Annotated in this window: 49 protein-coding genes, 5 tRNA genes and 2 pseudogenes (1 of these 56 running past the window's edge); 5 read left to right on the top strand and 51 right to left on the bottom strand. The window is 41.6% G+C overall.

The genetic code is table 11. The annotated features are described in order from the left end of the window. The 27 genes and pseudogenes from LJE11_RS09025 to LJE11_RS20330 form a co-directional block, all read right to left on the bottom strand. Positions 1-502: the 5' portion of an ABC transporter permease gene (locus tag LJE11_RS09025; RefSeq protein WP_173703523.1), read on the bottom strand. It extends 386 nt beyond the left edge of the window; only the first 502 of its 888 coding nucleotides appear in the window; it begins with the start codon at positions 500-502; its stop codon lies beyond the left edge, outside the window. Beyond that, positions 499-1,503 (bottom strand): ABC transporter permease, encoded by a 1,005-nt coding sequence (locus LJE11_RS09020; protein WP_195999197.1) that lies wholly within the window; start codon positions 1,501-1,503, stop codon positions 499-501. Before LJE11_RS09020 ends, LJE11_RS09025 begins: the two co-directional genes overlap by 4 nt. Continuing rightward, a complete protein-coding gene (locus LJE11_RS09015; protein WP_055151780.1) occupies positions 1,503-2,414 on the bottom strand; it encodes an ATP-binding cassette domain-containing protein in 912 nt (303 codons plus the stop codon). Before LJE11_RS09015 ends, LJE11_RS09020 begins: the two co-directional genes overlap by 1 nt. After that, positions 2,407-3,420: an ABC transporter ATP-binding protein gene (locus LJE11_RS09010; protein WP_055151778.1), complete on the bottom strand. Its 1,014-nt coding sequence runs from the start codon at positions 3,418-3,420 to the stop codon at positions 2,407-2,409. Before LJE11_RS09010 ends, LJE11_RS09015 begins: the two co-directional genes overlap by 8 nt. 68 nt (positions 3,421-3,488) lie before the next feature. Next, positions 3,489-5,030 carry an ABC transporter substrate-binding protein gene (locus LJE11_RS09005; protein ID WP_055060111.1) on the bottom strand — a complete coding sequence of 514 codons (1,542 nt, stop codon included), beginning with the start codon at positions 5,028-5,030 and terminating at the stop codon, positions 3,489-3,491. A 274-nt stretch (positions 5,031-5,304) separates the two neighbouring features. Continuing rightward, positions 5,305-7,341, bottom strand: coding sequence for a lysine--tRNA ligase (gene lysS, locus LJE11_RS09000; RefSeq protein ID WP_008707788.1), 2,037 nt, complete (start codon positions 7,339-7,341; stop codon positions 5,305-5,307). Positions 7,342-7,740: 399 nt separating this feature from the next. Then, a complete protein-coding gene (greA, locus tag LJE11_RS08995; protein ID WP_008707789.1) occupies positions 7,741-8,223 on the bottom strand; it encodes a transcription elongation factor GreA in 483 nt (160 codons plus the stop codon). Positions 8,224-8,448: 225 nt separating this feature from the next. Then, positions 8,449-9,408, bottom strand: a complete 960-nt coding sequence (dusB, locus tag LJE11_RS08990) for a tRNA dihydrouridine synthase DusB (RefSeq protein ID WP_044951790.1) — start codon at positions 9,406-9,408, stop codon at positions 8,449-8,451. 52 nt (positions 9,409-9,460) lie between these two features. Beyond that, the gene (locus tag LJE11_RS08985; RefSeq protein ID WP_008707791.1) at positions 9,461-9,826 is read right to left on the bottom strand and encodes a DUF6145 family protein; all 366 of its coding nucleotides are present in this window, start codon (positions 9,824-9,826) and stop codon (positions 9,461-9,463) included. Between the two features lie 38 nt (positions 9,827-9,864). Further along, the gene (locus tag LJE11_RS08980) at positions 9,865-10,668 is read right to left on the bottom strand and encodes a biotin--[acetyl-CoA-carboxylase] ligase (RefSeq protein ID WP_118670091.1); all 804 of its coding nucleotides are present in this window, start codon (positions 10,666-10,668) and stop codon (positions 9,865-9,867) included. Continuing rightward, positions 10,668-11,669: an ornithine carbamoyltransferase gene (argF, locus tag LJE11_RS08975; RefSeq protein ID WP_008707793.1), complete on the bottom strand. Its 1,002-nt coding sequence runs from the start codon at positions 11,667-11,669 to the stop codon at positions 10,668-10,670. Before argF ends, LJE11_RS08980 begins: the two co-directional genes overlap by 1 nt. A gap of 36 nt (positions 11,670-11,705) precedes the next feature. Further along, positions 11,706-12,647: an SPFH domain-containing protein gene (locus tag LJE11_RS08970; protein WP_173681193.1), complete on the bottom strand. Its 942-nt coding sequence runs from the start codon at positions 12,645-12,647 to the stop codon at positions 11,706-11,708. 2 nt (positions 12,648-12,649) lie between these two features. Continuing rightward, on the bottom strand, positions 12,650-13,084 hold the full coding sequence (locus LJE11_RS08965) for an NfeD family protein (RefSeq protein ID WP_008707795.1): 435 nt from the start codon (positions 13,082-13,084) through the stop codon (positions 12,650-12,652). Between the two features lie 20 nt (positions 13,085-13,104). Further along, positions 13,105-13,878, bottom strand: coding sequence for a TrmH family RNA methyltransferase (locus LJE11_RS08960; protein WP_025579019.1), 774 nt, complete (start codon positions 13,876-13,878; stop codon positions 13,105-13,107). A gap of 9 nt (positions 13,879-13,887) precedes the next feature. After that, on the bottom strand, positions 13,888-14,541 hold the full coding sequence (locus LJE11_RS08955) for a potassium channel family protein (RefSeq protein WP_022380134.1): 654 nt from the start codon (positions 14,539-14,541) through the stop codon (positions 13,888-13,890). A 74-nt stretch (positions 14,542-14,615) separates the two neighbouring features. Beyond that, complete coding sequence (locus tag LJE11_RS08950) at positions 14,616-16,010, bottom strand: TrkH family potassium uptake protein (protein WP_227295875.1); 1,395 nt, start codon at positions 16,008-16,010, stop codon at positions 14,616-14,618. A 3-nt stretch (positions 16,011-16,013) separates the two neighbouring features. Beyond that, positions 16,014-17,012: a 6-phosphofructokinase gene (gene pfkA, locus LJE11_RS08945; RefSeq protein WP_020993323.1), complete on the bottom strand. Its 999-nt coding sequence runs from the start codon at positions 17,010-17,012 to the stop codon at positions 16,014-16,016. A 72-nt stretch (positions 17,013-17,084) separates the two neighbouring features. Continuing rightward, complete coding sequence (locus LJE11_RS08940; RefSeq protein ID WP_227295873.1) at positions 17,085-20,552, bottom strand: DNA polymerase III subunit alpha; 3,468 nt, start codon at positions 20,550-20,552, stop codon at positions 17,085-17,087. Positions 20,553-20,685: 133 nt separating this feature from the next. Beyond that, the gene (locus LJE11_RS08935) at positions 20,686-21,525 is read right to left on the bottom strand and encodes a CvfB family protein (RefSeq protein ID WP_008707806.1); all 840 of its coding nucleotides are present in this window, start codon (positions 21,523-21,525) and stop codon (positions 20,686-20,688) included. A gap of 234 nt (positions 21,526-21,759) precedes the next feature. Beyond that, complete coding sequence (locus tag LJE11_RS08930; protein WP_022380130.1) at positions 21,760-22,578, bottom strand: alpha/beta hydrolase; 819 nt, start codon at positions 22,576-22,578, stop codon at positions 21,760-21,762. Beyond that, on the bottom strand, positions 22,568-23,794 hold the full coding sequence (locus LJE11_RS08925; RefSeq protein ID WP_118566980.1) for a hypothetical protein: 1,227 nt from the start codon (positions 23,792-23,794) through the stop codon (positions 22,568-22,570). Before LJE11_RS08925 ends, LJE11_RS08930 begins: the two co-directional genes overlap by 11 nt. Before the next feature lie 420 nt (positions 23,795-24,214). Then, positions 24,215-24,907 carry an L-ribulose-5-phosphate 4-epimerase gene (locus LJE11_RS08920; RefSeq protein WP_008707810.1) on the bottom strand — a complete coding sequence of 231 codons (693 nt, stop codon included), beginning with the start codon at positions 24,905-24,907 and terminating at the stop codon, positions 24,215-24,217. 151 nt (positions 24,908-25,058) lie between these two features. Next, entirely contained in the window at positions 25,059-25,889 is an 831-nt protein-coding gene (gene rhaD, locus LJE11_RS08915; protein WP_227295871.1) for a rhamnulose-1-phosphate aldolase, read from the bottom strand. A gap of 207 nt (positions 25,890-26,096) precedes the next feature. Further along, a complete protein-coding gene (locus LJE11_RS08910; protein ID WP_055058291.1) occupies positions 26,097-26,807 on the bottom strand; it encodes an acyl-[acyl-carrier-protein] thioesterase in 711 nt (236 codons plus the stop codon). A gap of 136 nt (positions 26,808-26,943) precedes the next feature. Then, entirely contained in the window at positions 26,944-29,601 is a 2,658-nt protein-coding gene (locus LJE11_RS08905) for a sensor histidine kinase (RefSeq protein WP_227295869.1), read from the bottom strand. A 198-nt stretch (positions 29,602-29,799) separates the two neighbouring features. Further along, positions 29,800-30,495 carry a response regulator transcription factor gene (locus LJE11_RS08900; RefSeq protein WP_227295868.1) on the bottom strand — a complete coding sequence of 232 codons (696 nt, stop codon included), beginning with the start codon at positions 30,493-30,495 and terminating at the stop codon, positions 29,800-29,802. A gap of 521 nt (positions 30,496-31,016) precedes the next feature. After that, positions 31,017-31,154 (bottom strand): annotated as a pseudogene (locus LJE11_RS20330) (DUF6783 domain-containing protein); the annotation flags it as partial. On the opposite strand from LJE11_RS20330, the pseudogene LJE11_RS20325 reads away from it, so the two are divergent. The 3 genes and pseudogenes from LJE11_RS20325 to LJE11_RS08890 all read left to right on the top strand — a co-directional run bounded on the left by LJE11_RS20325 (position 31,092) and on the right by LJE11_RS08890 (position 32,383). Then, positions 31,092-31,259 (top strand): annotated as a pseudogene (locus LJE11_RS20325) (DUF6783 domain-containing protein). The pseudogenes LJE11_RS20330 and LJE11_RS20325 overlap by 63 nt on opposite strands. A 53-nt stretch (positions 31,260-31,312) precedes the next feature. Beyond that, the gene (locus LJE11_RS08895) at positions 31,313-31,957 is read left to right on the top strand and encodes a phosphoribosyltransferase (RefSeq protein ID WP_008707815.1); all 645 of its coding nucleotides are present in this window, start codon (positions 31,313-31,315) and stop codon (positions 31,955-31,957) included. Between the two features lie 63 nt (positions 31,958-32,020). After that, complete coding sequence (locus LJE11_RS08890; RefSeq protein ID WP_227295866.1) at positions 32,021-32,383, top strand: alanine:cation symporter family protein; 363 nt, start codon at positions 32,021-32,023, stop codon at positions 32,381-32,383. Positions 32,384-32,500: 117 nt separating this feature from the next. Here the strand turns inward: LJE11_RS08890 and LJE11_RS08885 are convergent, their stop codons facing one another. Both LJE11_RS08885 and LJE11_RS08880 read right to left on the bottom strand, forming a co-directional pair. Next, entirely contained in the window at positions 32,501-33,775 is a 1,275-nt protein-coding gene (locus tag LJE11_RS08885) for an AGE family epimerase/isomerase (protein WP_008707817.1), read from the bottom strand. Between the two features lie 65 nt (positions 33,776-33,840). Next, positions 33,841-33,912, bottom strand: a tRNA-Gln gene (locus LJE11_RS08880). Between the two features lie 462 nt (positions 33,913-34,374). Here LJE11_RS08880 and LJE11_RS08875 point away from each other — a divergent pair. Further along, positions 34,375-35,838, top strand: a complete 1,464-nt coding sequence (locus LJE11_RS08875; RefSeq protein WP_022380831.1) for a nicotinate phosphoribosyltransferase — start codon at positions 34,375-34,377, stop codon at positions 35,836-35,838. A gap of 95 nt (positions 35,839-35,933) precedes the next feature. Here LJE11_RS08875 and LJE11_RS08870 read toward each other — a convergent pair whose 3' ends face one another. The 10 genes from LJE11_RS08870 to LJE11_RS08825 all read right to left on the bottom strand — a co-directional run bounded on the left by LJE11_RS08870 (position 35,934) and on the right by LJE11_RS08825 (position 47,236). Beyond that, the gene (locus LJE11_RS08870; protein ID WP_173744808.1) at positions 35,934-37,136 is read right to left on the bottom strand and encodes a metallophosphoesterase; all 1,203 of its coding nucleotides are present in this window, start codon (positions 37,134-37,136) and stop codon (positions 35,934-35,936) included. A gap of 190 nt (positions 37,137-37,326) precedes the next feature. After that, the gene (gene spoVT / locus LJE11_RS08865; protein WP_055054309.1) at positions 37,327-37,875 is read right to left on the bottom strand and encodes a stage V sporulation protein T; all 549 of its coding nucleotides are present in this window, start codon (positions 37,873-37,875) and stop codon (positions 37,327-37,329) included. 244 nt (positions 37,876-38,119) lie between these two features. Beyond that, positions 38,120-40,144 carry a beta-galactosidase gene (locus LJE11_RS08860; RefSeq protein ID WP_227295864.1) on the bottom strand — a complete coding sequence of 675 codons (2,025 nt, stop codon included), beginning with the start codon at positions 40,142-40,144 and terminating at the stop codon, positions 38,120-38,122. A 143-nt stretch (positions 40,145-40,287) separates the two neighbouring features. After that, the gene (locus LJE11_RS08855; RefSeq protein ID WP_227295862.1) at positions 40,288-41,064 is read right to left on the bottom strand and encodes a TraX family protein; all 777 of its coding nucleotides are present in this window, start codon (positions 41,062-41,064) and stop codon (positions 40,288-40,290) included. 4 nt (positions 41,065-41,068) lie between these two features. Beyond that, on the bottom strand, positions 41,069-41,923 hold the full coding sequence (locus LJE11_RS08850) for a sugar ABC transporter permease (protein WP_025578978.1): 855 nt from the start codon (positions 41,921-41,923) through the stop codon (positions 41,069-41,071). After that, positions 41,923-43,383 carry a carbohydrate ABC transporter permease gene (locus LJE11_RS08845; protein WP_044996454.1) on the bottom strand — a complete coding sequence of 487 codons (1,461 nt, stop codon included), beginning with the start codon at positions 43,381-43,383 and terminating at the stop codon, positions 41,923-41,925. The genes LJE11_RS08850 and LJE11_RS08845 overlap by 1 nt, the downstream gene beginning before the upstream one ends. Before the next feature lie 137 nt (positions 43,384-43,520). Next, positions 43,521-44,786 carry an extracellular solute-binding protein gene (locus tag LJE11_RS08840; RefSeq protein ID WP_025578975.1) on the bottom strand — a complete coding sequence of 422 codons (1,266 nt, stop codon included), beginning with the start codon at positions 44,784-44,786 and terminating at the stop codon, positions 43,521-43,523. A gap of 399 nt (positions 44,787-45,185) precedes the next feature. Beyond that, a complete protein-coding gene (locus LJE11_RS08835) occupies positions 45,186-46,193 on the bottom strand; it encodes a LacI family DNA-binding transcriptional regulator (RefSeq protein WP_022379875.1) in 1,008 nt (335 codons plus the stop codon). 78 nt (positions 46,194-46,271) lie between these two features. Beyond that, positions 46,272-46,457 (bottom strand): hypothetical protein, encoded by a 186-nt coding sequence (locus tag LJE11_RS08830; RefSeq protein ID WP_008707826.1) that lies wholly within the window; start codon positions 46,455-46,457, stop codon positions 46,272-46,274. Then, a complete protein-coding gene (locus tag LJE11_RS08825; protein WP_022379873.1) occupies positions 46,448-47,236 on the bottom strand; it encodes a ParA family protein in 789 nt (262 codons plus the stop codon). The genes LJE11_RS08830 and LJE11_RS08825 overlap by 10 nt, the downstream gene beginning before the upstream one ends. Positions 47,237-47,485: 249 nt before the next feature. On the opposite strand from LJE11_RS08825, the gene trhA reads away from it, so the two are divergent. Next, a complete protein-coding gene (gene trhA, locus LJE11_RS08820) occupies positions 47,486-48,148 on the top strand; it encodes a PAQR family membrane homeostasis protein TrhA (protein WP_227295850.1) in 663 nt (220 codons plus the stop codon). Between the two features lie 120 nt (positions 48,149-48,268). On the opposite strand, the gene LJE11_RS08815 is transcribed toward trhA, so the two are convergent. The 12 genes from LJE11_RS08815 to LJE11_RS08760 all read right to left on the bottom strand — a co-directional run bounded on the left by LJE11_RS08815 (position 48,269) and on the right by LJE11_RS08760 (position 57,599). Then, positions 48,269-49,207 carry an N-acetylmuramoyl-L-alanine amidase family protein gene (locus LJE11_RS08815; protein WP_227295848.1) on the bottom strand — a complete coding sequence of 313 codons (939 nt, stop codon included), beginning with the start codon at positions 49,205-49,207 and terminating at the stop codon, positions 48,269-48,271. A 45-nt stretch (positions 49,208-49,252) separates the two neighbouring features. After that, complete coding sequence (locus LJE11_RS08810; protein ID WP_025580986.1) at positions 49,253-49,495, bottom strand: GIY-YIG nuclease family protein; 243 nt, start codon at positions 49,493-49,495, stop codon at positions 49,253-49,255. 285 nt (positions 49,496-49,780) lie between these two features. Beyond that, entirely contained in the window at positions 49,781-51,220 is a 1,440-nt protein-coding gene (locus LJE11_RS08805; protein WP_025580987.1) for a glycoside hydrolase family 32 protein, read from the bottom strand. Beyond that, the gene (locus LJE11_RS08800; protein WP_227295846.1) at positions 51,217-53,121 is read right to left on the bottom strand and encodes a PTS beta-glucoside transporter subunit IIBCA; all 1,905 of its coding nucleotides are present in this window, start codon (positions 53,119-53,121) and stop codon (positions 51,217-51,219) included. The genes LJE11_RS08805 and LJE11_RS08800 overlap by 4 nt, the downstream gene beginning before the upstream one ends. Positions 53,122-53,542: 421 nt before the next feature. Beyond that, positions 53,543-54,535, bottom strand: coding sequence for a LacI family DNA-binding transcriptional regulator (locus LJE11_RS08795; protein ID WP_022379868.1), 993 nt, complete (start codon positions 54,533-54,535; stop codon positions 53,543-53,545). 257 nt (positions 54,536-54,792) lie between these two features. Next, the gene (locus LJE11_RS08790) at positions 54,793-55,686 is read right to left on the bottom strand and encodes a M23 family metallopeptidase (protein WP_227295844.1); all 894 of its coding nucleotides are present in this window, start codon (positions 55,684-55,686) and stop codon (positions 54,793-54,795) included. Between the two features lie 61 nt (positions 55,687-55,747). Further along, positions 55,748-56,581, bottom strand: a complete 834-nt coding sequence (locus tag LJE11_RS08785; RefSeq protein WP_118338861.1) for a SpoIID/LytB domain-containing protein — start codon at positions 56,579-56,581, stop codon at positions 55,748-55,750. Positions 56,582-56,784: 203 nt separating this feature from the next. Then, positions 56,785-57,030: a hypothetical protein gene (locus tag LJE11_RS08780; RefSeq protein WP_020993336.1), complete on the bottom strand. Its 246-nt coding sequence runs from the start codon at positions 57,028-57,030 to the stop codon at positions 56,785-56,787. A 221-nt stretch (positions 57,031-57,251) separates the two neighbouring features. Continuing rightward, positions 57,252-57,324, bottom strand: a tRNA-Lys gene (locus LJE11_RS08775). 30 nt (positions 57,325-57,354) lie between these two features. Then, positions 57,355-57,427, bottom strand: a tRNA-Phe gene (locus tag LJE11_RS08770). Positions 57,428-57,431: 4 nt separating this feature from the next. After that, positions 57,432-57,505 (bottom strand) — tRNA-Met (locus LJE11_RS08765). A gap of 21 nt (positions 57,506-57,526) precedes the next feature. Further along, positions 57,527-57,599, bottom strand: a tRNA-Thr gene (locus LJE11_RS08760). Between the last annotated feature and the right edge of the window lie 72 nt (positions 57,600-57,671).

The following is a 57,671-nucleotide window of genomic DNA, read 5'->3' as shown; positions in this document are numbered from 1 at the left end:
TGGTCCAGCTGGTCACACCGATCACAAAGGACAGACTCAGGATATTGGCCTCTCCCATGATAGCCTGCAGCAAAATAATCAGGAGCAGAGTTGGTATACTTAAGAATATTTCTGTAAATCTCATGATCAGTTCATCAAGCCAGGCAGGTGCCACTCCACTGAAGGCACCGACTACCACCGCAATAAAAGTAGAAATAACTGTGGCTAATCCACCGATCAGGATCGAGATTCTTCCTCCATACCAAATCATGGAAAAAATATCCCTTCCCATAGTATCTGTTCCAAAAAGGAACTCCCTGTCAGGAGCTTTATTATAGTTTAACAGATCCATATAAGCAGGATCCTTTGTCATGATCAGTTCCGCACACAGGCAGCCCAGTACGATAAGAATCAGGATTGCTGCTGAAACAACGGGTTTTCCCTGATACCACTTTTTCTTTGATTTGGGAATTACGGTTTCTGTCTTTCTGTTTCCTGCCAGTTCAAATAAATGATTGGTCATCCTTCTACTACCTCCGATTTCTCGGTTATTACTTCATCCTTCATGCGGGGATCTATCTGTTCATTAATAGTCTGACTGACGATATTACAGAAAATAACCAGGATTCCTGACATCATACAAAGCAGCATCAGCAGATTGTAATCATGATATCTGGCGCTCTCATAGGACAGAGCTCCGATTCCGGGATAAGAGAATACACTTTCTACCACATAGGTTCCTCCAAGTACATGGGGGACTGCAATGGCCATAATACTCAGATAAGCAGGCATTACATTTCGGACACAATGTCTGAACATAAGCTTTTTCTTATCCAGGCCTTTTGCCTTTGCCAAAAGTACATAATCTGCCCGAACCTCTTCAAGGATCTTATTTCGGATCATGTAAGCATAATACCATAAATGCTCCATGACCACGATGGTCAGAGGCATGATCAGATGCAGCACTCTGTCACCGATATCTTCTGCATTTCCTGTACTGTAAGCTCCACTGCTTGGCAGGATCTTAAGATTTACAGAAAAAACAAGGATCAGGACCAGAGCCATCCAGAACTCAGGAATACAACTGGATATGGTTCCCAGCTTACACAGGATCCGGTCTGCTAGCCGGTTTTCGTACCAGGCACACAGGATTCCCAGGAGCAAGGCTCCGGCAAACATAATGATAAATCCGATTCCTCCAAGTACAAGTGTATTGCCAATACGGCCGCCAATCACTTCTACCACATCCTGTTTATATTTAAATGAAATTCCAAATTCTCCATGAAAGGCATTTTTTACCCACTTCACATACTGCACAGAAATCGGTTCGTTCAATCCCAGTTTTCCCATAGCCCATTCACGTTCTTCCGGACTCATCTTCTCTGTACGGTCACCATAATAGGAGATCAGCGGATCTCCCGGTGCAAGACGGGCTACATAAAATACAGCTACAGACAATATAAATACTGAGATCAGGAATATCAGGCATTTTTTACCATAGTAGACTAACTTTTTTTGTCTCATTATATACTGCACCCCTTTCCTTCATCCGGAAGCATTGCAAAATGTCCGGGTGACACTTCTGTCCACACGCTGTTTTCCATTCCTTCGCCATCATAGTACTGCAGAACTCTTTTTCTCTCCCTGATCGGGTCAGGAACAGGAATTGCAGACAGCAATGTTTTTGTATAAGGATGCACCGGATTGGAATACAATTCTTCTGATGGCGCCAGTTCTACCAGTTTTCCATGATACATAACTCCCACACGATCGCAGAGATACTCAACCATAGCCAGATCATGGGCTATAAACAGAAATGTAAATCCATGCTCCTCCTGCAGATGACGGAACAGATTGACGATCTGGGCCTGTATGGACACATCCAGAGAAGCTATCGGTTCATCAGCCACCAGAAATTCCGGTTCCATACACAGAGATCTGGCTATGGCCACTCGCTGTCTCTGTCCCCCTGATAATTCAGATGGATAACGGTCCAGGAAACTGTTCTCAAGTCCTACATATTCCATCTGAAAAGCAGCTTCCTTCACAAAGCTTCCTCTCGGAGGTGTGATATGCTGGATTCTCATTGGTTCCGTAATAATATCTGACACCTTCATTTTCTGGTTCAGACTGGATGCGGAATCCTGAAATATCATCTGGCGGCGGGTCTGCAGCATTTTTTTATGCTTTTTGAATTCCTTTTTGTCGCAGATATTTACATCTTTATACCAGATTTCTCCCTGAGCCGGCTGATATATATTCATCAGACATCTGGCAACTGTGGACTTTCCTGAACCGGATTCCCCTACCAGACCAAAGATCTCACCTTTATGGATCCGAAATGAGACATCATCTACAGCCTTTACCTTGATCTTTTTTGTCAGATGAAACTGCTGAGTCAGATGCCTGACATCCAATAAAACTTCTTTACTCATGCGCAGTTCCTCCCACAGGTGATTTGATCTGCGGTGCTCTTGGATCCAACAGCCAGGTTGCCGCATAATGAGTATCTGTTATCTTAAACATAGGCGGCATTTCTTCATAATCCATATTCAGGGCATATTCGTTTCTACATGCAAAAGCATCACCTTTCGGCGGATCTATCAAAGTAGGAGGCATGCCGGGGATAGTGTACAGGCTTTCTTTTCCATTTGCAAATGCAGGCAGTGATCTCATCAGCCCCCATGTGTATGGATGTCTGGGATCATAATACACTTCCTCTGCTGTACCAATCTCTACGATCTTGCCTGCATACATGACTGCCACTCTGTCTGCCACACGTGCAACCACTCCCAGATCATGGGATACCAGTATGGTAGCTGTTCCAAGCTTCATCTGTATTTCCCGCAGAAGATCCAGGATCTGTGCCTGTATGGTCACATCCAGTGCAGTAGTAGGTTCATCTGCAAATAAAATATCCGGATCTGCAGCCAGAGCGATGGCCATCACACATCTCTGACGCATTCCTCCGGAAAACTGCCAGGGATACTGATGATATCGTTCCTTTGGATGGGAGATACCTACCAGTTCCATAAGTTCCAGAACCTTCTTATTTACCTGTTCCTTCGTGTAATTCTTATTGTGGATCACCACTGCTTCCCCAATCTGTTTTCCAATTTTAATAGTTGGATTCAGGGATGTCATAGGATCCTGAAAGATCATAGAAAAAACTCTTCCACGCAGTTTCTGCATCTCCTTTTCCCTGTAACAGGTGATATCCTGTCCGTTCACACAAATGCTGCCCTCTTTAATCTTTGCACTTGGCGGCAAAAGCTTCATGATACTTTTGCAAAGCACACTCTTCCCGCATCCGGATTCTCCAACTATAGCCAGCACCTCTCCCTTTTTTAATGAAAAAGACACATCTCTTACTGCCTGGACTTCTCCGGCAGGACCGTCAATGCTGACTGAAAGATTTTTAACCTCTAATAAATGTTCCATTTTCAATCCTTTTTCCGCTCGTGTAAAAAGGGGGCACCTTTAGTGCCCCCGTCACAACCTTTATCTTTTTATTCAATAGTCCAGTCTGCTACATTCCAGAAGATTCCAACTCCATGATGTCCCATAATTGTATCAGGATCAATTCCTTTAATATTGCTGTCAGCAACATAGTTGGCATCAATATAGCAGATCATTGCATAAGCCGGATCCTCTGCCAGAGCTTTCTGGAAATTAGCATAGGCTTCTGCACGAACTTCCGGATCAGCTGACTGTCTTGCTTCTGTCAGATACTTGTCAACGTCTGCATTAGAATAGCCGGAGTAGTTTGCTCCCTTATCTGTTCCGAATACTTTGTATGTATGGTCGTCAGCGTCAAATGGGCTTCCCCATCCGATCAGGAATGCCATCTGTCCTGCCCAGTCTGTCTGTGCAGGGATCTCTACTGATACATCCATGCCGATCTCTTTCAGTTCCTGTGCTGCGATCTGAGCCATATCAATACGTACCTGATCTCCTGCACTTACGCTGATCACAAATCCCACTTTTTCGCCGTCACGATAATAGAATCCGTCATCACCCATCTCGCATCCTGCAGCTTCCAGAATTTCTTTTGCTTTTTCAGGATTGTAATCATAATGCTCTACATCTTCATAATTGTAGATATTTCTCTGAAGAGGTCCATAAGCCGGCATTCCCTGTCCAAGGATAACTGCGTCGATGATCGCCTGACGGTCAAGCCCATAGCATACTGCCGGGATCAGATCACGGTTTTTCTGCCAGTATTCATTTCCAAAGTTAAACATGATTCCACGATAGTCAGAAGTCTTCATATCGTAGCATGTATATGCCTCATCATCTGCAAAAGCAGCTGCATCCTTTGGTGTTAATAATGCCAGATCAAGTTCTCCGGATTTTAACTGAAGTGCTTTCGCATTGTCATCCGGTACGATCTTGAATACAATTTTATCGATGGAAGGCTCACCCTTGAAATAATCTTCATTCTTAACCAGTGTGATCGCCTGTCCCTCATCCCAGGATTCAATCTTGTATGGACCTGTTCCTACCGGGTTACGGAAGAAGTCAGAAGTCTGCATATCTTCTCCCTCAAGCAGATGCTTAGGAAGAACTGCCATTGTCATATAGTCAAGGAATGCAACGTTTTTGTCCTCAAGCTTGAACGCAACCGTATGATCATCAATAACATTGATTTCCTCTACGTCCTCGTAGTTGGGTGCATTCTCAGAACCATTTTCCGGATCCATGATCGCTTCAATAGTAAATTTAACATCCTCTGCTGTCACAGGTTCGCCGTCCTGCCACTTGGCATCTTCTGCCATATGGAATGTATAAGTATTGGTTTCATCATCAAAATCCCAGCTCTCTGCCAGTCCCGGAACTACCTGATTATCTCCGTCATGTGCAGTTAAACCGTTGAAGATCAGAATATTGATCTCTCCATGTTCATCCATAGCAGGATTGATCCTGGTATAATCTCCGCTTCCGTATACCAGTGTTGTTTCTTCCTCTGCCAGTACAGGCACTGTTGTTCCGGCACTGACCAGTGATACAGTCAGAAGCACTCCGGCCATTGTCAATAAACCCTTTTTCATTTCATGTTCCCTCGCTTTTTCTTTATTGGTAACTGGCTTTTATGATATCAGACAATTCTGACATCAGTAAGCCCTGCAGGGGGATATTGACATATTCCTTTTTGTGCCTTATATATGCCATATATGGCATACCTGAAGCAGTATCATTACTCTCCATCGCAGTGCGATCCTGCCCGGAGTGTTATTTATGTTATAGGAACATTACAGAGTAATTTCCTATAATATAAATAACACTCCGCCTTTAGTATTTCACTAAAAGCGAAGTGTCCTGATATTAATATAATTTTGCACCAGCCGGAATATGGTCATCTACCATCAGAAGATGAAGTTTTTCTTCGCCCTCTTCTTCATGGATTGCACTAAGTAACATTCCACAAGATTCAATTCCCATCATTGCTCTAGGTGGCAGATTTGTGATAGCTATAAGTGTCTTACCTACCAGTTCTTCTGGTTCGTAGAATGCGTGAATACCGCTTAAAATGGTACGTTCTACGCCTGTTCCATCATCCAGAGTAAACTGTAAAAGTTTCTTTGACTTCGGCACTGCGACACACTCTTTTACCTTTACTGCACGGAAATCGGACTTGCTAAAAGTCTCAAAATCTACCTCATCTTTGAACAATGGTTCGATTTCTACCTTTGAAAAATCAATCTTCTCAACTGGCTTTTCTGAAACTGTTTTAGCCTGCGCAACGTTGTTTGCTTCGTTCTTAGCAGCGCCCTGGGACTTCATTGTCGGGAACAGCAGTACGTCACGGATTGCCTGGCTGTCTGTAAGCAGCATAACCAGACGGTCGATTCCGTATCCGATACCACCTGTAGGCGGCATACCGATCTCCAGTGCATTCAGGAAGTCTTCATCTGTGTGGTTTGCTTCCTCATCTCCTGCGTCAGCAAGAGCATCCTGTGCTTTGAAACGCTCTCTCTGGTCAATCGGGTCATTGAGCTCGGAATATGCGTTACACATTTCCCATGTATTGATGAAAAGCTCGAAACGCTCTACCTTATTCGGGTCAGAAGGTTTCTTCTTTGTCAGCGGAGAAATCTCGATCGGATGATCCATGATAAAGGTTGGCTGGATCAGTTCTTTTTCACAGTATTCCTCGAAGAACAGGTTGATGATATCACCCTTCTTATGACGTTCTTCATATTCAATATGATGCTCATCTGCAAGCTTCTTAGCTGCTTCATCATCTGCAACTTCATCAAAGTCAATTCCTGCATATTTCTTGATCGCATCATTCATGGTCAGACGTTCAAAAGGTTTGCTGAGGTCGATCTCGATACCATTGTAGGAAATCTTCGCAGAACCACAAACCTTCTCTGCCAGATAACGGAACATAGACTCAGTCAGTTCCATCATGCCTTCATAATCTGTATATGCCTGATAAAGCTCCATCAGAGTAAACTCCGGATTATGACGGGTATCTACACCTTCATTACGGAATACACGTCCGATCTCATAAACTCTCTCAAGACCACCAACGATCAGTCTCTTCAGATAAAGCTCAAGAGAAATACGAAGCTTAACATCTTCGTTCAGTGCATTATAATGAGTTTCAAACGGTCTTGCTGCAGCACCGCCTGCATTTGCAACCAGCATCGGAGTTTCCACTTCCATGAAGTCACGGTCTGCAAGGAAGTTACGGATTTCTTTCAGAATCTGGGAACGTTTGATAAATACGTTCTTGCTGTCCTGATTCATGATAAGGTCTACATATCTCTGACGATAACGCATATCTGTATCTGTCAGTCCATGGAATTTCTCAGGAAGAATCTGTAAGCTCTTGGAAAGAAGAGTCATGCTTTCTGCATGGATAGAAATCTCACCTGTTCTTGTTCTGAATGCAAAACCTTCCAGTCCGAAGATATCACCGATATCGGATTTCTTAAAATCTGCATAAGAATCTGCTCCGATCGCATCTCTTGCTACATATACCTGAATATTTCCCTGTAAATCCTGGATATTGCAGAAAGAAGCCTTACCCATAACTCTCTTGAACATCATACGGCCTGCGATCGCTACGTGGATCGGGCTTGCGTCCATGATTTCTCTTCTCTCTTCGTAATCTTTCTTAACAGCTTCCTTTGCCTGTTCTTCATCAAGACCTGTTACATCTACTTCTGCACGATCTTTGAGAAGTTCTGCCTCATGTGCTTCATAAAGACTCTTCACTTCCATTGAGTGATGAGTCTGATTAAACTTTGTGATCTGAAATGGGTCTTTTCCATTAGCCTGAAGATCTGCCAGTTTATCGCGACGTACCTTCAGTAACTGGTTTAAATCCTGTTCCTGCTTCTGCTGTGCCACCTTGGTTCCTCCTTATATACTTGTATAATTATTATTTGTTCATAACTGTTCAGTACCTTCACAGTTACGAGCCAAAATGCATTAAAAATCACCTGCGGTGATGGCATTTTGGCTTGTATGTCTCGGGATTTTGGTACTTACGTGCCAAAACACCTCGCGGGATAGTAGACTACTGAATAGTTACATTTATTCTACATTTCCATGTGATATCAGATGTAACAGAAGATTCCATTCAACAGAATCCTGTATTTTCAAATATCAATTTATCAGATATACAGACAAAAATAAGAAATAACAAACTTCTTATTGTCTTCTTATTATCTGCTTATATAGTCAGAGAAAGGTGCGCGTTATGCCTTTGCATGATAAATCTCTACGCGCACCTCAGTCATCTGTCTCTTATACGTTTCTCTGGATCTCCAGAACTTTGTATTTCATGATTCCTGCCGGCATCTCTACTTCTACTACATCACCTGTATGCGCACCGATAAGTGCTTTTCCTACGGGAGATTCGTTGGAGATTTTGCCTTCAAGGCTGTTAGCCTCTGTGGAACCTACGATCTTCAGCTCGATGTCTTCTTCGAATTCAAAATCGTGTACTTTAACCTTACATCCAACGCTGATCTTGTCCAGATCTACTTCGTCCTCTACAACAACTTCAGCATTCTTTAAGATCTTCTCGATTTCTTCGATACGTGCTTCAATGTCTCTCTGTTCGTCTTTCGCTGCATCGTATTCCGCATTCTCAGATAAGTCGCCCTGTTCTCTGGCTTCCTTAATTTTCTCTGCTACTTCTTTTCTCTTTACTACCTTTAAATCATGCAGCTCTTCTTCTAATTTTTTAAGTCCTGCATAAGTTAGTAAGTTTTTCTTTTCTTCCATAATAACCTTACTCCCTTTCAACATCCGGTATAGTCTTCTGCGTTTCTTTTCGCCCCGGATCACTACATGGATTTATGTGCTTCCTGATACATCATACCTGAAAAAGGGCAGACTTATTCTAGGATATTCACAATTTCTGTATTATACAAAAAAGCACCCGGATTGTCAAGCATTCCGAGCGCCTTTGCTATTGTTTATATTTCTCATTTCACATGGTTTTAACTTTTATGCTAATCTTGATAAAAGCGCCTCCAGCGCTTCATAACTTTCTATGGTGTTTGACTCTCTTCTGAGCCCTGCGCTGTGACGCATACCTGCAGTATACCAGGCAACGTGTTTACGCATCTCACGTATTCCTACGAATTCCCCTTTTAATTCAATCTGTTTTCTGGCATGACGCAGGATCATTTCACGTATTTCCTCTACAGACGGACGTTCCAACAGTTCTCCTGTCCGGAAATAATGGTTCAGTTCGCGGAACAACCAGGGATTTCCCCTTACTGCACGTCCCACCATAACAGCATCACATCCGGTCTGTTTTACCAGTGCTTCTGCTTTCAGCGGAGAATCTACATCTCCGTTTCCAATTACAGGAATGGTAATCGCTTCTTTTACCCTGCGGATCGTATCCCAGTCTGCAGTGCCGGAATAGTACTGCTGTCTGGTGCGCCCATGCACTGCAAGTGCTGCTGCTCCCGCATCCTCAATACGTTTCGCGATTTCAACAATATCTACCGGTTCATTCTCAAATCCGATTCGCACCTTGACAGTCAACGGTTTACTGATTGCAGATGATACTTTTCGAACGATCTCTTCAATCAGATTCGGGTTCTTCAATAATGCAGATCCCTCACCGTTATTGACAACCTTCGGCACAGGGCATCCCATATTGATGTCCAGGATATCGAAATCTCTGTCCTCAATGGATTTCGCAACCTCTGCCATAAGATCCGGTTCACTGCCAAAAAGCTGCATGGAAACCGGGTGCTCACATGGATCAATCTCCATCAGGGCAATGGTGTTCTTATTGTGAAAAGAAATCGCTTTTGCACTGATCATTTCCATACAGATCAGTCCGGCCCCCTGCTCTTTACAGAGCGTTCGAAATGGCAGGTCTGTGACACCTGCCATTGGTGCAAGAACAAACGGATTATCAATCTGTACGTTTCCTATTTTCCACTGCATCTCCATGAATGGTTCTCTTGCCCGTACCGGCTCATTCCTTGTCTGCATGGATTCAGTCCTCACTGCCCGATGTTTTCTTCAGTTCTTCTTCCGGGATGTCTCCGAGAAAGAATACTTTATAATACATTTCCAGAGATTCCAGAAGTTCTTTCTTGTCCTGCTGAAGCTGTTTGATCTTCAGTCCGCTTCCGATCTCATCGTAGCGGGCATCTGCTTCCAGAGCTTCTGTTTTAAACTGAAGTCTGCCGTTTTCGTCAAATTCCAGAGTCAGGATTCCTCCTACATCCTCTGTGTAAAGAACACACATGATCTGAAGCTCTTTCTTCACATGATCCGGAAGTGCATTGAAATCCTGATTAAAATAAAATTTCTTCTCATAGGCACTTGCGCCGCAGAGAGTAATGTTGTCCTGATACATAAATTACTGTTTCCCTCTTTCGAAATTATTCAGAATCTTTATACATAGCTGTAAAGTCCACGCACCGAAACCTCTCCTGCGCTGACTTTCACAACTTCTTTATTCTGCCTTTCCACAAGCAGTTCACCTTTTTCATCAATCCCCCTGCAGATTCCTTCGAAACTTCTGTCACCATCGATCACTCTGACCGGCTGGTTCAGATTTGCAAGGATTCTGTGGTAATCATCCAGCAGATGAGTAAAATCACAGGTCTGGATAAATTTCTCATAGTTGATCTCGAAATATTTCATCACCAGTGCAATCACCTGATTTCTGTCATATTCACGACCGCCCTCCAGAATCAGTGAAGTCGCTTTGTCCTGCATTTCTTCCGGAAATTCTTTCAGGTTTACATTGATTCCTACTCCGATGAGAACATAATTGATCTTCACACCATTTGTTCCCATCTCGGTCAGGATACCACAGATTTTCTTCTTAGAGATCACAATATCATTGGGCCATTTAATACTTACGTTAAACCCCAGTTCCTCTGCTGCCTGTGCCACTGCCATTCCCATAACCAGTGTCAGCATAGACGCATACTGCGGTGAAAATTCCGGACGTAAGAGCAGTGTCATCATAATAGAGCTGCCCTCCGGTGCTTCCCATCTTCTGTCAAAACGCCCTCTTCCCGCAGACTGAAATTCCGCAACTGCCAGAGTTCCATGCTCTGCACCATCTTTTGCCAGACGCTTGATCCATGAATTGGTAGAATCTGTTTCTTTTGCAAAATGGACGGTTTTGCCCGCCCATTTTGTGTCTATCGCCTGTGAAATTGTTTCTTCATTATACAGATGTGCCATTATTTGTTCTCCGGCTCTCCTAATGTTGCTACCATAACAGCTTTGATGGTATGCATACGGTTCTCTGCCTCATCAAATACTTTGGACTGCTCAGATTCAAATACTTCGTCTGTTACTTCCATGTCTGTCAGATTGAATCTCTCGCCCATTTCCTTGCCGATCTTTGTCTTAAGGTCATGGAATGCAGGCAGACAGTGAAGGAAGATTGCTTTCTCTCCTGCGTTCTTCATAACGTCCTTTGTTACTTTATAAGGTGTCAGATCATGGATTCTCTCTGTCCATACCTCATCCGGCTCACCCATGGATACCCATACGTCTGTATAGATAACGTCTGCATCCTTTGTTCCTTCCTGAACATCCTCTGTCAGAGTGATGCTTCCGCCGGATGCTTTTGCATATTCCTCGCACTGAGCAACTAACTCTGCATTCGGGAAATATTTCTTAGTTGTGCAGGCTACGAAATGCATGCCAAGTTTTGTGCAGGCAATCATCAGGGAATTACCCATATTGTAGCGGGCATCACCCATGTATACAAGCTTACGTCCTTTTAAATCTCCGAAATGCTCACGGATTGTCAGCATATCAGCGATCATCTGTGTCGGATGATATTCGTTCGTAAGGCCATTCCATACCGGAACACCTGCATGTTTTGCAAGCTCTTCTACGACTTCCTGACCAAATCCACGATATTCGATACCATCATACATTCTTCCCAGAACTCTTGCTGTATCTGCAATGCTTTCTTTCTTACCGATCTGAGAACCTGTCGGATCCAGGTATGTGCTTCCCATTCCAAGATCATGGGCAGCTACCTCAAAAGAGCAGCGGGTTCTTGTACTTGTTTTTTCAAAAATAAGTGCAATATTTTTGCCTCTGTAATATTCGTGAAGCTCGCCGGCTTTCTTCTTTGCTTTAAGTTCTGCGGATAAATCAATAAGATATGTGATCTCCTCCGGTGTAAAGTCTTTCAGTGTCAGAAAGTTTCTTCCTTTTAAGTTCATAATAATTCTCTCCCCGATGTCATTTATTCTCTTTTGTTATTTGTCTGTCTCCACTTTCGGATCAGTGACGATCTCTTTCAGCGAACTTGCCAGACCTGCGATTCCCTGAATATCCGACGGAATAATGATCTTGGTTGCCTTACCGTCTGCTGCCTTGGCAAATGCTTCCAGACTCTTCAGTGTCAGAACTGCTTCATCTGCTCCTGCCTCTCTGATCATGCGGATACCCTCTGCATTGGCATTCTGAACTTTCAGAACTGCCTCAGCCTGTCCTTCTGCCTCCTTGATCATACGCTCTTTCTGAGCCTCTGCGCGGAGGATTGCTGCCTGTTTCTCAGCTTCTGCATCCAGAATTGCGGATTGTTTCTTACCTTCTGCAACAAGGATCGTAGATTTCTTCTGACCTTCTGCGATCAGGATTGCTTCACGACGTTCACGCTCAGCTTTCATCTGTTTCTCCATTGCATCCTGAATAGCTGCCGGAGGAATAATGTTCTTCAGTTCCACACGATTGACCTTGATTCCCCATGGATCAGTAGCTTCATCAAGAGAAGCTCTCATCTTGGTATTGATCGTCTCACGTGATGTAAGTGTCTCATCCAGTTCCATGTCACCGATAATATTTCTTAAGGTTGTTGCGGACAGATTCTCGATTGCCATGATCGGATTCTCCACACCGTAAGTATAAAGCTTCGGATCTGTGATCTGAAAGAATACGACAGTATCGATCTGCATGGTTACGTTATCCTTTGTGATAACCGGCTGCGGTGGAAAATCCACTACCTGTTCCTTCAGATTTACCTTTCTGGCTACTCGTTCAATAAACGGAACCTTGAAGTGAATTCCTGTACTCCAGGTTGCCTGATAAGCTCCCAGACGTTCCAGGATTACTGCATATGCCTGTGGTACAATGCGGACGCAGGATGCAAGGACCCATACCGCAATAACGATAATAACTATCAGAAAAACCACGCCCATAACTAATCCTCCTTATTCTGTTTTACGATAAGTTTCACACCTCGGATCTCTTCGATCGTTACAACGGTGCCTTCGCCGATTTTTTCGTCATCAGCAGAACGTGCAGTCCATTCAATGTCATTGATACGAACCTGGCCTGTCTGCGCCAGATTGTCAATCTCCTGAATCACAACTGCTTTCTTTCCAATCAGACTATTTGCATTGGTCTGTATGGTTTCTTTGTTGAAATACTTCATTGCCAGTGGTCTGGTAAAGATGAGAAGTACCAATGAAACACACAGAAACAGCAATATCTGTACAGTGAGGTTCGCTCCTGCATAACATGCAATAGCAGCGACCAGTGCGCCGCCGGCAAACCAGATGGTGGTCAGTCCTGCCGTAATTGCCTCTACAACAAGCAATAACGCAAGAATCCCAAGCCAGATCAAAGGCTGCATGAAACTCCTCCTTTCGTCTGCTATCGTCTCTGACGAGCAGCTTCATACATGAGAATTCCGGATGCCATGGCAGCATTCAGAGATTCTACTTTTCCACACATAGGAATCCGTATCAGACAATCAGCACTGTCTGCCGCTTCATCTGTCAGTCCTTTTCCCTCATTGCCGATCAGGAAAGCAGTTCCTCCTGTGTAGGATTCCTGATCATAAGAGTTCTTACCATGCAGATGCGCCGCAAATGTGCGGATATTTCTGTCTTTCAGTTCCTGTGCTAATGATACCACACTTTCCACATATAGGAAAGGCATTCTGTAGACAGAACCCATGGTTGATCGTATAACCTTCGGGTTTGTGATATCCACGCAGGTCTTTGTCAGAAGAACTCCGCTTACTCCGGCACCCTCTCCTGTACGGAGAATAGTTCCCGCATTTCCCGGATCCTGCAGATCTTCCAGAATCATAACCAGCGGATTTTTCCCGCCGAGAATATCTTCCATTATATAGGAAGGTTTCTTAAGCACTGTCATAATTCCCTGCGGCGTCTGCGTATCGCTCATCTGTCGAAAAACAGAATCTGTTACTATTTCATATGGAAGTTTCTCCACCTGAGCCATCAGTTCTGCATCACCGCTGAGAGCTTCTGATACATACACCTTCGAAATCCAATCCCTAGGTGCTTCGCCGAACATTTTTCTTCCTTCTGCAACAAAAAGCCCTTGTTCTCTGCGGGCTTTTGTTTTCTGGTTCAGCTGTATGATATTTTTTACCTGTCCGTTATTTACACTGGTGATCATATCTTATCCTCAATTTTCCGAAACCTTATTCAGGTCACTGTTTGCTCCTGCTGCAACAACTGTGCAGTCTGCCGGAAACACTTCATCCGGCGCCACATTCATATTCATCTTATCGCCATGCTTCAGACCGATCAGATTGATGTTATACTTTTCCCTGACCTTCAGCTCCCGAAGTGTTTTTCCTATCCATTCCCGCGGGATCTTAAATTCTGCCATACTGAAATCAGAAGAAAGCTCAAACATATCGACAAATCCACTGGAGAGAAGATTTCTTGCAACTCTGATACCCATGGAATGTTCAGGATAAATCACCTTATCTGCCCCTATTTTCTCCAGTATCCTGCCATGAAGAGAATTCATTGCCTTCGCCATGACAAAAGGAACTCCAAGTTCTTTCACCTGCATCGTTGCTGTAATACTGGCCTCCATATTCTCGGCTACTGCGATGACCGCAACATCTACGTTCTGAACTCCAAGCGATTCCAAAATTCCCGGATCACGCACATCTGCCTTGACAGCATAGGAAACTTTCTCTGCGATATCCTGCACATTATCATCTTTATCGTCAATGGCAAGTACATCGCAGTTCGCCTCTGCCAGAGTAAGAGCTACCGTCATCCCGAACTGCCCAAGACCGATCACTGCATAAGATTTGTTCTTCATTTTCTTCCTCATTTCTCTTTCTGAACATATATTCGTTATCCTCTGCGAATATATGCCTGACTGCCAAACCGTTACTATCCAATCATAATATCTTCTTCTGCCAGATGTGAATCTGCCGGCATTTTCTGTACACGTACAGTCACTGCAGTTCCCAGAGTCAGCGGACCGATTCTTCCCAGATACATAGTCAGGATCACGATCCATTTGCCTGCTGTATTCAGGCAGGGTGTCAGCCCTCTGCTAAGTCCTACCGTTGCAACCGCAGATGTAATTTCATAAACAACATCTTCTATAGGTGCTTCCGGCATGGCTGCACACAACAGCATACTCATGAGAATAAGTACTGTAAGTACCATACCTGTCACTACGATCGCAGAACGGATGTAGCTGTCTCTGATTCTCCTGTGGTGTACTTCCACATCCCGTTTTCCCTGAAGATTGGATTTCAGACTCAGCAGAAGGACCGCAACTGTTGTTGTCTTAATTCCACCTGCTGTTCCCATAGGGGAACCGCCGATCAACATCAATATCAGGCACAGCATATAAGTTGCATTGGAAAATCTCTCCTGGCTTACAGTGAAAAATCCGGCTGTTCTTGTGGTAACTGACTGGAACAAAGATGCCATCCACTTCGTTCCCGGCGAATATGTCCCAATACTTTCCGGATTTCCATGATCAAACAGAAAGATCAGTACTGTACCGCCCACAACAAGTATCAGCGTCATCATCAACACGATCTTACTATGAAGACGGAGATTTTTAAATATACGTCCCACAGGAAGTTTCCCTCTGATGACTCGTTTGATCTTATCCCAGATATCCCACCAGACCACAAATCCAAGTCCTGACATAATGATCAGTCCTACACTTGTAAAGTTTACGATTGGATCAGCAACATACTGAGCCAGGCTATCCTCTCCCAGCAGATCAATACCAGCATTACAGAATGCAGATACTGCCGTAAAAACAGAGTATCCCAGACCTTTTGCCAGACCGAACTGCGGAATAAATCGAACTGCATAACACACTGCACCGATTCCTTCTGCTCCAAACACACAGATCAGAACTTTCTTCACCAGCCTGACCATCCCACCCATTCTGTCCATATTATAGGACTCCTGGATAACACGCCGGTTCCTCAGCGATATTTTCTTTCTCAGACTTATAAAAATAATACTGCCCAGGGAAATCAGTCCCACACCTCCGATCTGGATCAGGACAAGAATAATAAGCTTGCCTGCCAGAGTCCAGTGAGTTGCCGTAACAACTGTCACAAGCCCTGTTACACATATACTTGTGGTTGCGGTAAACATGGCATCTGTAAAAGATGTGTGGTATCCGGGTGCCGTACAAAACGGCAGCCACAGAAGTAATCCCCCTAAGATAATCACCCCCGCAAAACCGAGGGTAATTATCTGAGCAGTATTTAATTTATGCAGTCTGTTATATAACTGCATCTTTTTATTCATTTGTTATTTGTTGTTTTTATCATAGTTATGAGAAAGTGACTGGCATACTTCCCACTGATAGTCAGAGATACCTTTCTGCATAGCAAGTGCTTCATTGATATCGAAGTCTACGAATTCACCGTGACGATATCCGACAACGCGGCATGTCTTGCCTGCAATAAGAAGGTCTACAGCCAGAGCACCCATCATAGATGCATATACACGGTCTTTACATGTCGGGCTTCCACCACGCTGCATGTGTCCAAGGATTGTAGCACGTGTTTCGATACCTGTGGCAGCTTCGATACGTTTTGCCATTGCTTCAGAATGACCGATACCTTCTGCATTGATGATGATGTGATGCTTTTTGCCTTTCTTACGACTCTCGATAATGTTATTGATCAGCTTCTGCTCATCATAGTCATATTTTTCAGGAACCAGAACGTCCTCAGCACCGTTGGCAATACCGCACCACAGAGCAATATATCCTGCACCACGTCCCATAACCTCGATGATACTGCATCTCTCATGAGAAGTGGAAGTATCACGTACTTTATCAATTGCTTCCATTGCTGTGTTTACAGCTGTATCAAATCCGATGGTATATTCTGTACATGCAATGTCAAGGTCGATTGTTCCGGGAAGACCGATTGTATTGATTCCGAGATTCGCAAGCTTCTGAGCACCTGCGAAGGATCCGTCACCACCGATGACAACAAGTCCGTCAATTCCATGTTTTCTGCAGATCTCTGCTCCACGTTTCTGGCCTTCTTCTGTACGGAATTCTGCACAACGTGCTGTATAAAGGATTGTACCTCCACGCTCGATTGTATCAGATACATCTTTTGCGCTCATGTCAATAATCTCTTCGTTTAACAGACCATTGTATCCTTTCAGAATACCTTTTACATTTAATCCATTGCTTAAACCTCTTCTGACAACTGCACGAATTGCAGCATTCATTCCAGGTGCGTCACCACCGCTGGTAAGGACACCAATGGTTTTTATCTTGTTTTCTGCCATCTTTTCTTCCTCCATCTTCTGAATCTATCTCATTTTTACTATACACATATCCGGGTATAGTTTAGCGCATTTCTATAAGTTTTTCAATCCTCTTTCTACAACTTTAACATTGGTTTTACCATATTTTTCGTACATATAGTTCAGCCATAAGTCCTGAATTTGTGCATGATATCCAACCGGAAGCTTCTTTATGGCCTTTACGTCTTTCAGGTAGATCACAACAGCACTGTCACCCGGTGAACGTCTGAGGTCTGCAAGCAGTTCCTGAGATTGCTGTGTGTAGCTTTCTTTATTGTCAAACTGTATCCAGATTTCCCTTGGCATATTGTCAAAGGGACGGATTTTTTCAAGGATCAGTTTACTGGCGCGATCGTCCTCTGCAGATACTCTGCCCTGAATAAATACTCTGCCTTCTTCATTCAGGAACTGCTGACTTTTCTCATAATCTCTGGGGAACACAACTACCTCCACTGTTCCTACCAGATCCTCCACTGTGAGGAATGCCATAACCTTATTATTCTTTGTATATTTGATGGTTTTATCCGTAATCATTCCACCGATAATTACTTTCTGACCATCCGTGACTTTCGGAAGATTTGTTTCTTCATCCTGCTGAAAATCCGAGGTTTTCGCAGAAATGGTTTTCTCCATCATTTCCCGGTAATTTTCCAGAGGATGACCACTGAGGTAGATTCCCAGAACTTCCTTCTCATATCCCAGAAGTTCCTCTTTTCCAAATTCCTCCACATCGGGCATACGGATTTCAAATTCTTTCTTGTCCTCCTCGCTTACCAGATCAAAAAGGCTCATCTGGCCTGCCAGTGAATTCTTCTTCTCCTGACTGATGTTGTCGGAAATCTTCTGATAAACCAGCATTTTCTGGCGGCGGTTACCATCCAGGCAATCCAGCGCACCTGCTTTGATAAAGTTTTCTACTGCTCGCTTATTCATCTGCGGAGAGTTTCGTTCCATAAAATCCTTCAGGGAACGATATTGTCCGTTCTCTTCCCTCTCTCTTACCAGGCTTTCAATAACCGGACGTCCCACACTCTTTATAGCGGACAGGCCATATCGGATTGCACCGTTATCTACAGAGAATCCATACATTCCACAGTTCACATCCGGCGGCAGGATCTTAATCCCCATCTGTCTGCAGACCAGAATATATTCTGCAACCTTATTTGGAAAATCAATAACCGATGTCATTAATGCGGCCATAAATTCCACAGGATAGTAATATTTCAGATATGCAGTCTGATAGGAAACAACTGCATAGGCTGCTGCATGGGACTTATTAAAAGCATATTTGGCGAAATCAATCATTTCATCATAGATTTTATTTGCCGTTGCCTCATCAATTCCATTTGCAATACAGCCTGGAACTCCCTCTGCTTCATTTCCGTAAACAAAGTTCTGGCGCTCCTTTTCCATGACAGAGGCCTTCTTTTTGGACATTGCACGGCGCACCAGGTCGCTTCGGCCCAGAGTATAACCTGCCAGGTTACGAACGATCTGCATAACCTGTTCCTGATAGACAATACACCCATAAGTAGGCTTCAGGATCGGCTCCAGCTGAGGGCAGTCGTAACGGATGGTATCCGGACGGTTTTTGCCCCGGATATACTGGGGGATAAAATCCATGGGGCCCGGGCGGTAAAGAGAAATTCCTGCGATCACATCTTCCAGACTCTGAGGCTTCAGTTCCTTCATGAAGTTTTTCATTCCCGCACTTTCAAGCTGAAATACACCATCAGAACGACCGGTGCCAAGGGAATCCAAAACCTTTTTATCATCATAATTAATCTTCTGCATATCCAGAGTCACTCCTGCATCCTTCTGGATCAGCTTTACTGCATTCTGGATCACAGTCAGAGTACGAAGTCCCAGGAAGTCCATTTTTAAAAGTCCCAATTCTTCCAGTGTTGTCATGGTAAACTGAGTGACAATAGACCCGTCTGATGCTCTGGAAAGCGGTACATATTCTGATACGTCCTTCTGGCTGATAACAACACCTGCCGCATGCATGGAGGTATGTCTGGGAAGTCCCTCCAGACGTCTTGCCATATCAATCAGATAATGAATTTCATCCTGTTCTTCATATGCTTTTTTCAGCTCAGGGTTCATAGTAAGGGCTTTATCTATAGTAATATTTAATTCCTGCGGGATCATTTTCGCAATGGAATCCACCTGTGCATAAGGCATATCCAGTACACGGCCCACATCCCGGATCACACCACGGGCTGCCAGCGTACCAAAAGTAACGATCTGAACCACACAATCATCCCCATATTTACGGCGGACATATTCAATAACCTCCTGCCTTCTTTCGAAGCAGAAGTCAACGTCAATATCAGGCATAGATACTCGTTCCGGATTCAGAAATCGCTCAAAGAGCAGATCATAGCGAATAGGATCAAGCTGTGTGATGCCCAAGGTATAAGCAACCAGACTTCCCGCTGCAGAGCCACGTCCCGGTCCTACCATAATGTCATGATCGCGGGCATATTTAATAAAATCCCATACTATAAGGAAGTAATCCACGTAGCCCATATTTTTTATAGTAGATAATTCGTAATTCAGACGAGCTTTTAATTCCTCTGTAACCGGCTGATAACGTTCCTCCAGTCCCTCGAAGCATAGCTTGTTCAGATATTCCCAGGATGTAAGACCATCCGGCACATCGAATCTTGGAAGCTTGGTCACGCCAAATTCAATCTCAACATGACATCTCTGTGCAATCTTATGAGTATTCTCCAGGGCCTCCAACGCATATGGGAAAAGTTCTGCCATTTCTTCCGGGGATTTCACATAATACTGGCCGCCCTCATAACGCATTCTGTCCTCGTCTGCCAGTTTCTTGTTTGTCTGCAGACAGAGAAGAATATCATGAGGATCAGCATCCTCCGCCCTTGTATAATGCACATCATTGGTTACCACAAGGTCAATCCCTGTTTCTTCGTGCATACGGAGAAGTTCCTGATTTACCAGTCTCTGCGCAGGAATTCCATGATCCTGTAATTCCAGGAAGAAATTCCCTTTGCCAAAAATATCCTGATAACGAAGAGCTGCTGCCTTTGCATCCTCATACATGCCTCTCTGAAGATATCTGGCAACCTCACCTGCAAGGCAGGCACTTAAGGCAATAATCCCTTCATGGTACTCTTTTAATACCGCAAGATCTACTCGCGGTTTATAATAGAATCCTTCTGTGAAACCCTTTGATACTATCTTCATCAGGTTGGCATACCCCTGATTATTTTCTGCCAGAAGAACCAGATGGTAATATCTGTCCTCGCCACTTCCTGCTTCACGGTCAAATCGGGAGCCGGGGGCTACATAAACCTCACATCCCAGAATCGGATTGATTCCCTCGGCTCTTGCTGCACGATAAAAATCAATCACACCATACATAACTCCATGATCTGTGATCGCCGCACTGTCCATGCCAAGTTCTTTGACACGGGCTACATATTCTTTTATCTTATTGGAACCATCCAGCAGACTGTATTCTGTATGGACGTGAAGATGTGTAAACTCCAACTCTATTTCTCTCCTGTTCTAATATCTGCAATTTTATCGCAGCATATTTTTATAAATTTAACTGAATCAGGTAAGTCCCATGCTTCAATTGCGAAAAGCAATAATCATTGGGTGGGAACTTGCTTGTCTGTTACTATTTCGCGTAGATTCTCTTGTCCTTAATCTCTACTTTGCCTTCCTTCATCAGATGGCCAATGGCACGTTTAAACGCTCCCTTACTCAGACCAAATTCTCTCTGGATCACTTCTGGTGATGCCTTGTCATCAAATGGAAGAACACCTGCAAATTCATTGATCACTTCAAGGACATTCTCCGCATCCTCATTGATCTGAAGATATGCTTTCTGACGATCTGTGACGTTCATTTTTCCGTCTTCTTTTACTTCGCTGACACGCAGCTCAAGGATCTTGCCCGGACGGTATTTTCCCTTGGCTTCTCTTGCAGGGATCAGTGCAGAATATTTATCATCAACTGCCACAAATACACCGAATCTGTCGCTGATCTCATAAACACGGCCCTTCACCATATCTCCCACTACATAAGGAGTTCTGGTGGAAAGATAATGATAAACCTTCATAGTTGCGCAGAGACGACTGCTCTTGTCAATATAGAGTGCTACCAGCACATCTTCTCCCTCTCTTACTTTCAGAGTCTGCTCATGATATGGAAGCAGAAGGTCTTTCTCCAGTCCCCAGTCAAGGAATGCACCAATCCTTGTTACCTGAGAGACTTTCAGAACTGCTGTCTGACCTACCTGAAGCTTCGGTTCTTTTGTTGTTGCAATAAGACGATCCTGAGAATCCTTGTAGATAAATGCTTCAATGCTGTCGCCTTCCTTTGTTCCTTCCGGAACCTGTCTGGACGGAAGAAGAACACGGTTCTTTGCATCTGCCTGCATATCCTCACCCAGATATACACCAAAATCTACGGACTTCACTACTGTTAATTTCTGTTTTTTTCCTAACTCTATCATATAATCTCCATTTCTGTTGTGATAGTATCTTTTTAAAAAAATTAAAAATATACTATACTGTCATCATCCTCTGACATTAGCTTTATATTTCAGTATAACATAAATAATAAAGGCGGCACAATGCCGCCTTATTATTTTTTATTATCTTATTTTACGTTACTGTTCCCTATAGATCAGGATGTATTTTATTCCAATTCAATTTCACATACACTCAGACAGATTCTTTATCGTGTATTATATATTCTGCATCCACTTGCACGCCAGTTCCATCCAGGACTGGCACTCTTTCTGCACGCAGCCTCCGTCTTCGTGGCTTGTCTCTTCGTTTGCAAGACTTAAACCATGTCCGCCAACCGGATAAAGATGCATTTCTACCGGAATTTCAAATTTGCGCAACGCATTGAAGAACAACAGAGAATTCTCTACAGGAACACAATCATCTGTCACTGTATGCCACAGGAATGTGGTTGGTGTATCTTTAGATACCTGGAATTCCAGAGACTGTTCTTTTCTCTTATCAAGATCATTATAATCCTCTCCAAGCAAGCATTCAAAGGAACCTGTATGTGCAAACTCACCGGAAGTGATCACCGGATAACTTAAGATCATACCATTTGGTTTCACCATATCAGAAGTTACCCCAAGTGTCTGTGCAATAAAATCTTTCTTCCAGAAAACGCCAAGACTTGCTGCCAGATGACCACCTGCGGAAAAGCCCTGCAGAACAATTTTATTCGTATCAATATGAAACTCTGCAGCATTTTTTCTTAAAAAAGCAACAGACTTCGCAAGCTGCAAGAGTGCCAGTGGATATCTGGCAGGTTCTACGCTATAGCGCAGGATCACTGCATGATATCCCCTTACCAGATACTGCATGGCGATCGGTTCTGCTTCTCTGTCAGAAGTCATAGCATACCCGCCTCCCGGGCAGATCACAACTACCGGACGCTTTCTGTTGATATGCATTTCAATGGAATTATCCAGAAAATAAGTGTATAAATCTGCAGTTTCTTTATATCCGTCTACTGCAATTTCAATCTTCTTATAAATCATAAGTTCCTCCTGTATATTTCATCATTTTTTCCATTTCTACTCCCCATTCCGCTAATTTTTGGGGAATATTTACAGCTACTTTTCTCAGTTTTGTTTTGCCATCCTTTGCTGCCAAACGCTTATATAAATGTATATTTCCATCTGCATCAAGAACAATATAAAAACACTCTAAAATATGACCTGATCCTACAATTTCCCGTGTTGTATATATATATCCTGCTTTATTCTTTTTTCTTTTAGAAAAAACAATCCCTCTGCTTCTCCTGTCTCGGAAACTTGGAAAATAATCTTCACGTATAATTTCAAGTTCTTCCCATTTATACATTTTTTTGAAAAACAGATACGATATTTTGCAGCCTTCTTTACTTAATGTTACGACTTTTGAAGAGAAAAACAATAATGGTGCATCAATCAAAAACTCAAGAATCAATATTGGAATTCTTTCTCCCTCTTCAGCAGACAGCCCTGTCCAAATAAGCAGTACCGTAATAAGTATTACCATGGTTATCTGCAAAAAATCTCTGATCTTTATTACTTCTTGCTGATATTCTTTTAAATTTGTATAGTCTGCTCCTTTGCTTTGAATTTTTTTTCTTTGTTGCCTCCTCAATTCTATCATTTCATCATATTGTCTTTGTTTTTCTTCTTCTTTTATTCCCTCTCCTTTTTCTGCCTCCACTCCCCATTCCTTCATTTTTTCACGAACATTTACGTACATTTTTCTAATAACTTGCTTTTTTCCTTTTTCTAATTTATAAGAAAAAACATTGCCATGTTCATCAAAAGTAATGTAAAAACAATCTGAAAGCGGAAACGCATCAACGATCATCCTGGTAGTATATTTCTTTTTCTTCTTATTTACTGCATATTTGGAAAATACAATCCCCTGATAACGTATGCTCCCTCCTTTACCATATGTATACCAGACATCCTCTCTGATAACAGCAAGCTCTTCCCATTTATAATTTCTCTTCCAAAACAGCCAGGATACCGTACAGCCTTCTCTGCTCAGCACAACAGTTCTCATATAATACAAGATTAACAGCAACATTAATATTTCCACACTAAAAATTATAAATTCATATCCCTCTGTTCTTATTTCCTTTCTTTCCAGGAAAATCATCAGCATTCCTATGCCGAATACAAACGCTGATATAAATAATATCAGTATTATATGTGGATCTAATACTCTTATTTTTTCCTGCTGCTCTTTCATATGCATTTCCTCCGGTTGTCTGAAATCCTTACTGTTACTATTCCGGTATATCAACCTAATTTCTTGCATTTTCTTATGAGTTCATTATAAGGTAAATATATGTAATTGTTAAGGTGCAAAATAAAATGTTGCTGTCCCGTTTACTGCAAATTAAACGAACCATACAATATTAAAGTTCAGCTGTTATTATCTTTCAAGGATCATGACATCTTTTGCATTCATGCTAACGGTCTGCCCTGAAACGTTCTCCTCCTTCGATAAAGTTGCAGAAAATTGCCCGGACTTTCTGCAATATGGCAGAAGAATTTTCCTTGTTTCTTCTGCTACAAAAAATCTCCCGGATAAGAGAAGCGCTTACTCTTATCCGGGAGATTTTTTATATCTTTAACAAGTTCATATCTTTTATTTTCAGATCAGCGATTATTTATTTCCCTGTCCATAATATGCATTTGCACCATGTTTTCTGAAGTAGTGCTTATCCTGCAGATCCTGTGGTGCAGGTTTTACCTGTGGATTGATCAGCTCACAGCGGGATGCCATCTTGGCAACTTCCTCAAGAACAACTGCATTATGTACTGCTTCATGAGCATCCTTACCCCATGCAAATGGTCCATGGTTTTTGCAAAGTACTGCAGGTACTGCTTCATAATCTTTGTCCTTAAACAGGTCTACGATCAGAAGTCCTGTGTTTTTCTCATATTCTTCAAATTCCTTGCCTTCCAGGCAGCGTGCACATGGAACTTCACCATAAATATAATCTGCATGTGTGGTTCCATAACATGGGATTGCTCTTCCGGCCTGCGCCCAGCTTGTTGCCCATGAAGAATGTGTATGTACAACTCCTCCGATATTCGGGAATGCTTTGTACAGTTCTACATGAGTTGCTGTATCAGAAGATGGATTGTATTTTCCTTCTACCTTATTTCCATTCAGGTCTACAACAACCATATCATCCGGTGTCAGCAGATCATAATCAACTCCACTTGGTTTGATGACAAAAAGTCCTGATTCTCTGTCGATTCCGCTTACATTTCCCCATGTAAATGTAACAAGTCCGTATTTTGGAAGATCCATGTTTGCTTTGTAAACTTCCTCTTTTAATTTCTCCAGCATGATTTGTACCTCTCCTTTTGCTTTTCAGATATTCTTTTACAACAGCTTTCAGATGTTCCGGCTTTTTTCTGCATATCCCACCCGGAAAATCTCTTAATATCTGTATTATAGCACTTGTACGGTACATGTACCAACTTGTATGTTGATTATTTTACTGTTTCTCATACAGAAACTCTTCAGGCAGACTTACCTTGAAATCTCTTGCAAGTGAACGGAAATTGTCCGGTGTAATAGTCTGAAGTTTATTTGGAGTCATAGAAAGAATCTTCACCAGGATCTCTGCAGATTTTTCTACCGTATGGAGCAGACCAAATGTCAGGTCAAAATCTTCACCTGAGCAGAACATTCCATGATGTGCCCAGATAACAACATCATATTTCTGCATTAATTCTGCTGTTTTTATGGCAATTTCTCTTCCACCCGGTACCATCCAGCCGACAACACCCACGCCGTCCGGGAATACAACCGGACACTCTGTAGCAGATTCCCATAACTCTCTTGTAAAGATCTTATCATCCAGTGGCAGAACAAATGTCAGAGCAATTGTATTTGTCGTATGTGCATGATAAATAACACGATGTTTTCCGTTTGTCAGTTTCTTCTTCACTTCATGATTCATCAGATGAGTCGGAAGCTCACTGGTAGGTCTGCCGCCCTCAACCAGGCCCCAGCGGATTCTGTAATTCATTCCTGTCTCATCCAGTTCAATGATCGCAAGACATACTTCCGGATCCACGATAATATTTCTGAAATATTTACCGCTTCCCGTTACAAGGAAAAACTCTCCTGCTAATCCCGGAACCTCTATCCCGATCGGTATCCATTCTCCAGGTGCATTCAGACGGGGACGAATCATCTCTACTTCCTCCGGTTTCAGACGATAGCTTAAGTTTCCGCCGTTTCTCTCATGCCATCCCTGAAGATAACCGTCATTTGCCATTTTGATAAATCCCTGTACAAATTTAGATTCCAGAATTTTCATAATATATATACCCTCCGCTTTTTGTGGTTTTGTGTTGTTTGTTTTTAACAATATATTGTTTCTTGTTGTTTATGAATGTATTATATATTGTTTCTTGTTGTTTGTAAATAATTTATTCAAAAAATCTCTCACAAAACCACACATCAATTCCGAAATATCTTTGTCAATTCTGTCCTGCTATTCATCCTGTTCAGAAGATTTTTACCGTTATTTTTGCTGAAATTCTATAATTGCGTATGCTTTTCCGTCTGTATCATCAAGCGATACAATCACCTTTCCTGTTTCTGCTTTTGCTTTCGGGCAGATTATATCTCCAAGTTTTGCCTGCATCTTATACTCTGCACGCATCTGGTATACTTTGAAATCTTCCGGCAGGAAATCTTCTGCCATACAGATATACTGACAGTTGTTTACATGATGATTAGTGTCAAGATGATGCTTCTGCACTGTGAATGATTCCTGTGAAGTCATGTCATCCGGAAGTTTGATTTTCCTCGGTGCATAATCCATTTCCAGCTTTTCGCCGAGTATGTAATTGTCTGTATCTGCAGGTGTCAGTCTCGCCGGAATCCCTGTACTGATGGCCAGATGTGTCCAGTTGGAGTTCGCCCAGGCAAGCTTCTTCCCATCCATTGTTTCTATGGTGAAATTACGCATACCCATGAATCCTTTGAAATCATAAGGTGCTGTCGTGATCCTGATTTCCGTTCCCATAGCAGGATATTCATCCACAATTACCTGCCAGGAAGAAAGAACCCACGCTCTGTCTCTTGCCTTCAGCACGTCTCCTCCAAGCCCGACCGACTCCGCATGAAATGTACAGCAATCCTGAAAATAGTTCAAAACACCCGGTAATGTCAGTTTGCCGTTCTCACCTGTCTCACTGTATCTGACTCTACTGTTAAAACTGTAATTCATTTTTTATGTCCTCTTTTCTTATGTCGCTATGATTTTTTAATATACTTCTTTTCTATTATTATAACAAGCCAAAAGTATAAGGCATAAAACAGTTTTTTATAAACTGCCCTATGCCTTATCTTTGTTCTACGTTATATTATTTACTGTAATTCTTTGCTACAAATGTGATCATTACCTTAAACAGATCCCCATCCAGGTATAGCTTAAACTCACCTCCCTGCAGCTCTGTCAGGCTCTTTGCGATAGAGAGTCCCAGTCCGCTTCCCTCTGTATTTCTCGCCACATCTCCTCTGATAAATCGTTCTGTCAGTTCATCCGCAGAGATATTCAAAGGCTGTGCTGAAATATTTTTCAGGGAAAAGGTTACTTTTTTATTTCTGTTGCTGATCTCTGCGTAAACTCTGGTGCCCTCCATTGCGTACTTCACAACATTGCCGAATACGTTTTCCAGGACACGCCACATTCTCTGACCGTCTGCGTAGATAATGGACGGTTCGTCTGTGAAATGTACCATCATAGTCAGGTTCTTCTCCTGGAATTTCTCTTCAAATTCTCCGATCACCTGCTGCACCATTTCCACAAAATCAATATCATTCATCTCCAGCTTAATGTTTCCGGTGCTTGCCTTGGATGCCTCTACCACATCCTCTGTGAGCACCTTCAGTCTCTGGGATTTCTCATCCAGGATGCGTAGATATTCCTGTATTTTCGGATCTGTCGGGTTCTCACGTTTCATCAGATCTACATAATTGATAATGGAAGTCAGAGGTGTTTTCAGGTCATGGGAAACATTTGTGATCAGCTCTGTCTGCATTCTTTCCTTTTTCAGGCTGTTCTCCACAGCAGCATCCAGACCACTGCCAATATTGTTGATATATTCTGCCATCACCTTCTGTTTTCCGGTAAGTGTATCTGTTTTGATCTTATACTGCAGTTCTCCATCGCTTATTTTCTTCAGACCATCCATAATACGATCCTGCCCGTCTGCTTTTCTGATGGCGAAAATCATAACAGCCACATCTACAGCCATCAATGCCAGCAGGAATACTCCTGCACCACTGAATACGCAGCCGATGATCAGGAACTGCAAAAATAAAAATGCACCTCCCACAAGCAGAACTTTTATTTTTTCTGCTGTATTTCTGGAAAAAGCTCTGGCAAAATCAGCAAGCTTCCCACTGCATTTTCCAATCCATTTCAGAACTTTTCTAATCATACTGTTTTTCCATAAGGTTCCTGCTTTTATTCTTCTTACCAGGCTGAGATATCCGATCAGAAACCATGCCATTGTATAAGTCCCACATATGAGACAGATAACAATCACTGTCACTGCTGCATGACTGTAACCCAATGATGAGTTGGCGATCAAGGTTCCCGATATGATCGTTCCTGCCAGCCATATACCGATTACTGTTCCTGCCGCAATTTCTGTATACCATCTGTCAAATCCGTTGAGATGAATTTCTTCATCCTTTGGTTTCCTTCCTGCTGTCACAGTCAGCCACACCATACCGATCAGCCAGAGCACACTTCCGAAGATTGCTCCTGCCAGCATCGGAAACATAAGCTTTGAATATGTCTCATAGTTCTCTGCCTCATCAGCCATGGAATCTGCCACAGAAAATTTCGTATCAACCGAAACTGCAAATACAAAATCCTTTGTGTCAAAGCTCTGATCAATGGTATGATTCCACACCTGCAGATCTGCACCCGGAATATTTGTAACACACTCACTTAATTCCGGGTAAACAACTGCATATGCTTTTTCCTTAAATATTTTCTCAAGGTTCTGCTCCAGCTGTGCGTAACTGCTGTACGCTTTTTTATTTGTATAGATTGTCTGTGTTTCTTTATCTGCGAAAAGATATGTGAGGTTGGTACTCCCTTCGGTATAGTCTCCCACGCTGTGAAAGACGGATGCCAGTGATGTTTCATAATCATTGAACTGTTCATCTGACTGTATGGCACGGATGCAGTCCAGAAGTGTGAATAACTCCTTATATGCATCCTCCAGTCTCCCATTCCATTCCGTGCTTTTGTTTACCGCATCCAGGATATTCTCAGCTCCCTGTGGTGCAAATTTCTCGTCCAGCTGACTCAGTTCTACGAAAAAACATCCCGGATATTCTGTGTTTGTTCTGGTATCCGTAACGTTGCCGATATTCTCTGATTGTGAGGTATATCTGTAATAAAGTTCATCTGCTACGGTATCCAGTTTCTCGGACTCGGTCTTTGATTCGAAATCATCTTCTTCAAGAAAATCTGTATTGTAATTAATTTTCAGTGTTCCATCTGCCACCATCTTTTTAAAGTCAGTCCGATAAAAATAGTGGCTGGTTCCGTCAAAAGATTCACATCTTATGACCTGTGAATCTTCGTCATAAACACCTTCATAATAGTTTGCCTCCCAGTCTTTTCCCCACTCCAGAAGATCACTTACAGAGTACGCAAGCCCAGAAGTATTTTTCAGAGAAAGGTCTCTGATGGAATCACGGGTGTTTCCTTTTTCCTCAAATTCTGCCAGATCGATCACTGCCGATGAACCAGCATTTTTCAGATAGTTAATGTCATCCTGCGCTGCCAGACTGACCAGAATATCTGATCCTCTGTTGCTGACCTGTTTCTCAAATGCTTCTGATTCTGTGTAACTTTTGCCTCTGTCATCCAGGCGGATTCCAGTCTGATAGATCATCACAAACATAGCTACACAGACTGCTGCTGCAACTGCTGCCAGATGCGCGATCACGATCCAGATTGCCTTGACAGAACTGCTTCTGTATCCTTTTCCCTTCATAATGTTTGTCCCTTTCCTTTTTTATTTAATTTATTGCTTTGTCAAGCGGATATTCGCAATCCGCTTTGCTACTTGCTCATAACCAAATAACTGCTTCACAGTTTATCAGAATGTGCTTGCACACCTCCTGATACAAGCAAGTCCCCACCCACTGCTTATTGCTTTTCGCAATTGAAGCAGGGGACTTACTTGATTTGGTTAAATTTTTTCCACCTTATATCCAAGTCCCCACACAACCTTCAGGTATCTTGGCTCCCTTGGATTAATCTCAATTTTTTCTCTGATATGCCGGATATGCACTGCCACCGTATTATCTGCAGCAACTGCTTCCTCATTCCAGATATTTTCATAAATCTGATTAATAGAAAATACCCTTCCCTGATTCTTCATCAGAAGAAACAGGATATTGTACTCAATAGGTGTCAGCTTTACCACATCACCGTCTACCCTGACTTCCTTCAGATCATCGTTTATACTCAGACCTCCTGTCTCGTAGATATGAGCATTCTCCACAGGTATTGCTGCTCCCAGCCTTGTATATCTGCGAAGCTGTGATTTCACCCTCGCCACCAGTTCCAGCGGATTAAAAGGTTTTGTCACATAATCATCTGCTCCTACATTTAATCCAAGGATCTTATCTGCATCTTCTGATTTTGCAGAAAGAATAATGATCGGAAGAGGATTCTCTTCCCTTATCTTCAAAGTAGCCCGGATGCCATCCAACTTCGGCATCATAATATCTATGATCAGCAGATCCACCGGCTGACTGCGCAGTATATTGATCGCTTCCAAACCATCATATGCTTTAAAAATCACATACCCTTCCTGCTCCAGATAAATACTGATTGCCTCTACAATGTCTTTATCATCATCGCAGACCAGAATATTCGCCACTTTATACACCTCCCTCATCATCCGAAATGCCAGTCTGAAATCTCTCATGTACAGACACCCCGGCTTCTTATTTTGTATTTCTGATATTAGAATAATCGAAGCTTCTTAATATGAAAGGGACAAATTCTTAAGATTTTCTTATGATTATTCACTTTTCGCAGTCAAAATATCAGGCTGTTAATCTGTCACTTTTATCAGGCTCCTATTTTCATCCAATTCTTCTATTCGTTCTGCTGTATACATTTTTTATCTCATCTTTTCTCTTTTTCTGACAGTCAATAATAGACTGAAAATCATTATATCATTTCACATATATTACTTCTATAGAATATTCTCTTCTGTTTCCCATTTCCACACCCATCACTGTTTATTCCATTCTCCATAACTCACAACCAATCTATAGCAACCCTCGTAAATAATACTTCCATCAACGCACCAGGGGATCATCGTTATATGTTTTTTGGTATTTTATTAACAATCTTCATACATATCGCATAATTTTTTATTGATTTTGTACAATATTATTTATTTTTCGGCAAAACAATGCTACAATGTTTTACAAGATTAGAGCGTGTCTGAAAAAGGCTTTCTGCAAGATGTGCGTTACAATTTGTGGTATATTTTGCCCGGATGAGGGCGCCGTAGCGGGCTACGGCAACTGAATTCGGGTGAAATATCCCGCAAAGTGGGGCGTGCAGATTGCGGGAATGATTTTTCAGACACACTCTAGTGTACTGATTTATAACTGTTCAATGGTCTGCTAACCGCAAAGCTACTGAACAGTTACACGTTTTTTTTCAACGAGGGAGGTATTCTTATGAATCTGGAAAACATGACAAAAATCTACGCCCGTGGTGACAGCCGCATTCAGCTGAAGGTAATTCCCGGACATTTCGTCACATCTCAGTCACATATCACTCACTATCTGGATCTTACAACTATGAAATCCAGAACTGCCGAAGCACAGAATATTGCTCACGAACTGGCTGCTAATTATGAAGTATCTACTCCTGTTGATACCATTATCTGTATGGACGGACTGGAAGTAATTGGCGCATATCTTTCTGAAGAACTTACCAAAGCCGGCATTTTTTCCCTGAATGCTCATCAGACGATCTACGTGATTACTCCTGAATCCAGCAATTCCGGACAGATTATCTTCCGTGATAATTTTCAGCCAATGATCAAGGGCAAAAATGTACTGATCCTCAATGGTTCGATTACCACAGGCTCTACTTTGTCCAAAGCAATCGAGAGCATTCTGTATTACGGAGGCACTATCAGAGGTATCGCAGCCATATTCAGCAGAGTAGACAGCGTGGCTTCTCTCCCTGTATATTCTATTTTTAACACCAAAGATATACCGGACTATCATTCCTATTCATCTACAAAATGTCCAATGTGTCAGAGGCAGCAAAAAATCGATGCCATTGTCAGCAGCTACGGATATTCAGCTCTGTAAATCTTCGAAGTATTTTATAAAGAAATTGTTACCAGAATTGATGACTTTGTCTGGGGACCGGTGATGCTGATCCTGTTGGTCGGAACCGGTATCTTCCTGACTGTGCGCACCAGATTTCTTACATGGCGTAACCTTGGCTATGCACTGAAAAGCACACTCAGCAAGGAAGCCCGCACCAAGAGCCGCGGACAGGGAGATGTATCACCTTTTTCCGCACTGACAACCTCACTGGCAGCCACCATCGGTACCGGAAATATCGTCGGTGTTGCCACAGCCATGGTTTCCGGTGGTCCCGGAGCTCTGGTATGGAACTTCTCCGATATCGCCAACGCACTGATGGCTATCCCGAACCTGATCTGCATGCTCCTGTTAAGCGGCGAGATTGCCAAAGATGTAAAAGGATTCCAGCCGGAGATTAAAAAATAATTACCCACATCATTCTTTTTATCATCCTGAAGTAAAATGCAGCCAGAACCTTGTTCCGTCAGGTTCTGGCTGCATTTTACAGAAATCTTGTACGCCGGGTACAAATAAACACTTACTTTATTGATGGCATACTTCCATATACTGTTTTACATCTGAAGCAATTGATATATATGGTGTTCCATATGGGATCCAGGTTGACTGAAAAGCATGATATACATCTGATTTTCCCGGCCATACTGTTCCTATCACATTATTATTTTCATCTAACTGATGAAACCAGGAACCATTTTTATGATCCAATACCTTATCATCCAGATATCTCATAAACTCTTCATAATCTTTTGCATATTTCTGCTTATGAGTTATATGCCATAAGACTGCTGATGTATTGATTGCCTCTGCCAATGTCCAATGCATTCTGTCATGAACAACAGGTTTTCCATCCCAGTCAGTCGTATACACAATTCCAGGATTTCCATCCACATTCCAGGAATCTTCAACTGCTCTGTTGTAGAGTTTCTCTGCAGCTTTTAAATATACTTCTGCAGAATCAGGGGTATCTTTATAAGAAGAATATGCCCACTGCACGATCAATCTGGCCCACTCAATTCCATGGCCCGGTGTTGCTCCATAAGGTTTAAAACGATCAGCAGGACATTCTTTATTGCAATCAAGATCAGCTTTCCATTCCTTTGTAAAATGTTCAGGTATTCTCCAGTCATTTGCGCTTGCCCATCCAATAACATGATCTATAATTCTTCCTGCACGTATTCTGTACTTTTCTTCTTTTATTGCATCTGCTACTGCCAGAAACGCTTCTACTGTATGCATATTTGCGTTAAGACCGCGATAATCATCAAGAACTGTAAATTCTGTATTCCAGGTATCATAAGTAAGTCCCTGTTTTTCATCCCAGAACCGTTTATCAAATAATTCCAATGCATCTTTAAGCAGAGTTTCTGCATTTTTTTCTCCTGCCAGCAAAGCAGAAGAAGCAGCCAGAAGAACAAATGCATGAGCATAACACTGTTTATCTGGCAGGAATTTATTATCCGGTGTAATTCCCGGATACCATCCTCCATTTTCACAATCTTTCAGTTCTTCCAGTAATCCATGTACAGCACCATGGACCAGTGCTGGACTTTCTTTATCCCCAAGCATGATTCCCATACTATATACATGGACCATACGGCATGTGATCCATGTTTCTCTGTTTCTGTCTTTCCATGGTGTTCCATCATCCCCAAGGAAATAAGCACTTCCTCCCGGTGATAAAAATCCTTTTCCAAAATTTAAAAGATTTTTCTGCAATTCACCTAAGAACATTTTATTTTCTTCTGTATCTATCTGATATTTTTTACCCGAATTTTCCATCTTAATCTTACCTTTCACTTCCAAAAAATTTCAGTTTCTCTTATAGCACAAAAAAGCACCTCATACCGAGGTGCCTCATGTAGCAGGGCTACAAGGATTCGAACCTTGAACTGACGGAGTCAGAGTCCGTTGCCTTACCGTTTGGCGATAGCCCTTTATGTTTTGTTTTCGCTACTTCGTTCGCGACAATTGGTATTATATAATAGTCTTTCAAAAAATGCAACCCCTTTTTTGAAATTTTTTTAATTTTTTTTATTTTTCTTCAAAAACATGAAAATACCGCCTATTTCCCGGAGTTTTTTTATGTACTCCGGGAAAAATTATGCTATAATCAATAAAAACTTATTGCTGCTTCTGATATACTCTTTCTTAAATATAACAATTCTCGTAACTGGTGTGCCGACAGGTTGACGCAAGATTGTTTCAAGAATCAACTTGTCGGCACACTAGAAACTTGCTATAGAGATCAAAGCAGCAGGAAATCTTAATAATAATTTCTCCAGACTATATATTATGATACTGAGGTCAAAAGCTATTCAGCCCTGGCCTGATATCTGTAAATTGCGATAAACAGTTACACCCGAGATATTATTATGAACCCAAAAGGAGAGCTATATATGAGAGCTAATAATCTTACTCTGCTCACAGACCTTTATGAACTTACTATGATGCAGGGCTATTTTAAGAACCCAACAAACCAGACTGTTATCTTCGATATGTTTTACCGTACCAATCCATGCGGAGGTGCATTTGCCATCACTGCCGGACTGGAACAGATGATTGAATATATTGAGAATCTTAAATTCACAGATGAAGATATCAAATATCTCAGAAGCCTGAATATTTTTGAAGAGGACTTCCTTGAATATTTAAGCAACTTCCGTTTCACAGGTGATATCTATGCAATTCCTGAGGGAACAGTTGTCTTCCCAAGAGAACCGCTTGTCAAAGTTGTAGCACCTATCATGGAAGCTCAGCTTGTAGAGACAGCAATCCTGAATATCATCAATCACCAGAGCCTCATTGCTACCAAAGCAGCCCGCGTTTGCTATGCTGCAAAGGGTGATGCGATCATGGAATTTGGTCTGCGTCGTGCCCAGGGACCGGATGCAGGTATCTTTGGCGCACGTGCCGCAATCATCGGTGGATGTGCCGGTACTTCCTGTGTTCTCACAGGCAAAATGTTCGACGTACCGGTCCTTGGAACTCACGCACACAGCTGGATCATGAGCTTCCCGGATGAATATACCGCATTCAAAACCTATGCCAAACTTTATCCGAATGCCTGCACCTTACTGGTAGATACCTATGATGTCCTGAAATCCGGTGTTCCAAATGCAATTCGTGTATTTGAGGAAATGCGCGAAGAAGGTATTCCGCTTACCAAATACGGTATCCGTATCGACAGTGGTGATCTTGCCTACCTTTCCAAAGAAGCATATAAGATGCTTGCTGCTGCCGGATTTGATGATGCAGTTATTTCCGCTTCCAGCGATCTGGACGAATATCTCATTGAGAGCCTGAAGGCTCAGGATGCCAAGATTAATTCCTGGGGTGTCGGAACACGACTGATCACTGCCAACGATAATCCTGCATTCGGCGGTGTATACAAACTTGCTGCTGTCAAAGATGCAGACAGTACCGAATTTACACCTAAGATCAAGCTTTCCGAAAACACAGAGAAAGTAACCAACCCTGGAAATAAAACCGTATATCGTCTCTATAATAAGAAAACCGGAAAAATCAGGGCAGATCTTATCTGCCTTGCTGATGAAAAGCTTGATGCAGACCAGAACATGGTTCTCTTTGATCCAATCGATACCTGGAAAAAGACAAAAGTTCTCGGCGGAACCTATGAAGTACGCGAACTTCTCGTTCCTGTCATCAGAGAAGGTAAACGGGTCTATGAATCTCCATCTGTTATGGAGCTTCGCGAATACTGCCAGAAAGAGCAGAATACTCTCTGGGATGAATCCAGACGTTTCGTAAATCCTCAGAAAGTATATGTAGATCTTTCTCAGAAACTCTGGGATCTGAAAAAAGACCTTCTGGAAGAAATAAGTGAGAAAGCTCTCGACTGAGCATAAACTCAGATTAAGAGTAACAAAACAGACAAGTCCCCGGCTCCAACCGCAAAAATCAACAGGCAGTTGAAGCCGGGGACTTACTTTTTGATTCAGTTAAAACATATGCTGACATCACAGATTTCGCTTTTAGTCCCAACTCTCATATTTGGTCCAAAAAGCCCTACACCGGATGTAACGATATTATGCATATTTCCTTTCTTCAGATAACCACATTTATTTTCCCAGAAGAATCTGATCACAATATTTCCCGGAAATACCTGTCCGTCATGGGTATGTCCGCAGAGATCCACGTCCACCCCCGCATCCGCCAGCTCCTGAAGTTCTCTCGGCTCATGATCGATAACCAACACTGGCAGTGACACATCCATACCCTCTGTGATTTCCTGCGGAGTCTTTCGTTTATCAATCCCCCGTCCGGGACGCTCATAATCCGGTCTGCCATACAGATAAAAGGAATCATCGATGAGCACATATTCATCTCTCAGAAGCGTAATCCCCGCTTTCTCCAGAAACTCATCCATCTCCGGGGTACTCTCTTTCTTTTCCTTACTGCCAAAGGTAAATCCCGCCAGAATCTTTTCCTGGATATCGTGGTTTCCGTAACATGCATACACACCATACTTTGAGCGGATCCCTCTCAATATCTTTGCCAGTTTTTCCGGATCATCCAGTGCCTCATATTCATTATCAAAAATATCTCCTGCCATTACCACCAGATCCGGTTTCTGCTCATTGATCTTCTCTGTCATCTGCTCCATCTGCTTGCATCCAATATTATATCCCAGATGAAGATCTGCGGCCAGAACCACATTTAACTCCTTCATATTTCCTGCCTTTTTATCAACAGAAATATTGTACTTCGTTGTATGTATATTTCCGGCACTGAGCACTCCGTAAATACTGACTGTTGAAATGATCACCGCACAGACAGCTCCCACAACAGCAGTTCCCATATTGCTGAAAAGCAATTCTCTCCCCGGAAATGCAAAATTTCTAAGAGGATATTTCAGTAACAGTCTCAATCCATCCGCAATTCCCAGAGTCATAAGTGTATACATCAAAACACCGAGCCAGTAATTACTCAGAAGCTTCATAAATCTCCTGAATCCTGACGCAGGTGCCATAAATGCGATCAGTATACTAAACACTACAAATAAATATACAAGTCCAATCCCCCTGCACACCCACACATTCCGAAAAACCGTATGCAATACCTGAAACCAGTGCAGGCTGCGAAGCAGAATATATACACACACCAACAGATAAAACGGTGCCAGATATATTGCAGCCATATAATATATCTCCTTTCCAACTCTCATTACCATGACAATTTCATTACTATAAACAACTCCAGAAAATCATAACTGCTTCTTATTATACAAAAAAGAATCCTCAGCCGCCACCATAAGCTGCTGAAGATTCTATGAATTATTATTTTTTTATTATGATTGCGCACTACATCCCAAATATATGCTACAGATTTTACTGTTCCATCTGTCTTCCCAGAAATCCGCTTGCTGTTCTGATGAGCATCTTCTCTGATTCACCCATCACATCCTTTTCATTCTTTCCCAGTAAAAGCACAGATCCTACTGTATCTCCTGCACTGATAATAGGCTGCATGATCTGGGAATACAAAGGTTCTCTCTGTTCCTGAGTCACAGGTATCCTGCTTCTGTCATTTCCGTTAGCAAACACAGAGCTTCTTTCCGTGATTGCATCTTCCAGAGCTTTGCTGATAGGTTTTCCCATATATTCCCTGCTTCCCTGTCCCGCAGCAGCCACTACCTGATCGTGATCTGTGATACACGCTACCATCCCGCTTGACTGCGCCAGCGCCTCTGCATATTCCTTTGCAAAGACATTCAGTTCTCCGATAGGGGAATACTTTTTCAGAATAATCTCCCCCTCCCGGTCAGTAAAAATCTCCAGTGGTGTCCCCTCTTTTATCCGCAGCGTTTTTCTGATCTCCTTAGGAATGACCACACGCCCCAGATCATCTATGCGCCGAACAATTCCTGTCGCTTTCATGCACTTTTCTTCCTCCTGTTTTTCCTTTTATCGAAGTTTACTGTCTTTGTACCCTTCAGTTTCCATATCATGTGTTGTATGGTTATTATGTGGAAAAACAGGCAGAATATACATTTCTGTATTTACAAAAAATGCCATTTAACCATAATCAGGCGGTTAAACCTGAGTAAAAAAGAACCCCTTCACCAGGCAGTATCAATCTCTGCTTAAAGTGAAGGGATTTCCTCATCCATCGCTATTTATTTTACACGATAACCCTGGCAACTGCAAGACCATAAACTTCAAGTTTGTCACTACCATTGCCATAAATCCAGCTGATCTGGCCTTCCGGTACAGGAATATTTACAGCCTCTGTTCCGAAATTCTGATAAATATAATATTTCTCATTTTCATTCTCTCTCACTGTAATCTCCAGTGCATCCGGAATCTCTTCTTTAATTCCGCAGGAAACGCCGCTGTCTTTGAGCACTTTTTCAAGGAAGTCTCCATAGAATTCTTTATCAGCATCTGCTGCCACATACCATGCCTTACCTTTGCCGTATTCATTCACTGTCAGGCAGGAATAGCCTTCATAGAAATCACTTCCGTAGGTCATTAAAGTACATGCTCCGCGAAGCTCCACAAGGTCGCACAGATATTTACATGTATAAGTCTTATCCAGTCCAAGTTCATTGCCAGCCACAGGAACAAAAGAATTTTCTTCCCAGTCATAAAGGCCGTCAATTTCTGTGCTTCTGATTCCCAGCACATCCATCAGACCATGAGGAGTTCCTTCCAGATAACACCTGTCTGTGTCATCTGCAATTCCGGACCAGTAACTTGTGATCAATGTACCGCCGTTTTCCACGAACGCACGAATCTTTTTGGCAAAACCTTCCTTGAACATATAAACCATTGGAAGAGCCAGTACTTTATATTTGTCCAGTTCACAGGTCATATCGATCACATCCACATTGACGCCCTGCTTCCGGAAACCTCTGTAGAATTTCAACATTGCTTCCAGATAATGAAGCCCTTTATTTCTGGGTCCCTGGCTGTCCTCCATTGCCCACTGGCTGTCCCAGTCATAAAGCATGGCAACCGAGCTGTTCACAGTTGTTCCTGCCAGTTCTTTTAACTCTTTCAGAACTTCTCCAACCCTGGAAACTTCTTTAAACACTCTTGTATCATTTCCACCGTAATGATCGATCACTGCTCCGTGGAACTTCTCAGAAGCACCTCTGCTCTGGCGGATCTGGAAATAAAGAGCACCCTCTCCGCCATGTGCAATTGCCTGCATGGACTGTGCAAAAAGCATTCCCGGTTTCTTTAATTTGCTCACACTCTGCCAGTTTGTAGAAGTCGGGCAGGATTCCATCTGGAAAAACGGCTTTCCTTTCAGAGAACGCATCAGGTCATGGCACATTCCATTGTCATAAGCTGTATCGATCACAGCCTCTTTATGCCATGTAGGATAGGTATCCCAGGAAACCACATCTATCTCTTTCGCAATCTTAAAATAATCTAAACCTCCAAAATAATGCATCAGGTTAGCAGTAGTCGGAAGTGTGCTTCCTCCCTCTCTCAGTGCTGCAATCTCATGATGAATGAAATCAGCAGTCTGATGAGTGACAAAGCGTTTCCAGTCCAGATTCAGTGCATGAAGCTGTGTCTCACCAATCTTAGACGGACTCTCAATCTGGTCAAAGCTGTTATAGGTATGACTCCAGAAAGTGGTACACCACTGATCATTCAGGTTTTCAATAGTCTGGTATTTCTCTTTCAACCAGTTACGAAATGCTTCCTGACACAATGGGCAGTGACATTCTCCGCCATATTCATTGGAAATATGCCACAGGATTACACCCGGATGTGTGGCAACCTCCTGCGCCAGCTTTTTGTTAATAATATGTACCTTCTCTCTGTAAACAGGAGAAGTATAACAATGATTATGTCTGAATCCAAATAACGCTCTGTGACGCGTTTCATCTACACGAAGTACCTCCGGATACTTATCTGCCATCCATTTTGGTCTTGCACCTGACGGTGTAGCCAGGATTGTAGAAATTCCTCTTTTATAAAGCTTATCAATGATCTCCTGCAGCCATCCAAAATGAAATACACCTTCTTCCGGCTCCAGTGTGGACCAGGAAAAAATCCCAAGGCTTACTACATTACAGCCAGACTCCTCCAGCATATCAATATCTTTTTCCAGAATATCCGGTCTCTTTAACCACTGTTCCGGGTTGTAATCACCTCCATGGAGCAGCTTATCCGTTCTAAAGTCCATACTTGTTCTCCTCTTAATTCTCTATTCTCAGTCGTTTTCTTTTTCACTATCATATTTAATACTCTATCCAATTTCAAAACACACTATTCTCGCTGCTTATTACTTTTCTCAGTCAAAGCAGACGGGATTTGATTTCATTCTTCTTACAGGATATAGTTTGCAATTACTCCAAGCACCAGCAAATGCAAAGGATAAAAAGCATAATAGACATATTTATTGATGTGATCCTTTCTCTCTCCAGTGCAGCACCAGATTCCATAGAACGCAATCGGTCCGGTCACATACATCAGACTGATAATACAGCCCAGCACTGTTTTCAGCACATTTCTTGTCTCAAACACATAGAACACAAACACAAGCAGAACAATACAAAGTCCATACTCTGCCCGGAAAATGCTCACCCAGACAATAGCTGCGATCAGGATCAGTACCTTTAACATACCACCTGTAAATCCGGAAGTTTCTTTAAACAGATCTAAGCATTTCAGCATAATCAGGCAGATACACATCGTGATCATTGCGTTCTGACTGGAAAAGTCCCATACTTTTCCGCAGATTGACAGATCATATGGAATCTCACTGACCAGTGCAGTAACAGCCATCATGATCAGATACTTCTTATAATCCGATGTATTACGAAATCCCTCTACCAGCAGAAACGCAAATACGGGAATCGCCATCCCGCCTATAAGCTGCATAATGGATCCGACTCCCGCAAGTGTCATCAAACGGGAATCCTGAGACATCGCCTGGTTCAGACTCTCCTGAGTATACTGGTCTAAATGGATCAGGCCTTTTTCAATAATGGCAATTCCAACTGTCTGGATCAGCATAGTAATACATGCAAACATCTTCAGCCCATCAGCTGTGATATCCGGAGTTTTCCAGACGATTCCTCTTCTTCCCGTTGTCATATTCATAATATCAACCTTTTACAGCACCGCCTGTAATTCCTTCCACATAGAATTTCTGCATGATCATAAACAGAATAGAAATCGGTATGGATACCAGTACACCACCTGCGCAGAACTGAGTAAAATAAGAATTGATAAGGCTCTTATCCAGCATCTTGTACAGACCAATGGCAACTGTATATTTGGAAGAAATACCGGCATTCAGGATCATCTTTGCATATACGAAATCCATCCATGGCACCAGGAAACTGCTGATAACTGTATAAACAACAATCGGGCGGCTCATGGGCAGAACCATCTGGAAGAAGATTCTTGCCTCACTGCATCCATCAATTCTGGCAGCCTCGCAGAGTGCTCTCGGAACTGTATCAAAGAATCCTTTCGCAATCAAATAACCAAGACCTGAAGAAGCAGAGTAAACCATGATCAAACCGGCATAGCTGTTTGTCAGATTAAAAGATTTCAGTGTGAAGTAAACTGCAATCATTGCCAGCATACCAGGAAACAGATTCAGGATAACTGCCATGTTCATCAGCGGTTTTCTCATCTTGAATCTCATAACAGATGTTGCATATGCAACCATCAGTACGAACATAGTGGAAATCACACATGTAAAGCATGCAATGATAAATGTATTCAGAAACCACTGCGGAAACTGAGATACAGAATCTGAATGAAACAGCTTCATGTAATTGCTGATGCTCCATTCCTTCGGAAAAAATGTACTGGTATTCATTCCTGAATATGCACTGAAGGAAGTACATAACAGCCAGATGATCGGGATCAGCCAGATAAATGCCAGCACTGCGATCAATAAATTATGTAATACTATAGAAGAAGTACGACTGTCTTTCATCTTTTTCATTATTGATATGTTCCCTCCTTATCTCCCTTGATCATCCTGTTAAATGCAACCAGGGTGAATACTGCACAGATAATAAACACGATAATACCGATTGCTGATGCCATCTTATAGTTGTAGTAATCCTGAGTCAGACGGAACAGCCAGGTAACCAGAAGGTCAACCTCTTTTGCCTGTGAGCTTGCCATTGCCTGATTAGTTGTTGTATAAACATCCTGTGTGAGCAGATAAATAACATTAAAGTTATTAATATTTTTTACAAAGTCTGTGATCAGAGCAGGTCCTGTTACAAAGAGCAGATATGGCATTGTAATCTTTCTGAATATCTGGAAGTTTGTTGCACCGTCTACTCTTGCACTCTCAAGCTGGTCAGAAGGAAGGTTCATCAGAACACCTGTTGCGATCAGCATCTGATACGGAACACCAATCCAGATATTAATGAGAATGATCATTACATGTGCCCAGCCCGGAGCAGAAAGAAACGGAATATAGCTTGTGGACACAAGTCCTATGCTTCTTAAGAATCCGGTCAGTCCAATGCTGTGACAGATTGTGTTGACGATACCACCATTGGAGAAGAAATTACGCACCAGCAGAAGTGATACAAACTGCGGGACTGCAATCGTTACGATAAATAAAGTACGCCACATCTTCGACAGTCTTGTCTTCTTGCTGTTAAGAAGCAGTGAAAGCAGGATACCTCCGATATAAGTTGTAAATGTTGCGAAGAAAGCCCATACAAGTGTCCATCCCAGAACCCGCACAAATGCATATCCGAACGTAGATGTAAGACCGCCGCCGCCAAACAAACTGATAAAGTTACTGAAACCTACCCATGAGAACAACTCAGTAGGAGGCATATGCTGCTGATCATAATTTGTAAATGCTACAAAGATCAGAAGTAAGATTGGGATTAATGTGAAAATCACAACTCCAAGTACCGGAAGTGTCAGTAATGTAATATGAAACTTCTCTTCTGTCAGTGATCTGAGATCTTCTTTAAAAGTATTGATATGCTTTCCCGCTTCTTCCATTTTCTGAAGTGTATAAGCATTGATCACGTTCTTAAACCACACAACAGCTGCCGCAAACCATACAACAAAGCTGAACAATGAAAACAACAGGATCGTAAAGGAATTATCATAATCATTAAATTCACTTTTCATTGTTTTCATGTTAAAGACTTTTTCCATCTTTACAGTACCAAGGGTACTGAATTTTGGTACATACTGCATTGCAAATTTCACTGAAAAAACGATCACTGCGATCTCCAGCAATGTCATCAGTACTGCTTTCACATACTGTTTACGCTTTGCATAGCCTGCGCCCATCCAGATCAGGGACAGCTTTACAAAGGCATCACCTTTCACTACAGCAGTACCAAAGTCAGCAAAAAATCCACCGATGGATTTAAAGAATCCACTCACTGCCGCTGCAGCAGAATTATTGTCCTGTGCTGCCATATCTCTCCTCCTCGTCATTTCATTTTTGTTACTATCTTTTCTCAGACAGCATCTGCCGTTTCCTTAAAACAGCTCACATGCCGTTATGCATATGGGCCATTTTTTTAAATCTGTTATATAATTTTTTTATTTTACAATTATTCTACAGAAGCAGCAGCACCCTCTACCAGATTATCAAGTGCTTCCTGGATTGCATTATCATCATCTGCAGATAATGTTCCCTGTGCAATCAGTTCTCCGAATGTCTTTGCAGGATCCCAATATTTTCCGCCAACCTTCTGAGCCTGTGCATATTCAGACTGAGCTGCAAGTGCTGCAAGTGCTACATTTTCCTGAACAGAATCAGATGCTGCTACATTCTTGTTTGAAGGACCACTTTCTCTCTGATCAAAGAACATCTGCTGGGATTCTTCGTTTGTAAGGTACTCAGCAAGAAGAACTGCCCATCCGGAATTCTCAGAATAGCCGTTTACACCAACATATTTGTAACCGGCAACAGATCCCTGCTGAACCTGTTTGTCACCAACTGTGAATGTAGGAAGCTTTGTTGCTGCATATCCGTCACCAAATATCTCCTTTGCTGTGATTGCATCCCATGTACCGGAAACGCATGCTGCCAGATTACCGGATGCAAGCTGATTAGACATATCACCATCAGCAACTGCCATAAATGCCGGATTAGATGTAATATCAAGCATTCCTTTTACTACATCAACACCTGTATATCCATCAGCACTTGTTCCGTTCCAGTCCATAGTTGTTGTTCCGTCATCATTAAGTCCTGTTGTAAATCCTGCTCCATAGAAGAAAGAAGCATTGTACCATCCGGAAGCAAGTGTCATACCAACTTTCTTTCCGGCCTTATCAGCTGCTTCAAGAAGGCTGTCCCAGCTTGCTGCATCTTCCTCGGAAATTACAGATGAATCATAGTAAAGAAAATATCCGTTGTCAGCTGCTCTTGGAAATGCATACAGACTGCCATCAATTGTTGCTGCATCAATAGCGCCTTCAACGTTTGCAGCTTTTACATCATCAAGTGTTGTATCTGCAAGCTGAAGTGCTTCTGCATAATCATCAAGTTTCAGAAGTGCTCCTGCTTTTACAAGATCCGGAAGCTGATCATCTGCGAATGCATATACATCTGCACCAGCCTCTACGTCTGTCAGAATAGTATCTTTTGCAGTAGACTCAGATTCTACGCCAATCTGAATATCAAATTTCTGATCTGCATACTTCTCCTGGAATTTATCTGTCAGTTCTTTTAATAAATTCTGGTCTTCTTCAGCTCCCCATACAGTCAGTTTAATTGTCTCATCCTCTGCTGCACTTACACATACTGTGCAGGAAAGTGCCATAGCTGCTGCCAGTAACGGTGCAATCACCTTTTTTACATTTTTTCTCATTTTCTCTTCCTCCTGTTTTTGATGGTTATGCCTAAACAGCCCGCATCCGATTTGCGTAATAAACGCCCTCAGTTTTGTTTGCGCAACCGTTTGTTCATATTTTTAGTATATTCCTTTATATTTATAAAGTCAATTAGCCATTATTATCTAATTTCAAAACTCTTTTTTTGTCATATTGCACAATTCAGTTTGATTTTTTCGTTTTTTCATACAATGATATACTTGATTTGTGCAACCGTTTTCATTTTGATAAAATCAGATTGTCCAGAGAATTTCAACCGATTTTTTTATACACAAAAAGTTCTCTGCTTATTGATCCTTACAATAAATACAGAGAACTTTCTAATCCTGCCATTCATTTTCAATTTCTATAATCTGATCGGATTTTACATCCATATACTACTGTGTCGACTCCCGCAACACTACCTGGTAGTTCAGAGGCACTGTATCCTCCAGTGGCTTCTCTCCCAGGATGTTCAGTAATTTCGCACATGCCATCTTTCCCAGTCTTACCGTATCAAAGCGTATACTGGTAATCGGTGGATTATTATATTCCAGATTCTTACTGTCATACATACTGGCTATTTTTATTTCTGCAGGAACCGATATTTTCTTTTCCCTCAGACTGCTCAGACACATGCTGCAGATCACATCATCCATACAGACAATACCATCCGCGCCTTCTTCAAGCAGTCTCTTCACAGCATCAGATACTGCTGCCTGATTATCCGTATCCATGAAGATCAGATTTTCGTTAACAGAAACTCCCATTTCCTCATGTGCTTCCAGAAAACCCTGATATCTGCTTCCGGTAACATTGTAGGACTGATTTCCACCCAGAAGTGCCAGATTCCGAAAACCTTTCATCAACATAATACTTGTCAGTTCTTTTCCGGCTTCCTGGTTCTTGTTATCTACAAACGGAACTTCCGGATCTGAAGATGGGCCGATCAATATATATGGTTCCTTACAGTTCTTCAGATATTTCTGTACCTTGGAACTTACCACTGCTCTGCTTACAATGATCCCATCGACTTTTCGATTTGCCTCCAGTCTCTGTATCTGCGATACATCTGCTCCATCAATCATAGAAATAATAATATCATACTCATAGGAGGAAGCCATCTCACAGATTCCATTCATACAGTCTTTAAAAAAAAGAAACTCTGTGGCAACATAATCCTTCGGCATCAGCAGTGCAATATTATAAGTTTTACGCTGTGCCAACCCCTTTGCTACAACATTGGGTCTGTAATCATGTTCTTTTATAAATGCCCGTACTCTGTCTCTTGTAGCCTGACTGATTCTTCCCTTTCCTGAAATAGCACGTGATACCGTAGTCTTACTTACCCCAAGCTCCCGGGCGATATCTTCTATTGTATATATCTTCTTTTCTTCTGTTTCCATAAAATACCCCACTTTTTGCGCAACCACTTGATTATATTCTATAAAATAACAAAATACTCAAGCACTTACAAGTAACTTTTAAAGAAGATATACCGGCAGTTCCTCATTAATATGAACAGAACCTTTTGCTGTTTTTTTCTTTTCTTCTGTAACAGATATTGTTTCCGGTTTCTCTGCCTCTTTTGTGGATACAACGGGCTTCTTTACGGTTTTCCCGGCACCTGCATTTGCTGCACGCCGAATACTCTCCCTGCCTACTGACATAATTCCATGACCTCCTCTGCCAATCTCGTATATTCCCTGGCACTTCTGCTTGATTTTTTATATTCCACAACCGGAATACTGTTATCCTGTGACCATTCTACAGAGCTGTCCACTCTGATGATCTGCTCAAATACATGAATATCCTCAAGTTCATGCAGTGTTTCCATTGTCTGTTTATAATAACTCTTTCTTGTATCTACCTTTGTCACTGCAATTCCGGCAACTTCCAGTTCCGGAGTAATCTGCTTTACTTCATTAAGAAATTCAAACATATTCGCAAGTCCGAACATTCCCCATGGACTTGCCTCAACAGGAATAATTACCCGGTCTGATGCACAAAGGATATTCATCACCCAACCACCCAGCGTAGGAGGTGCATCAATCAGAATATAGTCATAATTTCCTGCATCCTTTATCTTCTGAATGCATTTTCGCAGGATAAATTCTCTCTGCCATTTTGTAAAAAGTTCATATTCTATAGAACTCATCAATGTAGACGATGGTATCAGATCCAGATTTTCGTAGGGAGTATGTACCACATAACCGCTGAGCTCTTCCTGTTTTCCGATTGCGCAATACAGATTCTTCTCTCCTTTCGCCTGCTCCAGCACCCAGTTCTCCGGAAAAAAAGCAAGAGAAAGATTTAACTGCATATCTCCATCGATCAGAAGAACCTTTTTCCCTGCCTGAGCCATCGCCGCTCCAAGGTTTGAACAGGTTGTGGTTTTTCCACTTCCACCCTTATTATTTGTAAAACATATCGTTATGGTTTTTCCCATGGAACTGTCTCCTTTACCACTTACTTTACTTGTATTATAGGAGATTTATCATATAGATTCAACTGTTTTCCTCATCTTCGCAACCCTGTAACTCATTTGCATTGCCAGACAAACATTTCTTTGATTCCCAAAATAAGCCCTTGATTTTTTGTTTTTTTGTGCTATAGTATTTATATACTTGATATGTAGTTTTTAAAACTACGTTATATTGTTTTCATTATATTTATCTGAATGAATGGAGGCGTTTTTATGAAATTTAAATTAAAAGATCCCGGAAGTGCGATCACTCATGGTATTGCCCTTCTTCTCGCTACAGTCGGAGCAGTTCCTCTTATTATCAAGGCAGCGCGTTCTTATGATGTGCTCCATATTGTTGCTTTAAGTATTTTTATACTTACCATGGTTCTGCTCTATGCAGCCAGTACCATTTACCATTCTGTAGATTCTACAGAGAAGGTCAATCGACGGCTGCGAAAAATGGATCACATGATGATTTTTGTGATGATCGCCGGAAGCTATACTCCTGTATGCCTGATCGTTCTTCATAACCGCATTGGATATATTCTGTGCACGCTGGTATGGAGTATTGCAGTCCTCGGCATTATCTTAAAGGGCTGTTGGATTACCTGTCCCAAATGGTTGTCCTCTGTACTGTATATCGCCATGGGCTGGCTGTGTGTACTGGCATTTGTTCCAATCTTCCATGCACTCCCACGTGCAGGATTTGACTGGCTTCTTGCAGGCGGAATCATTTATACCATCGGTGGTGTAATCTATGCATTAAAAGTTCCGCTTTTTAATTCCAGACATAAGAATTTTGGTTCCCATGAGATTTTTCACATCTTTGTTATGCTTGGAAGTGCCTGCCATTTCATTGTTATGTACTTTTTTGTTGCTCCACTACCTGTATAACCGTCAATTTGCCAATAAACAAAACAAGGGGTTGCAGCACCGGATTTCTTCCGGTGCTGCAACCCCTTAACAATACAATTTTCTCTGCTGCAGCATAATCCCTGCAGGAAAGCTTTTATATTACACAGCTACTCTTCTTTCCGGATACAATCCATAGGATCCATATCCCACGCCAAAATATCCATAATAGCTCTTCGCCTCTGCGAACAGCGGATCATATACTCTGCCTCCGATTTCAGCCCAGCAATGACCGCTTCCGTCAGTTGCCGTTGTATCTACGCAGACATAAACATTCTTATATCCAAGAGCCTTTGCAAGATAGGCAAACGAACAGGCATCTGAGAAACAGTCCCCGCCTTTTCCGCTCAGTATCAGATAATCGTTTGCATATAACGCAGGCCATGCAGTCTGATTATAAAATATTCTTCTGGTATCGTAATAATGCTGATACATTACCCATCTGAAACAGGTTTCAAATTTCTCACTTTTTGACATACTCGGTTTTGTGATCTTGCTGACAACATCCTTTGCTCTCTGCAAAGTCTCATACTCATACGCTTTGGTGGAATTCATTTTCTTTCCATTTGGATAATAAATCGTCTTTCCTTTTTTCCAGGCTTCCAGAATTCCCTTTTCTGTACAATAATAAATTGTATTTCCAACTTTAACTGTTTTCGTTCTCAGAACACCCTTGTCACTGAAATAGTAATATTTTCCGCTGATTTTCTTAACGCCACTGTAACGTATTCCATTGGAACCAAAATAATATTTCTTGTTATTGTATTTGATCCATCCGGTTTTCATAAATCCTTTTGGACTGAAATAATAAACTTCACCATGGATTTTACGCATTCCTGTAAGATACTGTCCATCTTTAAAATATTTCTTATTTTTTGTTCCATACTCATACCAGCCATTTTTCACCTCCGGTATGGGTGTTGGTGCAGGTGTCTCGATTGGTGTTACATCCGGAGCCGGTGTTTCAATCGGGATCGGTGTTACAGTAACATCCGGTACTTCTGCTGCCATGGCCGGAATACTGCGCATACTGCAAGCCATTTTGTCATCTTTTTCATTTTCTCTTATCCTCCTTATCTGACGGGTTCAGAAGCTCAGCAACTCCAGTTTTTTATTTCTGGTAAATTGTTTAATCTCATATTCACGTCTCATCGCTTCTTCTTTTGTTGAAAATCCTTCATAATATACAAGTGTAACCGGTCTTTTGGTCCTTGTATATTTCGCGCCGTTCTTTCCCTCGTTGTGTGCTTTCATACGTTTTTGCAGACAGTTTGTCCACCCTGTATAAAGAGTCCCATCTGCACATTTAACAATGTAAGTATAATTCATCATAATCACCCGACAGTCTTATATTATAATCAAGCAACTGTCTTATTGTCTGGAATTGCATTATTTGAAATTTTTTATAATTTATGTAAAGGACAACTGCTATCTTTTGCGGTCGTCCCTGTTTCTATAATAAACAGTCGGTTTAAAACACGTATCTCATCCGGACACATATTCTTTCTGACAGCCAGATCTCTCAGCACCAGAAATACCAATATGTCAAAAAAGCAGGCAGGGAAACCGACTGCGGATTTTCTTTCCCACCTGCTTTATTATACGTTTATTTTCTTATTTTGTGAATATCATTTTTCGAAGATTCCAGAGATTTCCCCTGAATTTTCCACCTTTTACCTTTAGCTGCAGATCTTCACGATCCGGATAATATCTGGTTGAGAATACAATCTCTCCATCATTCAGATAAAGTTCCACTGCAGAAGTATCTGCAAGAATCCGGATATTGTTCAGTTCACTGACTTTCGCTTTCCGCTTATTTCTTCCTGCACCCGCAATTTCAGAAAATCCAATCTCCGCAATTTCATTTTCATATTTAAAGAGCATCTGTCCGCCCATACTGATCTGAAAACTTCTGTCTGTCACTGCAATATCTTCAATTAACAGATCAAAACCTTCATTTACTTCTACACGAACCTCAACAATTGATTTTTCATCATCAAGAATTGTTTTCTCTTTTCGGAGTCTCTCCAGTTCTTTTGCCGGATACTGGAATATTTTTCCATCCTTTACCCTCAGTTCCCGCGGTACGGTAAGACAATGCTGCCAGCCTTCATCAATGGTTTTATTGGTATATTCCTCCTCTGCATCCGGCATTCCCATCCATCCTATCAGAAGTCGCCTTCCGCTGTTATCTGTAAAGGTCTGTGGAGCATAAAAGTCAAATCCCATATCCCACTCACGAAAGTCTCTTTCATCTACAGAACCATCCTCTTTTACCGGAAAATAGCCTGACTGATAGATATTCTGAAAACGAAATTCTTCCCTCTTCAAGCCCTGTGGTGATACAGACAGAAATTTCTTCCCGTCCAGTTCGAAATAGTCCGGGCATTCCCACATATAACCAAAAGCTTCCGGTGTGGTTATTATATGTTTAAATTTCCATTCTTTCAGATTTTCTGATTCATAAACCAGAACTGCACCTTTATCTCCCTTAAGACGTCCGCCAAGAACCATAAAATACCTGTCGTTTTCTTTCCAGACTTTCGGGTCTCTGATATGACAGGTAAACTCTTCCGGATATTTTTCAAAAGAAATTATCTCTTCTTTATCTCCGAAATGAATTCCGTCCTCACTTTCTACATGAAGCGTACTGGTCTCACGTCCTTCATTAATATAATCATAATCACCGTCAATCTTTACATTCCCGGTGAAAAACAAATGAAGTTTTTCACTCTCTGCCAATGCAGATCCGGAATAGACACCATGACAGTCATAAGGAGAATCCGGATAAAGAGCTGTCCCTTCGTATTTCCAGTCTACCAGATCTTCGCTTGTATAATGTCCCCAGAATTTCAGTCCGCCTTCCACATCAAAGGGAGCGTATTGAAAAAACACATGATATCTGCCTTTATACCAGCATAGTCCATTCGGATCATTGAGCCATCCGACCGGCGGCATCAGATGATGTCCAAGCCGGAATCTTCCTTCTGTCAGATCTGCGTTCTTTTCAATTACTTTTATATTTCTTTCAAGAACTTTAGTTAGCGTACTCATTTCACAATCTCCAATACTTTATCTGATGGTGTTACTGAATCTTCCGACAGAATTTTCACATCTTTATAATCATCCGAATTCGTTACAATAAGAGGAGTCGTCACATCGTATCCTGCTGCCTTAACTTTCTCCATATCAAAGGAAACCAGAAGCTGGCCTTTCTTTACGTGATCTCCATTCTTTACATGAGATGTAAAATATTTTCCATTCAATTCCACTGTATTGATCCCGATATGGATCAGAAGCTCCATACCACTTTCCGTACTTAAACCAACTGCATGCTTTGTATCAAAAACAGTCTCAACCACAGCATCACATGGAGCAACAACTTCACCCTTCGATGGAATTACGGCAATTCCTTTTCCAAGTACTTCCGAAGCAAATGTAGCGTCATTTACCTGGGAAAGCAAAATCGCAGTTCCTTCTGATACACTATAAAGCACAGAATCATCTGCATTGCTTTTTCCTGTTGTTGATTTATCTCCCACAGCTTCAACACTTTCTGTCTTTTCAGAAACATTAGTGTCCTTATATCCAAACAACCAGGTAAGTACAAAGGCAGCACCAAATGCAATCACAAACATAAGAATATAAGAAACCGGATTATTCAGACAAAGAAGAATTCCAAAGATACCGGTTACGCCAGTTCCCGTAGCCCCCAGTCCTGTAACAGATGCAAACAGTGCACCAAATGCACCACCAATACATCCCATCACAAATGGTTTTCCAAAGCGAAGGTTAACACCAAAGATCGCAGGTTCAGTAATTCCCATACAGGCACTTAATGCAGACGGAACTGCCATTGATTTAATCTTCTGATCCTTTGTCTTAAGTGCTACTGCAAGAGTGGCTCCACCCTGTGCAATATTCGCTGCAGAAGCAAGAGGCAGCCAGTAAGTAACTCCAAATTTAGACAACTGTCCAAGATCAATGATCGTGTACATATGGTGAACACCGGCAACCACCGTCGGTGCATAAAACGCACCCATAATAAAACTTCCGATACCAAATGGCAATGCGATCAGCCACTGAATCCCATTCAGAAGTCCGTTCTCAACAGTGACAAAGATAGGTCCGATAATGGATAATGTCAGATATCCTGTTACAAAGACACTTACAAGCGGAGTAACAAACAGATCAAACATTGCCGGCACTATTTTGTGAAGTCTCTTCTCAATCTGAGCCAGTACCCATACTGCAATGATAACCGGAATTACATGCCCCTGATATCCGACCATATCAATAGAGTAAAGTCCAAACCATACTTTCTGAGTTGCTTTAACACCTTCTGTGGCAACTGTCCATGCATTCTGGAGATTCGGATGAATCATGATCATACCGATAACTGCACCCAGATACGGGTTTGCACCAAACACTTTAGCACCGCTGTATGCGATGAGGATTGGCAGGAACGTATATGCCGTATTACTGAAAAGCTGTGCAAATGTATAAATAGAACCGCTGGTATCAATATTCAAAAATCCATTGTTTACCATGAAGTTCAGTGCTTCCATAATTCCCATCAGGAAACCGCTTGCAACAATTGCAGGAATAATCGGCACAAAAATATCTCCAAGTGTCTTGATCAGTCTCTGCACCGGATTTGCCCTGGAAGCCGCAACTTTTTTCAGCTCTTCTTTACTGCTTTCAGAAACTCCTGCAATCCGGATGAACTCATCATATACTTTATTAACTATACCTGTTCCCAGAATGATCTGCATCTGTCCCTGCGCAAAGAAAACACCTTTTACACCTTCAATGTTCTCAACATATTCCTTATCAGCCTTTGAATTATCACTGATAACCAGGCGAAGACGTGTGGCACAATGAGCTGCGGAAATAATATTTTCTTTTTTACCGATATGGTCATATATCTCCTGTGCTGTTTTTCTGTAATCCATAATATCCTCCTTTTATGGAATCGTTCTCATATAAATGTATACTTTGAAATTCTCACATATTCAACAAATTTCACTTGTTAATCTTATAAAAATACCTTTTAACCTTAATATCATCTTATACCATTCCAAATTTACTCTGATATCTGATTATAATTCAGCAGATATCTTGCACTCTCACGATATTTCTTATCTGATCACCAATATGTATTTCCTATGGATTGTATGTACTTTTATGGAATCGTTCTCATATATGCTATTATATCTGGGCGTTTTTTATTTGTAAATATGTAACATATCACAAATATTATATCCATTTTTTATATATTATTTCCAAAACACTCCCTTTAATATATATGTAAATCCAATTATTCAGAAAAAAAGAACTCTGATGATTGCCTCAGAGTTCCTCTTTCATGTTCAGTCATATATTTCGGTGAGACTCTCTGAGTACCACCTTACATCCCATTTTTATTTCTTTATGTACAGATGATGTTTCCTTAGATTCTATCAAATCTACCAGCACTTTTGCTGATTCCATTCCACTTGTCTTGTAAAAAAAATGTACAGTAGTCAGCTTTGGTTCTATGATCTTTCCCAGAAAACTGTCTCCCATTCCGGCAATCTGAACCTGTTGAGGAATCTGATATCCGTTCTCCTTCAGCCAATTTGCCGCTCCAACTGCCATGGTATCTGTTGCACAAATCAATGTATCTACATCGGGATGCTCCGTAAAAAGTTCTTTCGCTTTCTCATATCCTGACTCTAATGTGAAATTTCCGCATTTTACACATCCACTTTCCAATGTGATCTGATTTTCTCCAAGAACCTTCTCCACACCTGATTTTCGCTGCCTGCCAACTGCCTCATCTTTATCCGTAACTGTAATATATCCAAACTTCTTTCCTGTCTTCACCATCTGTTCAGTAAGATTTACAGCAGCCTTATAATCGTCCTGAAAAATACATGGATAACCATCCAGCTGTTGTCCAAGTAAAACAATCGGAACTTTAAATCCCTTCATCATTTCCCTGTGCTGTTTTGTCAATATGGTGGCAATAAAAATAACACCATCGACCTGATTATCCCTAAACAGCGAAAGATATTTCAATTCTTCTTCAACACTGTTATTTGTATTTGCCAGTATCAGCTGATATCCTTTTTTGGTAAGTATGTCACTGATTCCGGCAACTTCCCGGCTGATCGTATTGGAATCTATCTTTGGCAGAATTACTCCGACCAGTTTTGTCTTCTTAGTACGCAGCCTCTGCGCCTGTGAAGAAGGCTGATACCCGGTTTCTTCAATAACTCTGCTGATATTTTTTTTCTTTTCCTCACTGACATAACCATTGTTCAGATACCTGGATACGGTAGCTCTGGAGACCCCTGCCAGTTTGGCAATCTCATTAATATTCATATAAAAAGCTCCTCTTTCATGCTGTCTGTATAATTTCCGAAAGTATTTTTATAACCAGCAGTATTTTATGATGCTAGTGTGCCCCTAACCTGATATCCACGAATTGTTAACTGCTGAATCACTACATATTTTGTATTATACTACACATATCATTTCTGTTGCAAATATCAAAGTACTGTTTATACGTTACTGTCTCGGCCCTATACCAAATTAAGGGCTGCCGATCTACGGCAACCCTGTTTTTTTCTTCTATTTCATTATGGAAGATATTCAATCGGATCTATTGGTTCTCCATCCTTTTTCATTGCAAAATAAAGATTGGTTCCTTCTGTGCTGTAATATTTTGTAGGCTGTGCAATATATCCTATCGTCGTTCCCTTTTTAATTGTATCTCCTTCTGACACTGTCAGATCTGTAAGCTGTCCATAAACAGCCTGATATCCATTTCCAAGTTCCATTGTCAGTGTAGTACCCGTCTGCGCATTCTGCTCTATAGAATAAACCTTGCCATTAACAGCAGCTACCACAGGTGCTCCCTCTACTGCACCGACAGCAATAGCCGGACTCAATTTGTACTGATCAAGCGTCGGAAAATAAGTAGTCTGATCCATACTGTAATCAAGGAGAACATTTCCATTCACCGGCCACTCCATTAATGTATCTTCCGAAAAATTTACTGTCGCAAGATTCAGGACCGATGCCGAAACATCTGTTGCTTCATCTGCCTGATCTTCTGATATCGTCTGGGATTTCATATTTGCATTTACTGATGATTCTTCTGCTTGCTGAGAATTTACAGCATTGTCAGTCTTATCCACATCTGCAGTATTATCTGATTCATTATTATCCACAGTATTCTGAGCTGTTTCCCCATACATTCCTTGTTTTTGGAATGTAACCTTTGTATCATCCAAATCTTCCCCGTCATCGGATATCCACTGATTTTCTGACTCCACATGATTCGTTCCTGCATCTTCACTCAATTGTTCTTCCGTATCCTGTGTACTTTCACCGACATTTTCTGTTTTTTCTTCAGGAGTTTTCTCTTTGACCGGGGAGGTACCTAACTGATAAACTGTAATTCCCAATGCTGCTACAGCGGCCAGTCCAACGGAATTGGCAATGATTCTTGTCACTTTGTTATTCATCATATTCCTTTCACCTCTGTTTTCATCTTCATATCTATAGGGTGTCCAGAATATTCGTATCTATTCAGCAATTTACAGATTTTATGTTCAGCACATCCATCTCAGGAAAATAATATTGTAAGATCTCTTTTGCATTCGCAGACTCCTTTGCCATCTCATTCCCTCCATATTGTGAGAATCCTAATCCATGACCTTTTCCTCTACATAAAAATCGTATTTCCTTTCCAGACTTCTGAATTGTAAAATTTGAGGACGTGAGTCCCATTCCTTTTCTGAATGCCTCGCCTTCCAACACTTTCCCGTCAGCCAGAATTTCTGTAACATAACCGGCACTGTCCCTGGATTTTATTTCAATTCTTTCCGGAAGGACATTTTTATTTATGTATACACTATTCAAATAATCTTTTGCATTTTTATCCACAAGACTGTGTACGGATCTGAGATACGAATCATCTTCGTTGTGGAAAACTTCCATTCCATCTCTTGTCTGTCCTGCACTTAATTCATGATAGGGAACTAACTTTAATTCTTTATTCCATACAATGACTTTTCCTTCTGTTTCTGTTACTGCTTTTTCGTACTTATTCTGTAAAATTACACAAGCCAGGGATTTCCCCTCCATCTCTTCCTTTATCTGACATAAAGTTATTGCCAGATTTTTCTCCTCTTTCATTGTCCGGTAAAAATTTGATCTTGCTATGATTGTTTGTGCTTTTATAGTCTCAAGTTCATATTTGTCTTCAATCTGCGATGAAACGATCACCGGCAGAAGCATTTCCACATTAAATTTTTTATTGATCAATGTAGTGTTGGCACCATTAAAAATAATTGTAACTATATAGGGAACAAAAAACAGAGCAAAGATTCCCATTGTTCCAGGGAAAAAAGACTTTCTCATATCAGACCATCATTATAAACTTCTTCTTTTTAGTATATACATATATATTTATCTGTATGTATATTATTTATAACACTTCTGTTATATAGCAATTCTCGTAAATAATGCATATTGATCCTGCTCATCAGAACATAAAATCCTGCTGAACTGTCTCAAATTCATTAATTGAGAGGACTGCGATAGTTTCTGCATACGGGGCTTCATTACCCCGTATTAAAATATACAGCTCTATTTATTCTATTCTGGATTCGTGGTTCATTCCAGTAAATGATTTTATTTTTTCTGTTGTTCTTTTTATCATCCGGACGCAAAACAGTTCTGTCTTTTTTAGAATCTGTATCTTTTATGCAGATTCTTTTCTTGTCTTCAATGACTCCCATTACAAAGCAAATAAGAGCAGTCATGATTAACTGAAAATATTTTTTCAGATTCTTTAAAGGACTCTTCATAAAAACTCCTCCTGTTCTGCATTACATCTACTGACTTCAAACAGCCTGTCCACCGTTAAGACTGCGCACTTCCTACGGTTAATGGTATCAGGTACTAATAATATATGAAAAAGCATAAAACTTTAGAACTTTTTTATTTCTCTATAGTAATTCCATAAAATGATGTTAGGGTTAAAAAAACACAAAAAAACTTCTGTGATATTCTCACAGAAGTTTTAAAGTGAAGCATCGGGGATTCGAACCCCGGACAACTTGATTAAAAGTCAAGTGCTCTACCAACTGAGCTAATGCTCCATATTATTTAATTATCACTTTCAAAGTGAATGCCCAGAGCCGGAATCGAACCAGCGACACGAGGATTTTCAGTCCTCTGCTCTACCAACTGAGCTATCTGGGCAAAATAGCGGGGACAGGATTTGAACCTATGACCTTCGGGTTATGAGCCCGACGAGCTTCCAGACTGCTCCACCCCGCGATATTAATTTTTAAAATCAAAAGCCGATGATCGGACTCGAACCGATAACCTGCTGATTACAAATCAGCTGCTCTGCCAATTGAGCCACATCGGCTTAGCTGTTAAGCTAAGTGGATGGAGAAGGATTCGAACCTTCGAAAGCGTTGCTAACAGATTTACAGTCTGC

The organism is Blautia sp. DFI.1.216, from assembly GCF_020594215.1.
GTDB classification, from domain to species: Bacteria; Bacillota; Clostridia; order Lachnospirales; family Lachnospiraceae; genus Blautia_A; species Blautia_A wexlerae.
The sequence above is the reverse complement of the archived record's forward strand: the minus strand, read 5'-3'. Positions and strand labels throughout refer to the sequence as shown.

What these genes read in the sequence shown, in the direction of transcription:
- LJE11_RS08930 (WP_022380130.1), bottom strand. Translation starts at nt 22,578, where the DNA reads ATGATTTATAAGAAGATTGAAATTGCAGTAGACGGATATAAAGAAACT.
- LJE11_RS08910 (WP_055058291.1), bottom strand. Translation starts at nt 26,807, where the DNA reads ATGAATTACAGTTTTAACAGTAGAGTCAGATACAGTGAGACAGGTGAG.
- LJE11_RS08905 (WP_227295869.1), bottom strand. Translation starts at nt 29,601, where the DNA reads ATGAAGGGAAAAGGATACAGAAGCAGTTCTGTCAAGGCAATCTGGATC.
- LJE11_RS08950 (WP_227295875.1), bottom strand. Translation starts at nt 16,010, where the DNA reads ATGAATAAAAAGATGCAGTTATATAACAGACTGCATAAATTAAATACT.
- LJE11_RS08805 (WP_025580987.1), bottom strand. Translation starts at nt 51,220, where the DNA reads ATGAGTACGCTAACTAAAGTTCTTGAAAGAAATATAAAAGTAATTGAA.
- LJE11_RS08850 (WP_025578978.1), bottom strand. Translation starts at nt 41,923, where the DNA reads ATGAAAAAGATGAAAGACAGTCGTACTTCTTCTATAGTATTACATAAT.
- LJE11_RS09015 (WP_055151780.1), bottom strand. Translation starts at nt 2,414, where the DNA reads ATGAGTAAAGAAGTTTTATTGGATGTCAGGCATCTGACTCAGCAGTTT.
- LJE11_RS08855 (WP_227295862.1), bottom strand. Translation starts at nt 41,064, where the DNA reads ATGAATATGACAACGGGAAGAAGAGGAATCGTCTGGAAAACTCCGGAT.
- LJE11_RS08845 (WP_044996454.1), bottom strand. Translation starts at nt 43,383, where the DNA reads ATGGCAGCACAGGACAATAATTCTGCTGCAGCGGCAGTGAGTGGATTC.
- LJE11_RS08830 (WP_008707826.1), bottom strand. Translation starts at nt 46,457, where the DNA reads ATGTCAGTAGGCAGGGAGAGTATTCGGCGTGCAGCAAATGCAGGTGCC.
- greA (WP_008707789.1), bottom strand. Translation starts at nt 8,223, where the DNA reads ATGGAAGAAAAGAAAAACTTACTAACTTATGCAGGACTTAAAAAATTA.
- LJE11_RS09005 (WP_055060111.1), bottom strand. Translation starts at nt 5,030, where the DNA reads ATGAAAAAGGGTTTATTGACAATGGCCGGAGTGCTTCTGACTGTATCA.
- LJE11_RS08985 (WP_008707791.1), bottom strand. Translation starts at nt 9,826, where the DNA reads ATGTATCAGGACAACATTACTCTCTGCGGCGCAAGTGCCTATGAGAAG.
- LJE11_RS08815 (WP_227295848.1), bottom strand. Translation starts at nt 49,207, where the DNA reads ATGGCTTGCAGTATGCGCAGTATTCCGGCCATGGCAGCAGAAGTACCG.
- LJE11_RS08955 (WP_022380134.1), bottom strand. Translation starts at nt 14,541, where the DNA reads ATGAAGAACAAATCTTATGCAGTGATCGGTCTTGGGCAGTTCGGGATG.
- dusB (WP_044951790.1), bottom strand. Translation starts at nt 9,408, where the DNA reads ATGCAGTGGAAAATAGGAAACGTACAGATTGATAATCCGTTTGTTCTT.
- LJE11_RS08960 (WP_025579019.1), bottom strand. Translation starts at nt 13,878, where the DNA reads ATGATCACCAGTGTAAATAACGGACAGGTAAAAAATATCATACAGCTG.
- LJE11_RS08925 (WP_118566980.1), bottom strand. Translation starts at nt 23,794, where the DNA reads ATGAAAGAGCAGCAGGAAAAAATAAGAGTATTAGATCCACATATAATA.
- rhaD (WP_227295871.1), bottom strand. Translation starts at nt 25,889, where the DNA reads ATGAAAATTCTGGAATCTAAATTTGTACAGGGATTTATCAAAATGGCA.
- pfkA (WP_020993323.1), bottom strand. Translation starts at nt 17,012, where the DNA reads ATGGCAGAAAACAAGATAAAAACCATTGGTGTCCTTACCAGCGGTGGT.
- LJE11_RS08825 (WP_022379873.1), bottom strand. Translation starts at nt 47,236, where the DNA reads ATGGGAAAAACCATAACGATATGTTTTACAAATAATAAGGGTGGAAGT.
- LJE11_RS08810 (WP_025580986.1), bottom strand. Translation starts at nt 49,495, where the DNA reads ATGAATTATACTTACATTGTTAAATGTGCAGATGGGACTCTTTATACA.
- LJE11_RS08795 (WP_022379868.1), bottom strand. Translation starts at nt 54,535, where the DNA reads ATGAATATTAATGAGATTGCCAAACTGGCAGGGGTCTCCAGAGCTACC.
- LJE11_RS09020 (WP_195999197.1), bottom strand. Translation starts at nt 1,503, where the DNA reads ATGAGACAAAAAAAGTTAGTCTACTATGGTAAAAAATGCCTGATATTC.
- LJE11_RS08860 (WP_227295864.1), bottom strand. Translation starts at nt 40,144, where the DNA reads ATGGACTTTAGAACGGATAAGCTGCTCCATGGAGGTGATTACAACCCG.
- LJE11_RS08835 (WP_022379875.1), bottom strand. Translation starts at nt 46,193, where the DNA reads ATGGAAACAGAAGAAAAGAAGATATATACAATAGAAGATATCGCCCGG.
- LJE11_RS09010 (WP_055151778.1), bottom strand. Translation starts at nt 3,420, where the DNA reads ATGGAACATTTATTAGAGGTTAAAAATCTTTCAGTCAGCATTGACGGT.
- LJE11_RS08870 (WP_173744808.1), bottom strand. Translation starts at nt 37,136, where the DNA reads ATGGCTGCAATATATCTGGCACCGTTTTATCTGTTGGTGTGTGTATAT.
- LJE11_RS08935 (WP_008707806.1), bottom strand. Translation starts at nt 21,525, where the DNA reads ATGATAGAGTTAGGAAAAAAACAGAAATTAACAGTAGTGAAGTCCGTA.
- LJE11_RS08875 (WP_022380831.1), top strand. Translation starts at nt 34,375, where the DNA reads ATGAGAGCTAATAATCTTACTCTGCTCACAGACCTTTATGAACTTACT.
- LJE11_RS08980 (WP_118670091.1), bottom strand. Translation starts at nt 10,668, where the DNA reads ATGGCACATCTGTATAATGAAGAAACAATTTCACAGGCGATAGACACA.
- spoVT (WP_055054309.1), bottom strand. Translation starts at nt 37,875, where the DNA reads ATGAAAGCGACAGGAATTGTTCGGCGCATAGATGATCTGGGGCGTGTG.
- LJE11_RS08965 (WP_008707795.1), bottom strand. Translation starts at nt 13,084, where the DNA reads ATGCAGCCTTTGATCTGGCTTGGGATTCTTGCGTTATTGCTTGTTGTA.
- LJE11_RS08890 (WP_227295866.1), top strand. Translation starts at nt 32,021, where the DNA reads ATGCTGATCCTGTTGGTCGGAACCGGTATCTTCCTGACTGTGCGCACC.
- LJE11_RS08895 (WP_008707815.1), top strand. Translation starts at nt 31,313, where the DNA reads ATGAATCTGGAAAACATGACAAAAATCTACGCCCGTGGTGACAGCCGC.
- LJE11_RS08800 (WP_227295846.1), bottom strand. Translation starts at nt 53,121, where the DNA reads ATGGATTACAGAAAAACAGCACAGGAGATATATGACCATATCGGTAAA.
- LJE11_RS08840 (WP_025578975.1), bottom strand. Translation starts at nt 44,786, where the DNA reads ATGAGAAAAAATGTAAAAAAGGTGATTGCACCGTTACTGGCAGCAGCT.
- LJE11_RS08785 (WP_118338861.1), bottom strand. Translation starts at nt 56,581, where the DNA reads ATGAGAAAGTCTTTTTTCCCTGGAACAATGGGAATCTTTGCTCTGTTT.
- trhA (WP_227295850.1), top strand. Translation starts at nt 47,486, where the DNA reads ATGAAATTTAAATTAAAAGATCCCGGAAGTGCGATCACTCATGGTATT.
- argF (WP_008707793.1), bottom strand. Translation starts at nt 11,669, where the DNA reads ATGAACTTAAAAGGAAGAAACTTTCTGACACTGAAAGACTTTACACCG.
- LJE11_RS08780 (WP_020993336.1), bottom strand. Translation starts at nt 57,030, where the DNA reads ATGAAGAGTCCTTTAAAGAATCTGAAAAAATATTTTCAGTTAATCATG.
- LJE11_RS08970 (WP_173681193.1), bottom strand. Translation starts at nt 12,647, where the DNA reads ATGGGCGTGGTTTTTCTGATAGTTATTATCGTTATTGCGGTATGGGTC.
- LJE11_RS08920 (WP_008707810.1), bottom strand. Translation starts at nt 24,907, where the DNA reads ATGCTGGAGAAATTAAAAGAGGAAGTTTACAAAGCAAACATGGATCTT.
- LJE11_RS08790 (WP_227295844.1), bottom strand. Translation starts at nt 55,686, where the DNA reads ATGATGAATAACAAAGTGACAAGAATCATTGCCAATTCCGTTGGACTG.